Here is a 56,292-nt window from a genome sequence, read left to right as displayed (position 1 = left end):
CACAGCACGACGCCCGTGACGGCGGCCCGGAACAGCATCCGGCGGGTCAGGGCCCGGCGGCGGGCCCGGATGGCGGCGGGCGCGGCGGGGACGGGCGCGGGGATGGCGGCCATGGCTCAGCCCTCCAGGGCGCGGTAGCGCCGGCTCAGGTAGTAGGCGAAGCCCGCGGCGATGAGCACTTCGGTGGCGAAGGCGGCGGTGGCGATCATCGAGCCGTAGCCCAGTTCGAGGCCGGAGAACAGGGTCTTGTAGCCGAAGGTGGACAGCGTCTCGGTGGAGTCCGCCGGTCCGCCGCCGGTGAGGACGTACGGCAGGTCGAAGACCCGGAAGGCGTCGAGGACCCGGATGAGGGCGGCGATCAGCAGGGCGGGCGCGATCACCGGCAGGGTGACGGAGCGGAAGGTGCACCAGGGCGAGGCGCCGTCGATCTTCGCGGACTCGCCCAGTTCCCTCGGTACGGTCTGGAGCGCGGCGAGCACCAGAAGCGCCATGAACGGGGTGGTCTTCCAGACGTCGGCGAGCCCGATGGTGGGCAGGGCGGTGTGCGGATTGCCGAGGAAGTTGATGTAGCCGTCGGTCAGATGGAGGCGGGTCAGCAGATAGTTGGCGACGCCGGACTGCCCGTCGAAGATCCAGCCGAACATGCGCGAGGTGACGACGGTGGGGATGGCCCACGGGATGAGGACGGCGGCGCGGGCCCAGCCGCGGCCGCGGAAGGACTGGTGCAGGACGAGGGCGAAGCCGATGCCGAGCGCCGTCTCCACCAGGGTGGTGCCGAAGGCGAACGCCACGGTGCGCCACCAGGCGTTCCAGAACAGGCCGTCGCCGAGCAGCCGGGACAGATTGGCGGTGCCGGTGAAGTGCGATCCGGTGGAGAACCCCGCGTCGTGCAGGGAGAGCCACAGGGTGCGCAGCACCGGGTAGAGGGAGACGGCGAGGACGGCGGCGAGCGCGGGCGCCAGCAGCACGACGCCCATCAGGCGCGGGCCGGCGGACGAGGACTCGCGCGGGGTTACGCGGCGGCGCGGGGCGTCGGGATCGGGCGTGAGCTGCGGCTGCTCCAGCGAGGGGGCACGGTGCTTGCCGCGCAGCGGGGAGTGTCCGGGCGTTCTGTGGAAGAAGGCGAGGTGGCCCATCAGACGATCGCCTCCAGGTCGCGCCGGGCGGAGCGGAGGGTGCCGCGCACATCGCCGTAGACCAGGGCGCGGGAGACCGCGGACTGGAGGGCGAGGCTCACCCGGGAGTAGTGCGGGGTGACCGGCCGGGGCACTCCGTTGCCGAACGCCTCCTTCAGCTTGACCATCGCGGGCTGGCCCTTGGCGAGCTTCTTCTCGTCGTAGACCGAGACGCGGGAGGGGGCGTTGCCGAAGTCGAGCGCGAAGGCGAGCTGCGCCTCGGTGCCGGCGAGCCAGTGCAGGAAGTCCATGGCACCTTCCTTGTTGCGGGATCCCGCCGCGACACCGAGCTGGTAGCCGCCGAGGCAGGAGGAGGACGTGCCGCCGGGAAAACTGGGCAGCGGGGCGACGTCGACCTTGCCGACGACCTTGGACTGGTCCGGGTTCTGGGAGACGCCGTAGACATAGCTCCAGTGCCGCATCATCCCGACCCGGCCCGCGGTGAACGGGCGGCGGCTGGGCTCCTCGTCCCACGAGAACACCTCGGACGGGCTGACCTTGTAGCGGTACACCAGGTCGCGCATGAACTGGACGGCCTCGACGCAGGCGGGGCTGTCCACGCCGACCGCGCCCGAGGGGTCGATGATGTGGCCGCGGTTGGACGCGATGAACTCGACCAGGTCGCACAGCAGGATCTCGGCCTGCTTGGCCTGCCACAGATAGCCCATGGGCACCCGGCGGGCCTGCATCTCGGCGGCGACGTCGGCCAGTTCGTGCCATTGGGTCGGCGGCTTCCGGCCGAGCGCGCGCATCAGGTCGGTGCGGTAGTAGAGGCCGCCCGCGTCGACGTACCAGGGCAGGGCGACGAGACTGCCCTGGTAGGTGCACGCCTGAACCACGCCGGGGAAGAAGGAGCGCCGGAGCGCCGCGGAGACGTCGCCGTCCAGGGGGTGCACCCAGCCCGCGTCGGCCAGCTCGGCGATCCACACCACGTCCTGGGCGAAGACGTCGACCGTGCCGTCCTTGCGGGCCAGCAGCTGGGTGAGCTGCTGATGGCATTCGGTGCTGGAGCTGGGCGGCGGCAGATTGCGGACGGTCACCCGGTAGCGGCTCTGGGCGGCGTTGTAGCGGTCGGCGAACGACTGCATCCCGGCCGCGCCACCGGTGAACGCCGCGCAGGCGAAGGTGAGTTCGGTCCGCTTGCCGCCACCGCCGCCCACCCGCGCGGCCGGTTCGTCACCCCCGCACGCGGTGAGCAGGGGCGTGGCGGCGAGCGCGCCGAGCGCTGCGGCGCCGGTGGAGAGCGCCCGGCGGCGGCTCCACGGTGGCTCGGGTGGGGTGGGTGGGTGCGGCTCCACGGAGACTCCCTTGACGCGGCACAAAAGCTATGCAGGAGGGGTACGCAGAAAGACGTACAAAGAAGCGCTGGTTTATGCGGCTCTTTGCTGCAAGCTACGGCGGCGGGACCCACCGGTCAAGGGTCGTGCTGCGGCTTCTTGCGGTAAGGTGCGAGAATCTGCGGTGTTGCGCAGCGTCGAGAAGGGGGACCCACACGATGACGTCAGCAGCAGAGGGCACCCGGGCGGCGAATCTGCCCGCGCGCCGCCGCGCCGACCTCACCGCCTTCATCCAGCAGCGCGGCCAGGCCACCATCGGGGAGCTGGCGAAGGAGTTCGCCGTCTCGGTCGACACCGTACGGCGCGATCTGGACCATCTGGCGGCGCGCGGCCTGGTGGCGCGCACCCACGGCGGGGCGGTCCCGGGCGGCGAGCTGGCCACGGCGGACAGCCCGGTGACCGACCGGCTGAACGAGCGCCGGGAGGCCAAGGACGCCATCGGGGCCGCCGCAGCCCGTCTGGTGCGGGACAACGAAACGCTGCTCGTCAACGGCGGCACCACGGTGCTCTCGGCGGTGGCCGCGCTCGGCGGACACCGGGGGCTGACGCTCGTCACCAACAACCTGCGGGTGCCGGGGATGGCTCCGGCCCAGGCCCTGCGCGATCTGTTCGTGCTCGGCGGCGGCTGCCGGACCACCGCACTGGTCACCATCGGCCCGATCCGCTTCCCCGACACCGCCGGGGTGAGCGCGGACACCGCCCTCATCGCGGTGGGCGGGGTCAGCGCCTCGGGGCTCTCGGTGTCCAACATCCCGGAGGCCCAGATGATCCAGGAGATGATGGACTCCGCGTCCCGGGTCGTGGTGCTGGCGGACTCCGCCAAGTTCGAGCGCCGGGCACTTGCCCTGATCTGCCCGCTCAGCCGCATCGACGTGCTGGTCAGCGAGCGGCCGCCGGGCGATGAGCTGGCCCGCGCCCTTGAGCGGGCCGACGTCACCCTCGCCGGTCCGTACCTCCCCGAGGACGGCTGACCCGAAAACGGCTGAACCCCGCCGGGCGCACAGGCACGGCGGGGCCCCGGGGCGGCCGGCGGATCACATGAGCCGGTCCTTGGCCTTGTAGTACGCCCCGGCGAAGGGCAGAAACCACGCCGTCCCGTTGTAGAAGGGCACCGGGATCTTCGGGAAGCCGATGCCGCGCAGCGGATTGGCCTCCGGGTGGCCGTCCATCACCTCGGCCATGGCGCGGCCCATGTACGTGGCCATCTGGACACCGTGGCCGCAGTAGCCCATGGAGTAGTACACGCCGTCGGCCTGGCCCGCGTGCGGGATGCGGTCGTAGGAGAACCCGACGCTGCCACCCCACACGTAGTCGATACCCACGTGGCTGAGCTGCGGGAAGATCTCCGCCATCTCGCGCTTCAGCACCGCTCCGCTGCGGCGGTCCGAGGCCGGGTCGGAGGGGGCGAAGCGGGCCCGGCCGCCGAAGGCGAGGCGGTTGTCGGGGGTGAGCCGGATGTAGTGGCCGATGTTCTTGGAGTCGACCACCAGCCGCGCCTTCGGGATGACCTCCCGGGCCAGCTCCTCGCCCAGCGGCTCGGTGACGATGACGAAGCTGCCGACGGACACCAGCCGCTTGCGGAACCACGGCAGCGACCGGTCGGTGTACGCGTCGGTGGCGGCCATCACCTGCTTGGCGCGGACGGTCCCGTGCAACGTCTCCACCAGGAAGGAGCCGTCCCGGTCGCGGGTCACGGCAGTGGCGGCGTTGCGCTCGTGGATGCGCGCCCCGGCCCGTTCGGCGGCGTCCGCGAGGCCGTGGACGTACTTGCCGACGTGCAGAGCGGCGCTGAGCGGGTCCAGCAGCGCGCCGTGGTAGTAGTCCGAGCCGAGTTCGGCGCGCAGCTCATCCCGGCTCAGCAGCACCGTCTCATGGCCGAAGTTCTCGGCCAGATCGCGCTGCTGGGCCTTCTTCTGCTCGAAGTGTTCGGGCTTGTACGCCACGCCGAGCCGGCCGCACCGGGAGAAGTCGCAGTCGATGCCCTCCTTCTCGGTCAGCTCCTCGACGACGTCGACCGCCTCGCGGAAGGCGTCGTACAGCTCACGGGCGCGCGGCTGGCCGTAGCGCTTGCGCGCCTCGCCGGTGGAGATGGTGATGCCCTGGGTGCACATGCTGCCGTTGCGCCCCGAGGCACCGGAGCCGATCTTGTCCTTCTCCACGAGCAGGACCTCGGCGCCCTTGCGGGCGCTGTGCAGGGCGGTGGACAGTCCGGTGAGACCACCACCGATCACCGCCACGTCCACGCTCTCGGGGAGCTCCTTGCCCGAGCGGTCGGGGAAGGGCGGGGCGGTGTCGAGCCAGTACGGGATCTGCTTCATCGGACGGCTCCTCACACACCGAGCAGGGCGGGCAGGCCCGACAGGTCGGACAGCTCGTCGTAGGGCTGGTAGGCGGTGCTGCCCCGGCGGCCGAACCGGTTGATCCACACCCGGCGGGCAAGACCCAGGTCACGGGTGGGGATGAGGTCGTACTCCCAGCCCTGGGCGGTGTGGATGACCTGGGACGGGTCGACGCCGATGGTCTTGTACGCGTACTCGAAGGTCTCCCGGGACGGCTTGTACGCACCGGCCTGCTGGGCCGTGATGACATGGTCGAAGTCCACGCCGATGCGCTCGATGTTCCGCGCGATCAGATCGTCGTTGGTGTTGGAGATGATGGCGATCTCATAGCGGGACTTCAGGGCCCGCAGCGCGTCCGGCACCTCGGGGAAGGGCCCGAAGCCGGACACGGCCGCCACCAGGGCGTCGCCGTCGGAGGCGCGGAACTCCAGTCCGTGCAGCCGCATCGCCTTCTCCAGGCTGGAGTGCAGCACCTCGTCGTACGGGCGGTAGGCCTCCAGGACGGCCTGGAAGCGCATCACCCGGAAGTTGTCGATGAACTTGTCGACGTCCAGCCCGTCCAGATCGAGCCGGTCCCCCAGCGTCTTCAGGGTCGCCGGAACGAGTTCGAAGTCGACGAGGGTGCCGTAGGCGTCGAAGGTCACTACCTGGCGCATGTTCTCCACCTCATTGGTTGTCATATGTGTCAGACCACCCGTTCGCCGGGGGCCACGATGGCGTCGAGGGCGGCCAGATCGGCCGCGTCGGGTATCCATTCGGCCGCCGCCGCGTTGGCGGTGGCCTGGTGCGGGGTCATCGCCCCGCAGATCACGGAGCCCACCGCGGGGAGCGCGGCGAGCCCGCCGACCGCGACCCGCAGCAGCGGCTGGCCGCGCTCGGCGCCGTAGGCCGTCAGCGCCTCGACCCGGTCGAGGGCCGCGTCGGTCAGCCACCCCTCCCGCCAGGACAGCCGGCTGCCGGGCGGCGGTGGTTCGCCCCGCCGGTACTTGCCGCTGAGCAGGCCGTTGGCCAGCGGATAGTACGGCAGCAGCGCGGTGCCCAGCCGGGTGGCCGCGGGGGTCAGCCCGGTTTCGGCGGTGCGGTCCAGCAGGTGGTAGCGGACCTGGGTGGAGACGAACCCGGCCAACAGCTGCGGCCCGGTCATGTTGGAGCAGCCGTAGTGGCGCACCACGCCCTCGGCCACCAGCTCCTCCAGCGCCGCGACGGTCTCGGCGACCGGGGTGACGCCGTCCGGCTCGTGGTACTGGTACAGGTCGATGTAGTCGGTGCCCAGCCGCCGCAGCGACATCTGGACGGCGTGCCGGAGGTACGCACGGGAGCCGCGCGGGCCGAAGCGGTCGTACTCCGGCCCCATGGCCATGCCGAACTTGGTGGCCAGCACCACGGTGTCGCGACGGCCCTTGAGGGCCGCGCCGAGCAGCCGTTCGCTGTCCCCCGCCTGGCCTCCCCCGCCGTAGCCGCCGTAGGTGTCGGCGGTGTCGAAGAGGGTGATGCCCGCGTCCAGCGCGGCGTGGACGACGGCCCGGGTGGCGTCCTCGTCCAGCCGTGAGCCGAAGTTGTTGCCGCCGAGGCCCACCACCGAGACGCGTGGCCCGGTGGCCCCGAGCTGCCGGTAGCGCATCAGCCCTCCCCTTCCGCAGCGCCCGCGCCGAAGCCGATGCACACGTTCTTCAGCTGGGTGTAGCTGTCCAGGGCGGCCAGCCCCTTCTCGCGTCCCCATCCGCTGTGCTTGTAGCCGCCGAAGGGCAGCTCCACTCCGGTGCCCACACCCACCGCGTTGACGTTGACCTGCCCGGCCCTGATCCCGTCGGCGAGGCGCAGCGCCCGGTTCAGGTCGCGGGTCCACACGTACGAGGACAGGCCGTACGGGGTGTCGTTGGCGAGGGTGAGGGCGTCCGCCACGTCGTCGAACTCGATGACGGTGATGACCGGGCCGAAGATCTCCTCCTGGGCGGTGCGGGTGTCGTTGGTGAGCCCGGTGAGTACGGTCGGCCGGATGAAGTACCCGTCGGCGAGCGCCGGATCGTCCGGGCGGCCGCCACCGGTGCGGACCGTGGCGCCCTCCTCGCGGGCCAGCCGCAGATAGCCCTCGACCCGGTCCCGCTGCCGGGCGGAGACCAGCGGGCCCAGGTCGGGGTCGGCCGGGCCCGGCCCCAGCCGCAGCGACTCGGCGTGGGCGACGAGCCGGGAGATGAACTCCTCGGCGAATCCGTCGCCGCGTTGCAGCAGCAGCCGGGTACCGGCCGAGCAGGTCTGCCCGGCGTTGCCGAACACCGAACCCGCCACCGCGCCCAGCGCCAGCTCCACATCCGCGTCGGCGAACACCACGCTCGGGGACTTGCCGCCCAGCTCCACCACCGAGGGCACCACATTGGCGGCCGCGCTCCGGGCGACGGATATGCCGGTGGCCACCGAGCCGGTGAAGGTGATCTGGTCGATGCCGGGGTGTCCGGCGAGGGCCGCGCCCGCCTCGCCGTCCCCCGGCACCACGTTGAGCACCCCGGGCGGCAGCCCGCACTCCAGGGCGATGCGGCCGATCTCCAGCGGCGTCAGGGGCGCCTCGGGGGACGGCTTGAGCACCACCGTGCAGCCCGCGGCGAGGGCGGGGGCGCTGCCGCGGGCGGTGTTCTGGAGCGGGTAGTTGAACGGAATGATCTGCCCGGAGACCCCGATCGGCTCCCGCACGGTGTAGTCGAGCAGCCCGGGGCCGAGCGGCACGGTCGTACCGCCCAGCTTGTCGGCGACGCCCGCGTAGAACTCGAAGTAGCGGGCGGCGGCCTCCACATCGGCCAGCGCCTGGCTCAGCGGCTTGCCCACGTCCAGCGATTCCAGCCGGGCCAGCGCGGCGGCCCGGCCGCGGATCTCGGTGGCGATCCGGTACAGCACCCGCCCGCGGTCGGCGGGGCGCAGCCGCGCCCAGTCGGCGGATTCGAGGGCGGCGCGGGCGGCGGCCACCGCCCGGTCCACATCGGCCCCACCGGCCTTCGCCACCTCGGCGATCGGGTTGCCGTGGGCCGGGTCGAGGACGGTGAAGGTGGCACCGTCCTCGGCGAGGACGGGCTTGCCGTCGACGAGCAGTTCGGTGACGGGCTCGTCGGTGACCGGCGCGTCGGTCGCTTCGCCGGTCGCGGGCGCGTCCGTCATGGCCGGATCTCCCCCTCGACCGCGCCGAAGATGACGACCTCGTCGCCGGGGCGCACGGTACGGATCCGGCGCACCCACAGCACGATGCCGTCCCGCGGGGCGCGCACCTCCTCAAGGACGCTCCCGTAGTGGTCGGCGATGGTGCCGATCAGATCGCCCTCCTTGCACTGTTCGCCGGGCGCCGCGTGGCCGACGAAGAACCCGCCGTCCGCCGAGCGGGCGAACGTGCCGCTCACCGCCGTGTAGCCGGTGCGCAGTTCGGTGTCGCCTTCGATCATGCCCAGTTGGCGCATGATGTTGCGCACCGAGGAGATGTGCAGGTCGACGGTCTCCTCGCGGTACGTGCCGCCGCCCGCCTCGATGGTGATGGCGGGCTTGCCCGCCTGGAGGGTGGACAGCCGGGCCGTGCCGCCCCAGGAGCCGCCCTTCCAGATCAGCTCGTGTCCGGCGGCGAGGCCGATGGGGGTGGCCAGTTCCTCGTAGCCGCCCTGCACGATGGTCAGCGGGGCGATCTCCCCGAAAGTGCCGCCGGTGTGCAGGTCCACCAGCGCGTCGATGGCGGGGATGACCTGGTCGACGAAGGTGGCGGCGAGCCGCAGCGAGTACGAGCCGTCCGCGTCGCCGGGGAAGATGCGGTTGAGGTTGGCGTGGTCGAGGCCGCTGACGCGGGCGGCGGCCTCGAAGGCCGGGGTGTTCACGCACGGGATGCCGACGAGGGTGCCGCGCAGCGTGGCGGGGTCGGTGGCGGCGACGACGCGGCGGACGGCCTCCATGCCGTCGTACTCGTCGCCGTGGACTCCGGCGTCCACGCACAGCACCGGCCCGGGTGCGGTGCCGTTGACGACGAGCAGCGGGATGCCGAGCTGCACGCCGTAGGAGTGGGCGCCGACCGGGATCAGGCCCTGGGCGCGCTCGCCGGGGGCGCAGGTCACGGGGCCGATGCTGTAGGGGGCGGTGTCGGTGGCCGTCATGGGCGGGATACCTCGTATCTGTGAGTGTCCGGGCGTGCGGTTCAGGCGGTGGGCAGGTGGGTGGTGGCCTCGTCGAGGGTGGCGCCGATGATGTCGACGATCCGGTCCAGCAGGGCGCGGTCGCTGATGAGCGGCGGCGCGATCTGCACCAGCGGGGCGGCGCGGTCGTAGACGCGGGCGAGCAGTCCGGCCTCGCGCAGCCGCCGCGGGATGAGGTCGCGTACGAGGGCGGCGCGCAGGGGTGCGCTGAAGGCGCCGTCCTCGGCGTCCCCGGCGAGTTCCACGGCGTAGAAGAAGCCCTCGCCGCGGATGTCGGCGACGATTGGCAGCGGTTCCAGCTCGGCCAGCCGCTTGGCGAGGTGTTCCTGGCCGCCGCGGACACCGGCCAGGATGCCGTCGCGTTCGATGATGTCGATGCTGCGCAGGGCGATGGCCGCGCACAGCGGATGTCCGCCGAAGGTGTAGCCGTGGTTCAGCACCTCGCCGGGGCGGTTGAGGACATCGGCGACCCGGGTGCTGATCATGGTGGCGCCCATCGGCGCGTAGCCCGCGGTCAGCCCCTTGGCGAGGGTGATGAGGTCGGGGCGGGCGCCGTAGCGGTCGCTGCCGAACCATTCGCCGAGCCGTCCGAAGGCGGTGATCACCTCGTCGGCGGCGAGCAGGAAGCCGTACTGGTCGGCGAGGCGTCTGAGCCCCTGCCAGTACCCCGCGGGCGGGGGGATGCAGCCGCCGCGGTTCTGCACCGGCTCGGCGATGAGCATGGCGATGGTCTCCGGGCCCTCGTCCAGGATCGCCGCTTCGAGGTCGGCGAGGAGGAGGCGGGTGAACGCGGCGTCGTCGAGCGGTTCGGGCAGCCGGGCGCGGTTGGTGTCGGCGATGAACCGGGTGGTCACGGCCGGGGGCCCGTACGGCTGGGTGAGGCCGGGGTCGTCGGTGAAGGACAGGGCGCCGAGCGTCAGCCCGTGGTAGGCGCCGCGGCGGGCGATGGCCTTGGTGCGGCCGGGTTCGCCGCGCAGCGTGTGGTACTTGCGGGCGATCTTCCAGGCGGTTTCGACGGCTTCGGCGCCGCCGCCGCTGAAGAAGGTGTACTCGATGTCCTGGGGCGCGAGTTCGGCGAGCCGGTCGGCGAGGGTGAGCGCGGTGGGGTGGGCGGAGCTGGACCACAGCGGGCTGTAGCACAGCTCGCCGAGCTGATGGCGGGCCGCCTCGGCGAACTCGTCGGCGTAGCCGTAGCCGAGCTGGGCGCAGTACAGGCCGGAGAGTCCGTCGATGAAGCGGCGGCCATCGGCGTCGTGGACGTAGGGGCCCTCGCCGCGGGTGACGACGAACAGATCGCGGCCGGGGGCGCCGATGGATCCGTTGGCGGTCATGTTGAGCAGCAGATGCCGCTCAATGGTGGCGGGACCGGTGGTGGGGAGGGGGATTTCGGTACTGGTCATACGGCATCGCCTCCGGGGGCGAGTCCGGCGGTGTTCTCCACCGACAGCAGCGCGTGCTGCCGTCCCGAGCCGATCCAGCGCACCAGGCCCACCAGGACGAGCGCGACCACCGCGAAGGCGATGAGCACGGCGCTGATCGCGGTCACGCTCGGGTCGACGTCGTACGACAGGGCGTTGAAGACCTGCACGGGCAGGGTCACGGTCCCGGCGGAGGACAGGAACTGGGAGATGAAGAACTCGTCGAAGCTGGTGATGAAGGAGAAGATGGCGGCCGCGACGATGCCGGGCGCGGCCAGCGGGAAGGTGATGCGGCGGGCCACGGTGAGCCGGCCCGCGCCCATGCTGGCGGCGGCGTCCTCCAGCCGTTCGTCGATGCCGCGCAGGGTGGCCACCAGGATCATCACCGCGATGGGCGACGCCAGGACGGTGTGGCCGAGCGCGATGGCGATGGGGCTGCCGAGCATCGAGGCGGGTTCGAAGAGCAGGAACAGGCCCAGCGCGGTGACGACCTGCGGAATCAGCAGCGGGCCGAGGACGAGGGCGTACACGGCGGAGCGCAGCGGGAGTTCGCTGCGGGTGAGCGCGGTGGCCGCGGTGATGCCGAGGATCACCGAGAACACGGTGGTGATGGAGGCCACCAGCACGCTGAGCGACAGCGCGGCGGGCCATTTGCTTCCGTCGGCGAACAGCGCCCGGTACCAGCCGAGGGTCCAGGTGGTGGGCGGGAACGAGCCGAAGGCGTCGCCGCCGAAGGAGGTGACGACGATGACGATGATCGGCAGGGCCAGGAAGAGCAGGATGAGGGTGGCGGCCACGGTGAGCGCGATCCGTCCGGTCCAGGTGCCACGCAGTCCGGTCATGACGCACTCCTCTTCCGTGCCGCGCCGAGGGACCCGGCGCCCTTGAGCAGCAGCAGTCCGGCGAAGGTGATGAGCAGCAGGACGACGCCCTGGGCGGCCGCCCCGTTCCACTGGTCCTGCTTCATCACCTGGTCGTTGATGAGCGAGGCCACCATGGTCTGCTTGGTGCCGCCCATCAGGGCGGGGGTGATGTAGTAGCCGAGGCACAGGATGAAGCTGAGCAGTCCGGCGCTGGCCAGGCCCGGGGCGACGAGCGGCAGATAGATCCGGGTGAAGATGCGCACCCGCCCGGCGCCCATGCTGGCCGCGGCGGCGAGCAGCCGCCGGTCGACGCCGCGCATGACTCCGTACAGCAGCAGGACGGTGTACGGGAGCATCACGGCGGTGGTGCCGATGACCACGCCGGTCTCGTTGTAGAGCATCCGGAACGGGGCGCCGGGCACCTTGAGTCCGGTGAGGGTCTGGTTGGCCAGGCCGTGGTCGCCGAGCAGGATGATCCAGCCGTAGGTGCGCACCAGGGCGCTGATGAAGTGCGGGACGACGACGATCAGCATGACAAGACCGGCCCAGATCGGCCGCAGCCGGGAGAGCGCGTTGGCGAGGACGAAGCCGATGGCGAGGCTCAGCAGAGACGTTTCTGCGGAGATCCGCAGCGTGGTGAAAAGCACTGAGAGGTTCGCGCCGCTGAGGGCGGAGGCGTACCAGTGCAGGGTGAGCGAGCCGTCGGCGCTCTTCAGGCTGAGCAGCAGGGTGCCGAGGATGGGGAAGACGAAGAGGACGAGCAGGTAGAGGACGATCGGCGAGGCGTTGAGCAGGCCGATCCGGGCCCTGCGGGTGCCCACCAGCCGATGGCGCAGCCCTCGGGGGCGGCTCGGCTTGGGGGCGCTGTGGGGGCGTACGGGCGCGGGGCGCACCAGGGAACCGGCCATGGCTCAGCCGTCCCGGTCTGCCGGGAAGACGTTGATGTCCTCCGCGTCGGCGGTCAGCCCGACCCGCTCGCCGGTGACGGGGGCGCGCCCGGCGGGCACTTCGAGGCGCACCAGCGGGGTGCCCTCGGCGATCCGTACCCCGGTGCGCACCAGGGTGCCCACATAGGTGACGGTTTCCACGGTCCCCGTACAGAAGCCCCGTTCGGGGGCGCAGACGCGGAGCCGTCCCGGCTGTACGGCGACCGTGACCCGGTCGCCGGGGTGCAGGGCGTGGGGGCGCGCGGCGAGCAGTCCGCCGTGGTCGACGCGGACCAGGGTGGTGTCGTCGTCGCCCTTCATCACCCGGCCGGGGAGGAAGTTGGCGGCGCCGAGGAAGTCGGCGACGAACGGGGTGCGGGGCCGCTCGAAGAGTTCGCGCGGGGTGTCGAACTGGTCGATGCCACCGTCCCGCATCACGGCGATGCGGTCGGAGAGGACCAGCGCCTCTTCCTGATCGTGCGTCACATAGATGACGGTCAGGCCGAGTTCGCGCTGGATGGCCTTGATCTCGATCTGGAGCTGGTCGCGGAGCTTCTTGTCGAGCGCGCCCAGCGGTTCGTCCATGAGGATCACCGGCGGGCGGTAGATCAGCGCCCGGCACAGCGCGACGCGCTGCTGCTGTCCGCCGGACAGCTCGCGCGGGCGGCGCCCGGCGAATCCGGCCATGCCCGCCATCTCCAGTGCCTCGTGCACCCGGGTGCGGATCTCGGCCTTGGGCACGCCGCGCAGCTGGAGCGGGAAGGCGAGGTTCTCGCCGACGGTCATGTGCGGGAAGAGCAGATACTGCTGGAAGACGAAGCCGAAGCCGCGCTTCTGCGGGGCGAGCCGGGTGACGTCTCGTCCGCCGACGGTGACGGTACCGGCGTCGGGTTCGACGAATCCGGCGACCATCATCAGGGTGGTGGTCTTGCCGGAACCGGAGGGGCCGAGGAAGGTGACGAACTCCCCCGCCGCTATCTCCATGGAGGCGGAGTCCACGGCCACGGAGCTGCCGTAGGTCTTGTGGAGCCCCACGATGGACAGGGCCTTGCCGGTGGGCGACGTCTGCCCGGATGCGGTCGTCATGGCGGGTGCGGGGTCGGCGATGTGGAGGTCAGGCACGGGACCACTCCAGCCAGCGCTTGTTGATGGCGTCCTCGTGTCGGACCCACCAGGCGACGTCCAGGTCGAAGCCCGAGTCCAGGTGGGCGGGCGAGCTGGGCAGCATCGCCTTGACGTCGGCGGAGAGGTGGTCGTACGCGGACGGCACGACCGGGCCCATCGGGTAGATCCTGGCGAAGTTGGCCTGGACGTCGGGCCGCAGCGAGAAGTCGATGAGCTGGTAGGCGGCGTCGGTCTTGTCGGTGCCCTCGGGGATGCCCCAGCCGTTGGACTGCCTGCGCGCGCCGTTCCACTGGTACGCCATCGGGCTGCCGCCCTTGATCAGCGCGTCCAGCCGCCCCTGCCAGACACTGGTCATCACGACTTCCTTGCGGCCGAGCAGCACTCCGGGGAGCGCGCCGGTGTCCCAGTACTTCTTCACCGATCCCTTGATGCGGTCCATGGACTTGAAGGCGCGGTCCACGTCGAGCGGGTAGAGCTTGTCCATGGGCACGCCGTCGGCGAGCAGGGCGAATTCCAGCTCGGGCAGGTCGGCGTCCTGGTTCTGGAGGGAACGGCTGCCGGGGAACTTCTTCGTGTCCCAGAAGTCGGCCCAGTTCTTGGGCTTGCGGCCGCCGAAGGCGTCGGTGCGGTAGGCCATGACGCTGGCCCAGTAGTTCTTGCCGATCGAGTAGTCGGTGACGAGCTTGCTCGCGACCCGGGCCTTCTTGAAGTTCTTCAGCCGGTCGTGGTCGAGCTTCTGGAGGGCGCCCTGCCTGCCCAGCTTGAGGAAGTCGGCCATCGAGTCGTCGATGACGTCGAACTGCGGCCTGCCCTGCTTGATCTGGGCGAGCATCTGGGCGTACTGGATGTTGACGACCTGGATGGAGATCCCGGTCTCCTTGGTGAAGGCGTCGTACAGCGCCTTCTGGTTGGCGTCCCCGTAGGTGCCACCGCTGTTGCGGACCGTGAGGGTCTTCTTTCCGCCGCCGCTGGCGGCTCGGCTGGTGCCGGTGCCGCAGGCGGCCAGCGACGGCAGGGCGGCGACGGCGGCGAGGCCACCGGCTCCGCGCAGCAGCGCTCTGCGTCCGATCAGGGGATCTCTCATCACTGCACCTCCGGGTTGTGCGGGTCTGGCGGGTCGAGCGGACCATCAGGAATGGACGAGGGGGAAGGGGTCGCTATGGCGGCGAGTTCGGCGCCGGTGGCGACGGTGAGGCCGTTCATCCCGTAGAAGAGACGGCCGGTGGCAGGCGCGGTGACCTTGTGCTCCCGGCCGTCGGCGGGGTCGACGAGCCGGCCGAGGCTCTGGCCCTCGGCCACCTCGCCGCCGCGGCCGGTCTCCGGGTACCACAGCCCGGTGGCCGGGGAGGTCACGGACGCGGCCCACACCCACTCCCGGGTGGCGGGCCGCGGCCCTGCGTCCGGCAGCGGGTCGAGGGTGCCGAGGTGGCGCAGCAGCCGGAAGAGGCCGTCGAGCAGGGTGGTCGTGGTGGCGGGGTCGCGGTCGCCGAGCTGGCCGGTCTCGACGAGGATGGCGGGGACGCCCTGGCGGGCCGCGGCGGCGTGGCTGTTGCCGCCGGTGGCGCCGGTGCCGAAGATGACGTCCGGGTAGCCGACGGCGTGGGCCATGCCGCGGGTCTTGGCGTCCAGTGCGGCGTCGCCGGTGAGACGGTAGCCGACGAAGTCGGTCAGGGTCTCGTCGATGCCGCCGCTGTGCAGATCGGCGTAGGCGTCCGCGCCGGGCAGCAGGTTCGCGAAGAGCCAGGCGGCCAGCCGCTCGGTGGGTCCGCCGTCCGGGTCGCCGGGGAAGACCCGGTTGATGTTGACGCCGTCCAGCGGGGACGCCCCCAGGCGGCCCTGGTAGACGGCCGGCGGGTTGGCGACCGGGCAGAGCACGACCTGTCCGCACACGTCCTCGGGGGTCAGCAGACCGGCCAGCCGCGCGGCGGCGTCGACACCGGCGAACTCACCGCCGTGCACCCCGCCGGTGAGCACGACGCGGGGCCCGGGACGGACGCCGTTGACGAGCGTGACCGGGAGGTCGGCGGTGACCGGGCCGAGGTCCACCGGGACGGTGCCCCGGGCCTTGCGGCCGGTGTCGGCGGTCAGCGGACCGACGGTCAGTGTCATCTCGTACCTTCCGTGAAGGCTCAGGCCGCGGTGCGGCCGCGCGTGGACAGGAAATCGATGGGCTGGAGGGTGTCGCCGTCCAGCGCGAGGTCGGCCGCGATGTCGCCCATGGCGGGCGAGAGCTTGAAGCCGTGCCCGGAGAACCCGGCCAGCAGCACGATGTCCTCGCACCCCGGCAGCGGGCCGACCAGCGGGCGGCTGCTCTCGGTGTAGCCCTCCATGAAGACCGAGAGCCGGACCGGGTCGGGGTGCAGATCGGGCATGTAGCGGCGGGTCAGCTCGGTGAAGTCCGCCAGCTCCTCCGGTGCCACGGTGCGGTCCAGCCGCTCCGGATCGGGCACCGGGCGGTGCAGGGCGCGGGACAGGCCGAGCTTGACCGAGACGCCGTCGGGCGAGGGCAGCCCGTAGCAGTGGGTGGGCGCGGTACGGATGAAGGCGGGCGCCTCGGCGCCGTGCCACTCGTGGTCGGTGGGCAGGAACCAGGCGTTGATCAACCGCCGGATGTCCACCTCCCACTCCAGGTCCGGCAGCAGTTCGTTGACCCAGGGGCCGACGGTGACCACGGCGGAGTCGTACATCTCGGTGCCCTGGTCGGTGGTCACGGCCACGCCGCCACCCGCCGGGGCCACCTCCCGCACTGGTGTGTAGCGGTGCAGCCGGGCACCCAGTTGCCCGGCGCGGGCGGCCGCGGTGTGCACGCTCAGTTCGGGGCGCAGAAAGCCGGCGTTGCGGTCCAGTACGGCGGCGTCGCCGTCCTCGATGCGGAACTGGGGGAAGCGCTTGGCGAGCGCGTCCGCGTCCAGCACCTCGTGGTCCAGGCCGTGTTCGGCGATGGACTGGAGGACCGTGCTCATCTGATGGTGGTCGGTGGGGCCCATGAGCAGACATCCGGTGAGCCTGCGCAGCTCGCGGCCGGTCTCCCGCTGGAGCTCCTTCCACAGCGCGTCGGCGTGGCGCAGCAGCGGTACGTAGCGGGAGTCCTCGAAGTGGGCGCTGCGGAAGATCCGGGTCTCGCCGCCCGCCGCGCTCCGGTCGTGGCCGGGGGCGTACCGGTCGTACCCGGTCACCTCAGCGCCCCGGGAGGCCAGCCGCCACATGGCCTGACTGCCCATGGTCCCGGTGCCGATGACCGCTACGCGCTTCCTCGTTGCCACGGATGCCTCCTGGGGTGGAGTGGAGAGGTTTCCCGGACGGCTGTTCCACCATGTGGCATGCCGTGCTAGATTGCAGCATCAATGTCGCAGCGCTCCCCAGGCCGGTCAAGAGCCTGCGGCGAATCATCGAGAACTTAACGGCGGAAACCCGATGGAAATGAAGAGCGTGATCCGCAGTCTTCGCATCCTCGAAGCGGTCGCCCAGCACCAGCCGGTGACCGTCGGCGAGCTGACGAAGATCTTCGAACTGCCCAAGTCGACGGTGCAGCGCACCCTGGTGACACTCAGCGAGGCGGGCTGGCTGCGCGCCAGCCGGGGCGACACCACGCGCTGGGAGGTCGGCGCCCGGGTGCTCGCGGTCCGCCCGGCCGCCCACCAGGGGTCGAGCCTGTTCGCGGCGGCGCGCGAGCCGATGTGCCGACTGCGCGACGCGGTCGACGAGACCATCCACCTGTCCGTCCCGGACGGACTGCGCTGCATGGTCATGGTCGACCGGGTCGACTGCACCCAGGCGGTGCGCACCTATCACCAGGTCGGCGACACCTCGCCGATGCACGCCACGGCCACCGGCCACGCGGTCCTCGCCCTCCTCCCCGCCGACGAGGTCGACGAGGTCATCGCGGACGGCCTGGACCGCTACGGCGACGCCACCATCACCGACCCACGGGAGCTGCGCCACGAGCTGGAGCGGGTCCGGCGGGACGGCTACGCGGTCAATCGCAACCAGTACCTGCCCGATGTCTGCGCCATCGCCGCGCCGATCGTCGCGAAGAGCGGAACACCGGTGGCCACCGTCGCCATCTCCATGCCCGACTCCCGCTACGACGCGGACGAGGTGGACCGGTGGGGGCGACTGGTGGCCGACACGGCGGCGGAGATCAGTGCCCGTCGTTTCGAATGATGTCGGTGATGTCTGTGTTGTCAGGAGATATCCGGGTCATGCTCCGCGAGCGAATGCCCCTTTGTCAATAAGTCGATTTCTTGGGCCAGACATCCGACCTATAGCACGGAATTTCTTGAGCAGGACCCTGAAAATCGCCTCCTTCCGTTGACCTCATCCGATGTTTCTCCTAGGTTTCGGTCGACCCTGAACACTGGAGGCGGTAGATGAGATCCACGCTCAGGCGCATGTCCATGGCCGCCGTCGCGGCCATGGCCGTCCTCACCGCGGCCGTGCCGGGCACCGCGACGGCGCAGGGAGGGCAGGGGCAGCAGGGGCGTACGTACTACGTCGCCACCTCCGGCTCCGACCGGGACAGCGGCAGCGCGCGGCAGCCGTTACGCACCATCGGCCGCTGCACCGACCTGGTCCGACCCGGGGACACCTGTCTGATCCACCGCGGGACCTACCGCGAGCGGGTCGCCCCGCCCTCGGGCCGCGCGGGCGCCCCGGTCACCCTCGCGGCGTACGGGGACGGGCCGGTCATCGTCGACGGGACGCGGACCGTGAGCGGCTGGAAGGACGCGGGCGGCGGTCTGGTGGCCGCCGATGTCGACCTTCCGCTCGCCCGCGACGAGAACGCGCTGTTCCTCGACGGCGGCCGCGCCATGGAGGGCCGCTGGCCCAACTCCGGCCCCGATCCGCTCAATCCGTCCTGGGCGGTCGCCGAGCGCACCTCCACCGACCAGCACATCGACGACCCCGACCTGCCGGGCGGTGATCTCACCGGCGCCACCGTCCATCTCTGGGCCGGATCCAACCCGTGGAGCCAGCAGACCGGCACCGTGACCGCCACCTCGGACGGCGCCCTCGATTTCAAGGGCGGCAATTACCGCTGCACCCCGCTGTGCATGGGCGACCAGAACTATCGCAATTACTACCTGGTGGGCGCGAAGGCCACCCTCGACCAGCCCGGTGAGTGGTATTACGACACGGGTGAGAAGCGGCTCTATCTGGTCCCGCCCAAGGGCGGAATGGCGGGCCACACGGTGACCGCCAAATACCAGAAGTGGGGCCTGGACCTTGTCGGCAGCTCCCATGTCACCGTCCGCGGCCTCGGCCTGTGGGGCACCTCGCTGCGCACCGGGGAGAAGAGCACCGGTGTGCTGGTGGAGGGGTTGCGGGCGCGCTACATCTCCGAGTTCTCCACCCTGCCCATGCCCCTCGACGACGAGCTGGCCATCCCGCCGGGCGAGGGCCACATCGTCGCCTCCCGGGTGCTCGACTCCGGCGTCCAGATCCTCGGCACCGGCAACACCCTGCGGGACAGCGACATCGGCTACTCCGCGGGGACCGGTGTACTGCTGCGCGGCAGCGGCAACACCATCACCAACAACTACATCCACGACGTGGGCTGGATGGGCAGCTACACCCCCGGCATCGAGATCAACGGCAGCGGGCACACCGTCACCCGCAACACCGTCCGGCGCACCGGCCGGGCGAGCATCGACACCGCCTGGCAGCTGAACGGGGTGCCGTTCCACGACAACCGCATCGCCTACAACGACCTGTCCGAGGCGATGCGCACCTCCCGCGACGGCAGCCCCTTCTACGTCTGCTGCAACCTGGACGCGACCGGTACGAGCGTCGACCACAACACCGTGCACGACGCGGACGGCCAGGTCGGGTACTACATCGACAACTCCTCCAGCCAGTTCCTGCTGCACCACAACGTGGCGTACAACACCGGCACCCGCGGCACCTTCTTCAACGGCCACAGCGGGGTGAGCCTCGGCAACCGCGACCACAACTCGACGTACGGGGCGGGCGTTTCCACCGCCGTGCGGCTGAGCGGCGCGACGGACGCCACCGGTACATACGTCAGCAACGACGTGGCGCTCGCCCCGATGGAGATCTCCGGACCGGGCGATCCGGCCCCCGTCGTACGGAACAATCTGGTGCCACCGGCCGATCCGAAGTACACCGACGTCCGCAACGGCGAGCTGTGGCCGCGCGCCGGGTCCCCCGCCATCGACGCGGGCGAGACGGTCGACGGAGTGACCGGCGGGGTACGCGGCGACGGGCCCGACCAGGGCGCGTACGAGTACGGCGCGCCGATCTGGTCCGCTGGATGCGACCTGCCCGGATGTGAGTCGCGGGTGCGCAACGACGGGTGGAAGGCCACGTTCTCCGGGGGCGGCGACGCGTCGGCCGCCGTCGACGGGGTGCAGACCACCCAGTGGAAGGCAGACACCGCCCAGGCCGCCGGGCAATCCCTGACCCTGGACCTGGGCGCGGCGAAGACCTTCTCGCGGCTGGCGGTCGACGCCGGTCTTGACGCCACCGGCCACCCCTACGGCTTCACGGTGTCCGTCAGCCGCGACGGCCACGCCTGGGGCTCCCCCGTCGCGCGCGTCGCGGGCCGCTCCTTCACCCAGGACGCGGTCTTCGCGCCGCGCACCGCGCGGTACGTACGGATCGAGCTGACCGCGGCCGGTGAGGTCCCGTGGGCGGTGAACGAGATCCGGCTGTACGCGGACGGGCCGGACGCGGCCGGTACGTTGCAGGCCGAGCGGGCCCAGGTGGTGCGCGGTGGCGAGCGCGGCGACGCGGCCACCGGTGTGCTGGGCTCGGGTGGCCTGGTCGGCTTCCGCCAGGTGTCCTTCGGCGCGGACTCCCCCGACCGGCTGACCGTACGGATGGCGTCGGCGGGCTGCGGCGGTGGCTGCGCGCTGCGGCTGCGGCTGGACGGGCCCCGGGGTCGCGTGGTGGCGACGCTGCCGGTGCGGAACACGGGCGGGGCCGACCAGTGGCGGGAGCGGTCGGTGCGGCTCGCGCGCGCGGTGACGGGGACGCACGATGTGTACCTCGTCGCGTCGGGTGCGCGGAAGGTGGCCGCGGTGGACTGGTTGACGATGCGCTGAGGCCGGGGCTTCGGCACGGCTGGGGCGCCTCGCCTCCGTTCAACGGCGGTCGAGGCGCCCCAGCCGTTCGTCCACCCCGGGGCACAGCTCCCGGGCCGTATCGAGGAAGGCCGCCAGGACGGGCGAGTGGTCCCGGGCGCGGAAGGACATCACCAGATCCGGCAGCTCCACGCGCGGACGGACCTCGCACACCCAGGTGCCCGGCCGCGCCGCCGTCCGCATGCACGCCGGGCCGAGGCCCACGCCGACCCCGCACGCGGCCAGCCCGATGATGGTGTGCACATCGCGGGCGTCGGTGACCCCGCCGCCCGGCACCGCCGCCGCCCCGGTCCCGTCGTCCAGCAGCGCGTCGAGCCATCCGGCCACCACCGGTTCCTCGTCCTCGGGCGCCACGATCAGATGCTGCCCCCTGAGCTGGTCGACGCCCACCTTCGGCTGTCCGGCAAGGGGGTGGGCGGCCCCTACGACCGCCACCAGATGGTCCCGGCCGACCGTGACAGACACCAGATCCTCCGCACCCGCGCCCCGGGGCGCGCCCCGCCCGATGCTGATGTCCAGCTCGCCGTCGAGCAGGGCGGTCGCCGAACGGCAGGTCGACATCTCGTGCAGCCCCAGGCGTACCTCGGGACGGTGCCGGACGAACCGGCCGAGCAGCGACGGCAGCAGCTCCAGCAGCGCCGAGCCGATGAACCCGAGCCGCAGCCTGCCGGTCTCGCCCCGGGCGGCCCGGCCCGCGTCGGACGCGGCGGCCGACATCTCGGCCACCGCCCGGCGCGCCCTGGCCAGGAACGCCTCGCCCGCCGCCGTCGGGAACACCCCGCGCGCCGTACGGTCGAAGAGTCGCGCGCCCAACTCCCTTTCCAGCGCGGCGATCTGCTGGGACAGCGGGGGCTGGGCGATCCCGAGGAAGGCGGCCGCCCGCCCGAAGTGACGGTGGTCGGCCAGGGCGATGGCGTACCGCAGGTGTCGTGCTTCCACGGGGCGATGATATCGAGGAGATATCGGTGGGCCGGTCGTGACATATGGCCGTGGATGACGCCCTGGCGCCCGGGTGGACTGTCGTCATGAGCGATGGCCGCTCCCGGCCAGGAAAGTGGGTTCAGCGATGATGTTCGACCACCACGGGGATTCCGTCCGTACCAACCGTGCCGCCGTGGGCGGCACGAGCCTGCACTATCGGACGGCCGGGTCGGGCCCGGCTGTGGTGCTGCTGCACGGCGTGCCCAAGACGGGTTACCACTGGCGCCACCTCGTCCCGAAGCTGACGCCGCGGCACACCGTCGTCGTCCCCGATCTGCGGGGCCTCGGCGACTCCGCCCGCCCCGCGGGCGGCTACGACTCGGCGACGATGGCCGACGACATCGCCGCGCTCATGGCCCACCTCGGACACGCGTCCTACGGTGTGATGGGCGAGGACTGGGGAGCGGTGATCGGCTACCAGCTCGCCGCCCGCCACCGGGAGCGCGTCAACTCCCTCGTGTTCGCGGAGGCGTTGTTCCCCGGATTCGGGTTCGAGGACCACACCGCGCTCACCGAAGAGAACGTGTCGAGCGGATTGCACCTGTGGCATCTGGGCTTCTATTTCCAGCCGGACGTCCCCGAGATGCTGATCGCCGGACACGAACGCGACCTGATCACCTACATGATCAAGACCGAGCGCAGCCGCCCCGACACCGCCACCCCCGACGCGATCGAGGAATACGTGCGCTGCTACTCCCTGCCGGGTGGCATCCGCGCGATGCTCGCCGTCTACCGCGCCATGCTCGTGGACGCCGAACAGAACCGGCAGGCGGCGCGGAAGAAGCTGGACATCCCGGTGCTGGCGCTCGGCGGCTCGGCGTTCATCGGCGACCGGAACGAGGCCCAGATGCGGCTCATGGCCCACGATGTCACCGGTCATGTCTTCGACGCCGGGCACGACCTGGCCGAGGAGGTGCCGGACGAGGTGGCGGCCGTGGTGCTGCCCTTCCTGGCGGGACACGGCTGATGGCACAGTGACCGCATGGACTTCACCGCCGCCTTCCACCGCGAGACCCTGGCGTTCGAGGCCGCCGCGCGCCGGGCCGCGGACGAGGCCACGGCGCCCCTGGTGCCGTCGTGTCCCGGCTGGTCGATGGCCGATCTGGTGCTGCACCTGGGCGGTGTGCACCGCCTCGTCACCAAGGTCGTCGCGGACGGGCTGACGGAACAGCCGGACCTCACGGACATGGCGCTCTTCGCCCTGCCCGAGGACCGCGCGGGCTGGCCTGCCCCGGAGGGCGGACCGCACCGCGGACCGATGCCCCCTGGCCTCCTCGACTGGTTCGCCGAGGGGGCCAGGACGCTGGAGGCGCACTTCCGCGACGGCGATCCGGAGCGGCGGGTGTGGACCTGGTCATGGGAGCGGACCGCCGGATTCTGGCGGCGGATGCAGACCATCGAGGCGGCGCTGCACCGCTGGGACGCCGAGAGCGCGCTCGGTGCGCCCGGCCCCGTCGAGACCGCGCTCGCGGCGGACGCCGTCGCCCAGACGTTCGAGCACATGGCCCCGGCCCGGCGCGCCTGGAAGCAGGCGCCACCGGGCGAGGGCGAGCGGTTCCGGCTGCGGCAGACGGACGGTCCGGGTGTCTGGACGGTGTCCTTCGAGGGCGACGAGGTACGGCTCGACGGGGACACCGCCGGGCCGTGCGACCTCGAACTGACCGGAACCGCCTCGGACTTGACGCTCTTCCTCTGGCAGCGGATCCCCGCCGAACGGCTGGACGGGGTGCGGGGCGACCCGGCGATGGCCGACCGCTACTTCGCCCTCGTCCCGCCGGTGTGATGGCCGGGGTGACCGGCCCCCGGGTCACTCCGGCCGCTGGTCGTACTCCTGGGAGATGACCTCGGTCCGCCGGGTGGCGTGGTCGACGCGCACGGTGTCGAGCCCCAGGGTCTCCAGCTGCCGGATCGCCTCGGCCTCCGCCACCGGGTCCAGCACCCGCAGGGCGATGGCCGGTTCCTCGGCGCCGGTGTCGGGCTGGTCCTTGAGCAGCGCCCTCATCAGCCGGTCCGCGATGCCCTCGGGCGCCTCCGAGCCGACGGCCATGTGCAGCATCAGCTGCTCCGTACCGGTCTCGTTCCACCGGGCGTGCGCGATCCACACCGCGTGGATCTCGGGGAAGTCCAGCAGCCGGACGCGCAGGGCGTCGCGCAGCGCCACCGCGCGCGGATGGGCGGACCGGCTGAGGGTGAGCGTACGGTCCTCCGGGAGCCGCTGGCCGCGCCGCTCGAGGATCTGGTGCACCAGGGACATCGGAACCCCGGCATAGCCCCCGGGGGAGAACACCGACAGGGTCGCCACCTTGGTCTGTCCCTCGATGTCGAGCAGCCGCGCCACATCGCAGTGCACCGCCCCGGCGGCCTGCGGAAGCCGCTCCCGGCAGCACTCTTCGCTGGTGTATCCCGGCAGGCTCGGGCCGCTTCCCTCCATGCCGACGAACATCACCGAGCCGTTCGCGTCCACGGGGATGTACACCCCGAAGTCCACGATGGCGTTGAGCAGTTGTTCCCCTTCGGTCCGGGCGGCCTGTCGGTCGAGTATGTCGGCGAGTGCCTGGTTCCCTGTTGATGTCACACACCGAGCATAAGAGGTGTGCGGATGCCACCATGAGCGGACGGGGACGACGAGCGAGGGAGCCGCGCATGAAGAGCGCAGATCTGCTGGCCGACGCCTTCGACCGGGTACGGGAGGCCGTGCACGGGGCAGTCGAAGGACTCGCCCCGGACGACCTGGCCGTGCGGCTCGACAGCGGCGCGAATTCCATCGCCTGGCTGGTGTGGCATCTGACCCGCGTCCAGGACGACCACGTCTCCGACGCCGCCGGCACCGACCAGAGCTGGATCGCCGACGGCTGGTACGAGCGGTTCGGACTGCCGTTCTCCCCTGCGGCCACCGGCTACGGCCACCGCGGCCGGGACGTGGCCAAGGTCCGGGCACCGGCCGAGCTGCTCGTCGGGTACCACGACGCCGTGCACGAGCGGACGGTGGACTACGTACGCGGGCTGCGCAACGCCGATCTGGACCGGATCGTGGACGAGGCGTGGACCCCGCCGGTGTCCCTCGGGGTACGGCTGATCAGCGTCATCGAGGACGACATGCAGCACGCGGGGCAGGCGGCGTTCGTCCGCGGCATGCTCGACAGGCGCTGACGTGCAGGCGTTGACATGCAGGTGTTTGCCTGCATAACGTGAAGCGTGAGTTCGGAGATGGACAAGGTCTTCAAGGCGCTGGCCGATCAGACCCGGCGGTATCTGCTGGACCGCCTGCACGAACGGGGCGGCCAGACGCTCGGAGAGCTGTGCGAGCGCCTGGCGATGACGCGCCAGTCGGCGACACAGCACCTGGCCGTCCTGGAGGCCGCCAACCTGGTCAGTGTCGTGCGCCAGGGGCGGGAAAAGCTGCATTACCTCAACCCCGTTCCCCTCCATGAGGTGCAGGAACGGTGGATCGACAAGTTCGAGCGCCCCCGCCTGAGAGCGCTCGGCGCGGTGAAACGACAAGCGGAGGACGCCATGGAGGGCGCCGCGGCCGAGAGGCCGACGTACAGCTACGTCATCTACATCGAAAGCACCCCGGAGAAGGTCTGGCACGCGCTGACCGACGCCGACCTGACGGCCTCGTACTGGGGCCACAGCAATGTGTCCGACTGGCAGCCAGGATCGGCGTGGGAACACCGGCGCACCGACGGCAGCGGCATCGCCGATGTCGTGGGCACCGTCGTGGAGAGCGTGCCGCCCGAGCGTCTGGTGACCACCTGGGCGGCCCCCGGTACGGAGCCCGCGGGCGGCCCGTCCCGCGTCACCTTCGAGATCGAGCCGCACGAGGAGATCGTCCGGCTCACCGTGACCCACGAGAACCTGGCCGACGAGGCCGAGCGGAAGGAAGCGGCCGGTGGCTGGGCGGCGGTGCTGTCCAACCTCAAGTCCCTGCTGGAGACCGGGAGCCCGCTGCCGCGCGAGCCCTGGCTGGTCGGGCGCTGAGCCGGGGCGGCCGTCACCCGGTGGCCGCCCCCGGCGCGCGCTGGCGGATCGGGGTGCACGCCCCGACCGCCACGATGAGCAGCAGCAGGGCGGCGGACCCGAGCAGCGGCGCCCGCACCCCGAACCGCGCCACCAGCGCGGTGAGCCCGGCGGCGCCGAGCGGGGCGAGCGCGTTGTGGAGCGTCCAGAAGGCGGAGGTGACCCGGCCGAGCAGATGGTCCGGGGTCACCTCCTGGCGCAGCGACATCGAGGAGATCCCGGCGAGCGCCATGCCGAACTGGTAGCACACCACCGTCGCCGCCGTCGCCAGCACGGTGGTGGACCAGGACAGCGCCCCCAGCGCCAGCCCGCACAGCGTGTACGAGCCCAGCCAGCACACGCCGAACCCCCAGGCCCGCCGCAGCACCGGGATGAGCACTGCGGCCAGTACGGTCCCGGCGCCCGCCACGCCCATCACGGCGCCGACCGTCCGGTCATCCGCGTCCAGCCCCTCCCGGATCTGGTAGATGAAGACGTCGGTCATGCCCAGGCCGATCAGCGAGACGCCGGTGAGCAGCACGGTGAGCCAGCGCAGCACCGGCGACCGCCACAGGAAGACGAATCCGGCCAGGAACTCCCGCTTCGCCCCGCCCCATCCGGTGGCAGCGGCGGGCGGCGCGGGGTCCCGCGCGGTCTCCCGGAACCTGATCAGCGCGAGGGCGAGGGCGGAGGCGGCGAAGCCCGCCGCGTCGGCCGCGATCGCCGCGGTCGGCCCGAGCAGCCCGGACAGCCCGCCCGCCAGCATGGGCCCCACGATGAAGGCGATCGCGTTCGTCGTCTGGAGCCGCCCGTTGGCCTCGATGATCCGCTCGGGATCGACCAGATTGGGTACTGCGGCGACGTAGGTGACCTTGAAGACCATGTCGAAGACCGCGGCGGCCGCCATCACCACGTAGAGCAGCCAGACCTGCGGCCCGGCCATGGCCCAGCTGACGGGGATGAGGGCGAAGAGCACCACTCGGACCGCATCGCACACGATCATCAGCTGCCGCCTGGGCAGCCGGTCGACCAGGATGCCCGCGAACAGCCCGGTGACGATCGACGCGGCGCCCGCGACGGCCGTCAGCAGCCCCATCTGGGCGACGGACCCGGTGGCGTCCAGCACCAGCAGCGGCAGCGCCACCAGGGCGAAGGCGTTGCCCAGTTCGGACAGGGTCTGTCCGCACCAGAAGACGGTGAAGTCGCGGTTGGCCCATAACGGGGCCGGTTTCACGGCCGTGCCCGCCATCAGGCGCCCCGGCGCCGCCGCTTGGTGGCGCGCGGCGTCAGGGCGGTTCCGCTCTCCTGCACCGTGACGCCGAGGGCCTGGGCGAACTGCGGTGCCAGTTCGAGGAGTTGGGTGCCGGTGATGGCTGCGCCGCGCAGCGCGTCGATCCCCTCGGTGATGCCCAGCCCGGCGGTGTCGCGCAGATCGACCCGGGTCATGCGCGCGTTGCCGCAGCGCACACCGTCCAGCGTCGATCCGGGGAACGCGACATCCGTCAGCTTCGCCCCGCCGAGGTCGGTGTCCCGCAGGAGGCAGTCCGCGAAGGTGACCTCCCGCAGCTCGGCGGTGCGCAGATTGACCGATTCGAACTTGCAGCGGTGGAAGGTGACGCGGTGCAGCACGGTGCCGAACATCTCCAGTCCGGCGAGTACGCAGCCGACCAGCTCGCCGTCCAGCCAGTCGCCGTCCGCGAGGTCGGAGCCGACCCAGCGCACTCCGTCCAGCCAGACGTCGTTGAAGCGGGCCCCGCGATAGCGGCCCCCGGTGAAGGTCACTCCGGAGAACGCGGATTCGAGGAAGCGGGCCTGCCCGGCGTCGGCCCCCTCGTAGTCCCCGCCGTCGAAGTGGACGGTGTCGTAGTCCCCGTCCGCGGTCAAGGTGCCGTCGAACGGGCGCAGATGGCTCGCGTACGGCAGGTCGGCGAGCTGACGCGGGGATGACATGGCGAAACCTCATTTCCTCCGGGCACCACCGGCCCGGGCGCGCGGTGGGCGAGATCGATGGTGCCATTAACTTCCGCGCTCCCGACCGTTGACATGTGGTGTGGGCCACTCCTACCTTCGGGCAAGCCGGTTCGGGTCTCCGGCGCTCCTTCGATATTTCGAACGCGTGGATCTCCCGAGAGGTATGCGTCAGTGGTGTCGAACCGGTTCGACCAGCAGCCCCCGCCCGTCAACATCGGCGAGATCGCCCGTCTCGCCGGGGTGTCGCGCAGCACGGTCAGCTACGCGCTCAGCGGCAAGCGGCCGATCTCCGACCGCACCCGGCGGCGCATCCAGCAGGTCATCGAGGACCGGGGATTCCAGCCGAACGCCAGCGCCCGCGCGCTGGCCCACGGCCGCACCCGCACCCTCGGGCTGGTCTTTCCGACCGTCAGCCGCCGCTACACCGATATGCAGCTGGACTTCATCAACAGCGTGGTCGACGCGGCCGCCGCCCACGACCACGACATCCTGCTCTCGCGCAGCGACGGCGACGGCGACGACTCCTTCCGCAGGCTGGTCGGCGAACGGCGGGTCGACGGCGCGCTGCTGATGGAGATCCGGGCGCCGGACTCGCGCGTGGAGCGGCTGGTCAGCTCCGGGTTCCCGTTCGTGTCCATGGGGCACACCGAGCACACCGACCGGCTGTCCTGGGTCGATCTGGACTTCGCGGAACTGACCGCCGCCTGCGTGCGCCACCTCGCGCGGCTCGGTCATCGCCATCTCGCGCTGGTCGGCCGGCCCCGGGAGCTGTACGACGCCGGGTACGTACCCGCGCTCCGGGGGCGGACCGGTTTCCTGCGGGCCGTAGCGGAACTCGGGCTCACCGGCGAGGTCCACCACTGCGGCGACGACGCCGCCTCGGGCCAGGCCGTGGTGGCGCGGCTGCTGGACCGGGACCCGCGCACCACCGCCGTCGTGACGCTCAACGAGGCGGCGCTGGTGGGCCTGTACCGGGGGCTCGGGCTCGTGGGGCGTTCCGTACCCGGCGACTTCTCGGTGACCGGAGTGGCCGCGGCCCGCTGGGCGGAGGCCGTCACCCCGATGATGACCGGCGCCGACGTGCCCTCCGACCTCATGGGAAGGCTCGCCGTGGAGCTGCTGCTGGAGCGGCTGGACGCCCCGGCCGGGGCGCCCCGGCAGCATCTGCTCACCCCTCCGCTCACCCCGCGTGCCAGCACCGGACCGGCACCGCGGCGCAACTGACCGACTCACCCCTCGGAGATGCACATGGCCAACCGAGCCAACAGGCCCCCGGCTACCGCCGGGAGAAGTCCCCTCGGCCGCCGCTCCTTCCTGCGGATATCGGGCTCCGGGCTGCTCGCCGCGGGGCTGGCGGGCCCGCTGACCGCCTGCGGCGGCGGGGACGGCGGGTCGTCGGGCAAGAACCTCGTCTGGTGGGACTATCTCGTCGAGGACGCGCGTCAGCCGGGCATCAAGGCCCTGATCGCGGGTATCGAGAAGAGCGTCCCCGGACTGAAGATCACCCGCCGGACCTTTCCGTACGCCGAGCTGGAGCCCGCGATCATCAAGGGGGCGGCCTCCGGCGATCTGCCGGATCTGGCGATCGTCGACAACACCTCGATGAACTCCCTCGCCCCGCAGGGGCTGCTCACCGACCTCACCGACCGGGTGAAGGAGTGGGGGCAGGCCGACGCGTACTACAAGGGCCCGTGGAGCAGCGGGGTCGTCGGCGGCAAGACCTACTCGGTCCCCAACAACGCCAACTGCCTGGCGCTCTACTACAACACCGAGCTGCTGGAGCGCGCGGGCGTCACACCGCCGAAGACCTGGGACGAGCTGTCGGCCGCGGCGCGCAAGCTCACCCGGGGCAGCACCTTCGGGCTGGCGATGAGCGCCATCAAGACCGAGGAGGGGGTGTTCCAGCTCCTGCCGTTCCTGTGGTCGGCGGGCGGCGACCTGGACACCTTCGCCACCGACGGCGCCACCGCGCTCGGCTACCTCGGGGAGCTGGTGAAGGCGGGCGCGCTGTCCAAGCAGTGCGTGGGCTGGACCCAGCAGGACGTCAACACCCAATTTACCTCCGGCCGCGCGGCCATGCAGATCAACGGGCCGTGGCAACTGCCCGGCCTCAAGCAGCAGTCCAAGGTGAAGTGGGGTGTGGTGCCGCTTCCGGTGGACAAGGAACCCGCGAGCTGCCTGGGCGGGGAGAACTGGGTGATCCTCAAGACCACCGGCAAGGCCGACCAGGCGTGGCGGGCCATCGAGTACAGCCAGCGGAAGAAGCCCCTGGCGGCCTATCTGGGGTCGGTGGGGCTGCTGCCCGCGCGCAGCGACATGGCGGACAGCGGCGACTGGGCCACCGACCCCACCCTGAAGGTGTTCGTGAAGGAGTTCGGCAACGCCCGGCCGCGGTCGTACGGCGAGCACTATCCGCAGATGTCCAAGGCCATGGCCGAGGCGTTGCAGGCCACCCTGACCGGCGACTCCTCCCCCGGGGCCGCCGCGAAGAAGGCGGCGGACGCCATCACGCCCCAGCTGTCGAAGTAGCGGGCCGCGATGACCACTTCGAGCCCGATGGCCACGCGCGACCTCCGGACCCGCAGCCTCCGGACCCGCCGCACCCGGGCCGGATACGGCATGTCGGCGCCCGCGCTGCTCTTCCTCGGCGCGACCATGGCGTTCCCGCTGCTCTACAACCTCTGGACCTCGGTGCACCAGGTCGAGATCGGCGATCTGGTCACCGGCGACTGGGCGTTCAACGGCGCCGACAACTACGACGCGGTGGTCTCCGAGGGCGCCTTCTGGCACGCCGCCCGGATCTCCCTGCTGTTCACGGCCGGTTCGCTGGTGTTCCAGTTCACCATCGGCTTCGCGCTGGCGCTGCTGTTCGTACGGCAGTTCCCGCTGGCGGGGCTGTTCCGGGGGCTGATGCTGGTGGCGTGGCTGCTGCCGCCCATCGTCAGCGGCACCCTGTTCCGCTGGATGCTGGACGCCGACTCCGGCGCGTACAACGAACTGCTGCACACCGTCGGTCTTGACGCATGGACGCACAACTGGCTCACCGACCCGCACACCGCGCTGCCCGGTGTCATCGCCGCCAATGTGTGGGTCGGGGTGCCCTTCAACATGCTGCTGCTCCTGGTCGGGCTCCAGTCCATCGACCCCGCCCTCTACGAGGCGGCGGCCATCGACGGCGCCGGGCCCTGGCAGCGGCTGCGCCATCTGACCCTGCCGCTGATACGGCCGGTGGCGGCGGTGGTGCTGCTGCTCGGCCTGGTGTACACGTTCAAGGTCTTCGACCTGGTCTTCGTGCTGACCGGCGGCGGCCCCGTCGACTCCACGACCGTCCTCCCCCTCTACGTCTACCAGTCGGCGTTCAAGCTGTTCCAGCTCGGCCGGGGCGCGGCGGCGGGCACGCTGCTGCTGCTCGTACCGCTGCTGGTGGCGGTGGCGTACGTACGCCGGCTGCGCAAGGAAGGAGCCGCCGCATGACCCGGACCCGCCGCCCCTGGCTGCTCACCCTGGTCGCGGGCGTCATCACCGCCTTCTTCCTGCTGCCGCTGTACTGGATGATCGCCACCTCGCTGAAGCGTCCCGACGAGGTGCTCAGCTCGCCACCGCAGTGGTTTCCCTCGCCGCCGAGCGGCGAGAGCTACGCGCAGGCGCTGGACAAGCCGATGCTCGGGCAGGCGCTGTTCAACAGCGTCGCCATCTCGCTGGGCGTGGTGGCGCTGACCCTGGTGCTCGCGGTGCCGCTCACCTACGCGGTGGCGCGCATCCGGATGCGCGGCTCGGCGGCCATGGTGCTGTCGCTGCTGGTGGCGCAGCTGCTGCCGAGCATCGTGCTGGCCGCCCCGCTGTTCATCGTGCTCCGGGACGCCGGGCTCAACAACACACTGCTGGGCCTGGTGATCGCGGACACCACGCTCACCCTGCCCTTCGCGGTGATCGTGCTGCGGCCGCTGGTGCGTGCCATGCCCGCCGAGATCGAGGAGGCGGCGCTGGTGGACGGCTGCGGGCTGCCGGGGGTGTTGTGGCGGATCGTGCTGCCGGTGATGCGGCCGGGGCTGATCGCCGTCGGCGCGTTCTCCTTCCTGCTCGGCTGGGGCGAGTTCGTGTTCGGCATCACCGTGAACAGCGACCCCGAGGTCCAGCCGGTCACGGTGCTGCTGAACACCTTCGTCGGCCAGACCGGCACCGCGTGGGGCCCCTTGATGGCGGCCGCCACGATCGTCAGCGTGCCGGTGGTGTTGGTCTTCGCGATGCTCCAGCGGTTCATCGTGGGCGGGCTCACCGCCGGAAGCGTCAAGTCCTGACGGGCCCGTCTCCTGACAGGCCTGTCTCCTGACGGCACCGGCGTCACCGCCGGTGGAGGGTCCACGCCCAGCGGTACGTCCCCGCCCCCAGCCGGTAGCGGGGCAGGGTGTCCGGACCGCAGGACGCCGTGCCCAAGCCGCGGTGCGCGGCGTCGAGGTGCACCACGCACCGCGGTCGGGGCACCAGCTCGTCGTGGTGGGCGGCCGCGGCCAGGTCGGTCGCCCGGTGGCGGGTGACCGACACCTGCCGCGGTGCGTCCAGCCGTACCGTCAGCCCGCCGTCCGCGTCCGCCGACAGCAGGGAGAAGCCCCGCACCCCGTGCCGCCCGCCGCTCTCCTGCGGCCGGAGGTACGGGGTGAACAGCCGGTCGACGCGGGCGCCGTGGTGCCCGACCGGCCCGCCCGCGCACCGGTCCGGATACGTCTCCCAGGGGCCCTGGCCGTACCACTCCATGTGGTCCAGGCCGCTCACCGTCTCGAAGACCGTGCCCACGCGCGCGGCATCGGTCAGTCCCTCGGGCAGGACGGCCGTCTCCTCCACCAGCAGGCCGCCGCCGGGCAGCGGGCTGAAGACCTGGAGGTGTTCGACGGCGCCCGCGGCGGTCGGATACGCGCTGCGCACCAGGGTCCGGGCGCCGTCGCGGTCGACCGAGCGCGCCTCGCGGGTCAGCCGGTCGAGACCGAGTGAGTGCCAGTGGTCGGCGGCGCCGCCCAGCAGGTCGTTGTCGGTGGGCGCGCGCCACAGGCTGAGCACGGGCGGGGAGGTCAGCAGCGGATGGCGCAACAGCCCCTGGGCATCGACCGGGGCGGCCCGGACGGCCGGTCCTGAGGCGGTCACGGCCGGGGGCGCGGGCCGTTCACGGAGCCGGATCTGCGGGGTGCACACCTCGGTGCCACGCGGCGCCCAGGGCTCGTCGCCCCGGGTGGTGACCCGCAGCGTGAGCCACGCCTCGCCGCCGTCCGCGGGCAGCCCGTCAACCAGTTCGGGCGGCAGGGCGACGCGGGCCGACGCCCCGGGCGGGAGCGCGGCGGGCAGGGCAGCCGGGGCGGTGCGGGTGCCCGTGTCCTCCAGGGACAGCAGCCACTCGCCGGTCAGCCAGGACAGGTCGCGGAAGTGCTGGGCGTTGGTGAGGAGCGCCGAGCCGTCCGGTCCGCGCGACAGCCGTACGGGCGCGGCGAGTTCGCGGTGTTCGTACAGGGCGGGTTTCGGGGTGCGGTCGGGGAAGACCACTCCGTCCGCGCAGAACACACCGTCGTTCGGAATGTCGCCGAAGTCGCCGCCGTACGCCCAGCGGTGGCCCTCGGCGGCCGCCCCCTGGGCGTACGCGCCCTCGCCACCGGGACCGGCGGGGCGGCCGTCGGACAGCCGCTGGAGGATGCCGTGGTCCCAGAACTCCCAGATGAAACCGCCCTGGAGCCCGGGGGTGGTCTCGATGGCGGCCCAGTGGTCGGCGAGGGTGCCGTTGCTGTTGCCCATGGCGTGGGAGTACTCGCACAGGATGAGCGGCTTGGTCTGCTCACCGGACGTGGCATGGGCCACGATCTCGTCCAGTGAGGCGTACATCGGGCAGAGGATGTCGCTCGCCACGCCACGCGCGGCCCAGCCGGTCTTGGCCGCCCCCTCGTACTGGAGCGGACGGGTCGGGTCGTGGCGGCGCAGCCATCCGGCGGCCGCGTCGTGGTTGGCGCCGTAGTCGCTCTCGTTGCCCAGCGACCAGATGACGACGCTCGGGTGGTTCTTGTCCCGCAGCGCCATGCGCGCGACCCGGTCGGTGAAGGCGGCCAGGTAGCGCGGATCGTCGGCGATCTCATGGGCGTGGTCGTGGCTCTCGATGTTCGCCTCGTCCACGAGGTAGAGGCCGAGTTCATCGGCGATGTCGAGGAGCGCGGGGTCGTTGGGGTAGTGGGAGGCGCGGACGGCGTTGAAGCCGAAGCGCTTGATGGTCTCCAGGTCGGCGCGCATCTCCGCGGGGGTGACCGTGCGCCCGGTGAGCGGGTGGAAGTCATGCCGGTTGACGCCGCGGATGAACACCCGCTCGCCGTTGACCAGCAGATCCCGGCCCACGACCGCGACGGTGCGGAATCCCACGCGGTGGTGGGAGGTGTCGGCGGTCGTCCCGTCGGGCCGGTGCAGCGTCACGGTGAGCCCGTACAGCTCGGGCGTCTCGGCGGACCAGGTGCGGACCCCGGGTACGGCGGCGCGCAGGCGCGCCTCGCCGAGGAAGTCCGAGACCCGGCCCTCCTCGGCGCACCAAGCGGCGTACTCCTCGTCCACGTCCAGCTCCCCGACCCCGTCGAGGTGTGCCGAGACCCGCCATCCGGCGGGCAGCGCACCGTCGGCCGAGCGCACCTGGACGTCGACCCGCAGCAGGCCGTCCGCCGGGGCGGCGATCGTCACATCGGCCAGATGCAGGGAGTCGGTGGCGTAGACGAGGACCGGCCGGGTGATGCCGCCGTGCCACCACTGGTCCTGGTCCTCGATGTGCGAGGCGTCGGACCACTTCACCACGGTCAGCCGTACGGTGTCGGTCGCCCCGGGGTGCACCACGTGGCTGATGTCGAACTCGCTCGCGAGGTGGGAGTCCTTGCCGATCCCCACCGGGCGGCCGTTCACCTCGGCGAGCAGCACGCTCTCCGCGGCGCCGACCTGGAGGACGATGCGACGTCCCGCCCATGCGGCCGGGACGTGGAACTCCCGCTCGTGTACTCCGGTGGGGTTGTCGGCGGGGGTGTGCGGCGGGTACTCCGGCCAGGGCATCCGCTCGTTGGTGTACCTGGGGACGTCGTCGGTGTCCTGGGTGGTCCAGGGGCCGGGGACCGCCAGCCGGGTCCAGGTGCCGGTGGGCTCGGCGGTGGGCGCGGGCAGCAGTTGGAAGCGCCACTGGCCGTCCAGCGAGAGGCTGGCGGGTCTGCGGTCGACCGCGTGCATCGGCAGCCGTCGCCAGGACGTCAGCTCGGGGGACTCCCACGGCCGCAGTTCCCCCCACATCGGCGGGTACGCCGTCATCAGCGGATGGCCCCCTTGCCGAGGTCCGCCAGGATCTGCCGGGCGCCTATGAAGAACACCACGAGCAGCGGGATCAGCGCGAGCAGCGCCCCGGCCATCACCATGCCGTAGTCGGTGGTGCCATGGACGCTGTTGAGCTGGGACAGCGCCACCTGGAGCGTCACATGGTCGGGGTTGATCAGTGCGATCAGCGGCCAGGCGTAGTCGTTCCACTGGCCCATGAAGGTGAAGATGCCGAGGAAGGCGAGGCCCGGCCGGACCACCGGGATCGCCACGTGCCAGTACTGCCGCAGGAAGCCGCAGCCGTCGAGCCGGGAGGAATCCATCAGCTCGTCGTGGATGGCGCCCTTCATGTACTGGCGCATCCAGAAGATGCCGAAGGCGTTGGCCGCGGCCGGTACGACCAGGGAGGTGAGGGAGCCGATCCAGCCCAGCTTCGCCATGATGACGAACTGCGGGATGGCCTGGAGCTGGGCGGGCACCATGAAGATGCCCATCATCAGGACGAACAGCAGGCGGCGGCCGGGGAACTCGTACTTGGCGAAGACGAAGGCCGCGAGCGAGTCGAAGAAGAGCACCAGGAAGGTCACGGAGACCGCGACGATCAGGGTGTTGGCCATCGAGCCGAAGAAGTCGATGTTCTGGAATAGATGGCGGACGTTCTCCAGGAAGTGGGTGCCCGGCAGCAGCTTCGGGGGGAACTGGAAGATCTCGGTCGACGTGCGGGTCGACATGACGATCGTCCAGTAGAAGGGGAAGAGCGAGAGCAGCACCCCGGCGACGAGCGAGATGTGGAGGGTCAGCCCTCGGGCGCGTGCACCCTTCATCCCCTTCACGCCTTTTATACCCTGCATGACGATCTCCCTACGCGTTGTCCTTGCGCTGCACCAGGCGCCAGTTGATGATCGAGAAGAGTGCGACGACGAGGAAGATGCCCCAGGCGATGGCGGCGCCGTAGCCGAAGTCGTTGTTGTCGAAGCTTTGCTGGAAGAAGTAGAGGACCATCGTCTGGCCGGAGTTGCCGGGGCCGCCCGCGAAGGTCGAGGTGTTGTTGGTGTTGGCGAGCAGCACCTGGGGTTCGGTGAAGCTCTGGAGGCCGGTGACGGTCGAGACGACGAGGGCGAAGAGGATGATCGGCCGCATCATCGGCACGGTGACCCGGAAGAAGGTCTGGATCGGTCCCGCACCGTCCACCCGGGCGGCCTCGTACAGCTCACCGGGGATGGTCTGGAGCCCGGCGAGGAAGATCAGCGCGTTGTAGCCGGTCCACTGCCAGGTCATCAGCACGGCGATGGCGATCTTGATGCCCCAGGCGGAGTTCAGCCAGGCCACCTGGTCCAGTCCGAGCCCCTCCAGCACGGCGTTGGCGAGGCCGAAGTTGGTGGAGAAGACCGAGGAGAAGATGATCGCGACGGCGACGACGGAGGTGACGTTCGGCAGGAAATAGGCGAAGCGGTAGAAGTTCTTGAAGCGCACCGCGGAGTTCAGCATCACGGCGGTCACCAGCGCGATGAAGAGCATCGGCAGGGTGGCCATGGCCCAGATGATCAGGGTGTTGCTGAGGGAGTGCCAGAACTGGCCGTCCCCGAGCAGGTAGCGGTACTGCGACAGCCCCGCGTACTCCATCGGTCCCAGCCCGTCCCAGCGGTGGAACGAGAGGTACAGGGAGTACCCCACCGGGATCAGGCCGAAGCCGAGGAAGAGCAGGTAGAACGGGGAGATCGCGAGGTAGAGCCGCCAGTATCCGAGTACGGAGCGGGGCTTGTGGCCCGCGTGGGCGGCCTTGGCGCCCCTCCGTGCGGCGGGTGGGGCGGCGGGCGGGGCACCGAGCCCGGGCACGGCGGTCATGTCTGCACCCCCATGTGCTCCGCTATGCGTCGGCATTTGCTCATGGCGTCCTTCCAGGCCCGGGCGGGGTTCTTGTCGAGCGCGTTCACATTGCGCAGTTCGTCGGAGACGACCTGGTCCAGGGCGTAGTCATAGGGGCTGTGGTAGGCGATCGGGATCTTCTCGGCCGCCGGGCCGAAGACGTCGATGGTGACCTGGCCGCCGAAGAACGGGTCCGGCGCGCGCATCGCCTTCCGGCGGTACGAGGCGGGGGTGGACGGGAAGAGGGTGGCGTCCGTGAAACCACGGGCCTGGTTGGCGGGGTTCAGCAGCCAGGTGATGATCTCGAAGGCCTGCTCGGGCTCCCGGCAGGACTTGGTGATGGCGAGGAAGGAGCCGCCGTTGTTGGCGGCGCCGCCGGGCAGGGCCGCCACCCGCCACTTGCCACTGGTCTTCGGCACGGTCAGCTTGAGGTCCCCGGCCGCCCAGGAGGCCCCGAGCTGGCTGGGCAGCAGGCCCTTCTCCATCGCCGCGTTGGAGTCCGGGGTGCCGGACTGGTACTTCGAGCACAGGCCGCGCTGGTACGCCTCGATCGCCTTGCCCCAGGCGCGGCGCACATGTTCGTGGTCGCCGATGAAGTGCCGCTCCTTGTCGACGTACCGCATGGTGCCCTGCGCGAGCATGTACTGGTACACCGTGAGCGCGTCGATGAGCAGATAGGCGCCGCGGATCTTCCGCTTCAGCCGCTCGCCCGCCGCGAAGTACGCGTCCCAGGTGTTCATCTCCCTGCCGACGTCGGCGGGGGCCGTGGGGAGTCCGGCCCGGTCGAACACGGCGGGCATGTAGTAGTGGGCGACCGGGCCGGTGTCGATGGGGAAGCCGACCATGCGGCCGTCGGGAGCGCAGCCCTCCGCCCATTTCCAGGGCAGGTACTGGCTCTTGAGCTTCTCCGCGCCCAGGGTGCGCAGATCGATGAACTGCCCCGCGTTCGGCAGGTACGAGGCCATGTCCTCGCCCTTGAGGCCGGTGATGTCGGGGACGTAGGACCGTCCGGCCATCGTGGTCAGAAGCTTGGACTTGAAGTAGCCGCCGATCTGGGCCGGCTTCAGCAAGACGCCCGTGAAGCGCGCCTTGGCGTCGGCGACGACCTTGTCGCTGAGCCCGCCGGTCCAGTACCAGAGGGTCATGTCGCGGCCCGTGGAACCGCTCGGTACCGAGCAGCCCGCCGTGGTGCCGCCGAGCGTCGCGACCGCCGTGGTGGCCAGCCCCGCGCGCAGCAGCCCTCTCCGGGAGAGGTGCACCGCTCCCACCGCCCTTCAAAGATGTGCAAGATTTGGCACAGGATCGTGCGCCACCCGATCAGAAAGGGCAATAGTTGAGCAGAAGCAAGCATAGAAATGATTGAGAATGACGAGTACTGTGCACAGCGTGCTGGCTGAGCGACGACATCAGATGATCTTGCGCGCGCTGCGTTCCGGTGGACCGGCCGCTGTGGCGGACCTCTCCGCCCAGCTCAACGTGAGCGCCGCGACAATCCGCCGCGATCTGCTGAAGCTGGAGGAGGAGGGGCTGCTCACCCGGGTGCACGGCGGCGCGGTCGTGGAGGAGGGCGATCAGCCCTTCGCCGAGGTCGCCGAGGTGCGGGTGGCGGAGAAGGACGCCATAGCGGCCCGCGCAGCCGAGCTGGTCGAGGACGGGCAGACGGTGCTGCTGGACATCGGCACCACCGCCTACCGCCTCGCCCGGCAGCTGCACGGCCGCAGACTGACCGTGATCACCAGCAATCTGGTGGTCTACGAGGAACTGGCCGACGACACCGCCATCGAGCTGGTGCTGCTCGGCGGGGTGCTCCGGCGCGAGTACCGCTCGCTGGTCGGCTTCCTCACCGAGGACAACCTGCGCCAGTTGCACGCCGACTGGCTGTTCCTTGGCACCAGCGGCGTCCGCCCCGGCGGCCAGGTCATGGACACCACGGTCGTCGAGGTCCCGGTCAAGCGGGCCATGATCGCGGCCTGTGACCGGGTGGTGCTCCTCGCCGACGCGGCCAAGTTCCCCGGCACCGGGGTGGCCAAGGTGTGCGACCCCGGCGACCTCGACGCCGTGGTGACCAATGCCCCCTCGACCCTGCCGGCCTGTGCCGCGTTCGAGGAGGCCGGAGTGGAAGTGGTACGGATATGAAACTCACGATCCTCGGCGGCGGCGGATTCCGGGTGCCGCTGGTGTACGGGGCGCTGCTCGGCGATCACGCGGAGGGCCGCGTCACCGAGGTCACCCTGCACGATCTGGACCCCGCCCGGCTCGCGGCCGTGGCCCGGGTCCTCGGCGAGCAGGCCGACGGCATACCGGACGCCCCCACCGTGACCGTCACCACCGACCTGGACGAGGCGCTGCGCGGCGCCGCCTTCGTCTTCTCCGCGATCCGCGTCGGCGGTCTGGAGGGCCGGGCGACCGATGAGCGGATAGCCCTGGTCGAGGGCGTTCTCGGTCAGGAGACGGTCGGCGCCGGTGGCATCGCGTACGGGCTGCGCACCGTACCCGTCGCCACGGAGATCGCGCGGCGCGTCGCCCGGCTCGCGCCCGACGCCTGGGTCATCAACTTCACCAACCCGGCGGGGCTCGTCACCGAGGCCATGTCCCGCCACCTCGGCGACCGGGTCATGGGCATCTGTGACACCCCGGTGGGTCTCGGCCGACGCGTCGCCCGCGTCCTGGGCGCCGATCCGGACCGGGTGTGGATCGACTACGTCGGGCTCAACCACCTCGGCTGGCTGCGCGGCCTGCGTGTCGACGGGCGCGACGAGCTGCCCCGGCTGCTGGCCGACGACACCGCGCTCGACGCGTTCGAGGAGGGGCGGCTGTTCGGCCGCGAGTGGCTGCGCGCCCTCGGCGCGATCCCCAACGAATACCTGCACTACTACTACTTCAACCGCGAGGCCGTGCGCGCCTACCAGGAGGCCAAGCAGACCCGCGGCGCGTTCCTCCGCGACCAGCAGGCGGTGTTCTACGAGGCGATGCGCGACCCCGCCGCCCCGCCGCTGGCCACCTGGGACCACACCCGCGCCGAGCGCGAGGCCACCTACATGGCCGAGAACCGCGAGGCGGCGGGCGCAGGAGAGCGCGACACCCAGGATCTGGAGTCCGGCGGCTACGAGCAGGTGGCGCTCGCCCTGATGCGCGCCATCGCCCGGGACGAGCGCGCCACCCTGATCCTCAACGTGCGCAACGGCACCACCCTGGGTGTCCTGGACCGGGACGCGGTCATCGAGGTGCCCTGCCTGGTGGACGCGAACGGCGCCCGCCCCGTCTCCGTCGCTCCCCTCCCCCACCACGCCACCGGCCTGGTGTGTGCCGTCAAGGCCGTCGAACGCGAGGTCATGGCCGCCGCCGAGAGCGGTTCGCGCGCCGCCGCGGCCAAGGCGTTCGCCCTCCATCCGCTCGTGGACTCGGTGACCGTCGCCCGCCGTCTCGTCGACGGCTACGCGAGCGAGCACCCCGGCCTCGCGTATCTGAACCGGAAGTAGGAAACCCCGTCATGCACGATGAACGCCGCCGTATCGAGGGGCGCGTCGAGCGCGTCCTGAAGCAGCGCATACAGCCGGCCGTCCACGCCGCGTCCGTACCCCTCACCATCGAGGCGTGGCAGGTGCCGGACGAGCCGGTGCCGTTCCCGGAGGCCGCGGCCGCTCCGTACGAGCCGTTCGCCCTCGGCACCCCGTGGGGGCCGCCGTGGGGCACCACCTGGTTCCGGGTCCGCGGCGAGGTACCGGCGGCGTGGGCGGGGCGGCGGGTCGAGGCCGTCTTCGACCTGGGCTTCGTCGGCGACTGGCCGGGCAACCAGGCCGAGGCCCTGGTCCACACGCTCGACGGCAGCCCGCTGAAGGCAGTCAATCCGCAGAACCAGTACGTGGCGGTGGCCGATCCGGCCGAGGGCGGCGAACAGGTCGCGTACCTCATCGAGGCCGCCTCCAACCCCGACATCCTCGCGAACGACTTCGCCGCCCCGACCCCGCTGGGTGACAAGCTCACAGCGGGCCGCGCCCCGCTGTACGCCTTCGCCCGCGCCGACCTCGCGGTGCTGGACGAGGACGTGTGGCATCTCGCCCTGGACCTCGCGGTGCTCCGCGAACTCATGCTGGAGCTGGACGAACACCAGCCGCGCCGCCACGAGATCGCGCACGCCATCGACCGCGCGCTGGGGCGGCTCGACCTGGAGGACGTGTCCGGCACCGCCGCCGCCGTACGGGAGGGTCTGCGCGGTGTCCTCCAGCGCCCCGCGCACGCCTCCGCCCACACCATGTCGGCCGTCGGCCACGCCCACATCGACTCCGCGTGGCTGTGGCCGATCCGCGAGACCAAGCGCAAGACCTCGCGCACCTTCTCCAATGTCACGGCGCTGGCCGCCGAGTACCCCGAGTTCATCTTCGCGTGCTCCCAGGCGCAGCAGTACGCCTGGGTGAAGGAGGGACATCCGCAGATCTGGGAGCGGATCCAGCAGGCGGTACGGGACGGGCAGTGGGCGCCGGTCGGCGGCATGTGGGTCGAGGCGGACGGCAACCTGCCCGGTGGCGAGGCCATGGCCCGCCAGCTCGTGCTCGGCAAGCGCTTCTTCCTGGACGAGTTCGGCATCGAGACCAAGGGCGTGTGGCTGCCGGACTCCTTCGGCTACAACGGCTGCTTCCCGCAGCTGGCGCGGCTCGCCGGAAACGAGTGGTTCCTGACCCAGAAGCTGTCCTGGAACCAGACCAACAAGCTCCCCCACCACACCTTCTGGTGGGAGGGGATCGACGGCTCCCGGATCTTCACCCACTTCCCGCCGGTGGACACCTACAACGCCGAGTTCTCCGGCCAGGAGATGGCGCACGCGGTCCGCAACTACGCCGACAAGGGGCGCGGTACGCGCTCGCTGGCGCCGTTCGGGCACGGCGACGGAGGCGGCGGCCCCACTCGCGAGATGCTGGAGCGGGCGCGCCGACTGGCCGACCTGGAGGGCTCGGCGAAGGTCGTCATCGAGCACCCGGACGACTTCTTCGCCGCCGCGCGCGCCGAGTACGAGGACGCCCCCGTGTGGTCCGGGGAGCTGTATCTGGAGCTGCACCGCGCCACGTACACCTCTCAGGCCCGCACCAAGCAGGGAAACCGGCGCAGCGAGCACCTGCTGCGCGAGGCGGAGCTGTGGGCGACGGCGGCCGCGCTGCGCGCTCCCGGTTACGCGTATCCGTACGAACGGCTCGACCGGCTGTGGAAGACGGTGCTGCTGCACCAGTTCCACGACATCCTGCCGGGCTCGTCCATCGCCTGGGTGCACCGGGAGGCGGAGGCGGAGTACGCGAGGGTGGCGGCGGAGCTGACGGAGATCACGGACTCGGCGCTGGCCGCGCTGGGGGAGGGAGAGAGCCCCGCTCGGCCGCATGTCTACAACACCAGTCCGCGCCCCCGCGCCGAGGTGATCGCCGTACCCGCGGGCACCGCCGGCGGGCAGCCGCTCTCCGACGGCCGCGTCGCCGTCCACGCCGAGGTTCCCGCGTCCGGCAGCGCTCCGCTCGCCACGGGCGTCGACCCGGGCCAGGTCGTCGTCGGCGACCGGGTGCTCGACAACGGGCTCATCCGCCTCGAACTGGCCGAGAACGGCACCCTCGCCTCGCTGCGCGACCTCACCGCCGGCCGCGAGGTCTTCGCCCCGGGCGCCCCCGGCAATCTGCTCCGGCTCCACACCGACCTCCCCAACTACTGGGACGCCTGGGACGTCGACAAGCACTACCAGCAGCGCTACACCGATCTACTCGACGCCGAGTCGGTCACCGTCGTCGAGAAGGGCCCGCTGCTCGGCGCGCTGCGCGTGGAGCGCGCCTTCGGCAAGGGCTCGCGGATCGTCCAGACGATCACGGTCCGGGCGGGCAGCCGCCGTATCGACATCGCCACTGACATCGACTGGCACGAGTCCGAGAAGCTCCTCAAGGCGGCCTTCCCCCTCGACATCCACGCCGACCGCTCCACCGCCGAGATCCAGTTCGGCCATGTCCACCGCCCGACGCACACCAACACCAGCTGGGAGGCGGCCCGGTTCGAGGTGTACGGCCACCGGTGGGTGCATGTGGGCGAGCCGGGCTACGGGGTCGCGGTGCTGAACGACGCGACGTACGGGCACGATGTGTCCCGTACCACCCGTGAGGACGGCGGTACGACGACCACGGTGCGGCTCAGCCTGGTGCGCGCCCCGCGCGTCCCCGACCCCGAGGCTGACCAGGGCAGGCACCGCTTCACCTACGCCCTGCTCCCCGGCGCCACCGTCGAGGACGCGATCGCCGAGGGGTACGCGCTCAACCTGCCGCTGCGGGTGGCCGAGGCCCGTACCGCCCCCGACCCGCTGGTCACCACGGACGGTCCGGCCGCCGCCGTCGAGGCGGTCAAACCGGCCGACGACCGCTCCGGCGATGTCATCGTGCGGCTGTACGAATCGCTCGGCGGCCGCACCCGCACCACCCTCCGTCCGGGCTTCGCGCACACCGGTGCCACGGTCGTGGACCTGCTGGAACGGCCGCTCGCCGACGCCCAGCCGGTCACCGTGCACGAGGACGGCGGCGTGACCGTGTCCTTGCGTCCCTTCCAGATCCTCACCCTGCGGCTGAAGCGGAGCTGAGCCGCGTGGCCATGCAACCCTGGTTCCCCGACGCCAAGTTCGGCATCTTCATCCACTGGGGCATCTACGCCGTCGACGGTGTGCAGGAGTCGTGGTCGTTCTTCGAGGGCGACGTCCCGCACGACCAGTACATGGCGCAACTCGACGGGTTCACCGCCTCGGCCTACGACCCCGCCGCCTGGGCCCGGCTGTTCGCCCGAGCGGGGGCCCGCTACGCGGTGCTCACCAGCCGCCACCACGACGGCGTCGCCCTGTGGGACACCGCCCAGGGCGAGCTGAACGTGGTACGGCACACCCCGGCCGGGCGCGATCTGGTCGCCCCGTACGTGGACGCGCTGCGCGCGGAGGGGCTGAAGGTCGGGCTGTACTACTCCCACAACGACTGGAATCACCCCGACTACGCCACCACCCGCTACACGGGCAGGCCCCCGGAGCAGGAGAACAATCCCTACGCCGAGGTCCCCGAGGAAGAGGAGGACCTGGCGGCGTGGGCGCGCTATCTCGCGTACCGCGACGCCCAGGTGCACGAGCTGACCACCCGCTTCCGCCCCGATCTGCTCTGGTTCGACGGGGAGTGGGAACGCACCGAGGAGCAGTGGCGGATCCGGGAGCTGGCCGCGCGGATCCGCGCCGAGGTGCCGGACTGTGTGCTGAACGCGCGCATGCTCAGCGAGGGCGACTACGCGACGCCCGAGCAGGGGGTGCCGATCGAGCCGCCGGACGGGCCCTGGGAGCTGTGTCTGACCTTCAACGACTCGTGGGGTTTCCAGCACCATGACCACAACTACAAGTCGACCGGGCAGCTGATCCGCTACTTCACCGAGACCATCGGCGCCGGTGGCAATCTGCTGCTGTCGGTGGGCCCGAGGGAGGACGGCACGATCCCGGCCGAGCAGATGGAGCGGCTGGAGGGCATGGGCGATTGGATCGCCCGCCATGCGGAGGCCGTGTACGGCACGGTGGCGGGCCTGCCCGCCGGACACCACTACGGCCCCAGCACCCTCAGCTCCGACCGCCGCACCCTCTATCTGACCGTCTTCGACATCCCGCGCGGCCCCATCGGCGTACGGGGCCTGCGCACCCCGGTCCGCGAGGTCCGGGTGCTCGGACCCGGCACCCCGCTGGGCCACCGGGTCATCGGCGGCCTCCACGAGGCACCGGGTGTGCTGTGGATCGACCCGCCCGCGGCCGCCGATCTGGACGGCCACGCGACCGTGCTCGCCGTGGAACTCGACGGCGAGCTGAAGCTGTACCGGGGTTCCGGACGCAGCTGATGCGCGCGGCTCAGGGCCGCACCTGGATCAGCGCATGGGTGCCGCTGGTACGCCAGTGGCGCTCGCGCGCGTCCAGCGCGGCCTCGGTGTCCGCGTCGAGGCCGGTGATGACGTCCGACTTCAGGGTGCGCAGGGCGGCCACCGGCCCGGGGAAGTACCCGGTGCGGTCGGCGAAGGGGGTGGTCGGGGCCCAGAGCCGGTCGCCGACGAGGCGGCGGTAGTTCAGGTCGCCCTTCAGCACGGTGACGGTGGCGTCCGCGAACTCCCGCCGCAGATCGTCCGGCATCTGGTCGTACGGCAGTGGCGCGCGGAAGAAGTCGTGCGCCCGTACGGTGAGCCGCCCGTCGGCCATGGCCGCCCACAGCCGCGCCCCGGCCTCGCCCGCCGCGCCCTTCGCGCGGGTCAGATGGCGCAGACAGTCGACGACGTCGGCGGTGGTGGCGTCGGACACGTAGTACGGATACGGCTTCACCTGGAGGACGGCCCGCCCGGCGCGCCCGTGGCGGAGCAGATGGTCGATGAGGACGAGGTCGGGGAGGAGTTCGCGGCCCGCGTTGTCGGCGACCAGGCACAGTGTGGCCGCTGCCCCGGCGGGCAGCAGCCGCCACAGGGCGGCGGAGTCGTCGGCCACCAGCGGCGCCCCGGCGGACGCCGCGGCGCCGCCGGAGGTGATGCTGAAGCCGAGGTCCGCGCGGTTGCCCCAGAGCGAGCCGTGCAGCAGCGCGTCCGCGGCCTCGTCGGCGGGCCGGTCCAGGAGGTGGTCGAGAGCGGTGAGTTCCCGGTCGGCCTCGGGGGTGTCCAGCTCGGCCTGTTTGAAGGGCCGGAACGGGTCGATGCCCTGCCAGGGGCCGGGGGCGAAGTAGCCGACGGCTCCCAGGAGGCGGCGGTAGAAGTAGCTCTCGATCCAGAGGAAGGGGACGTCGAACCACGAGCGGCCGAAGTACTCCCGCCCCCAGGTCTGCCACCGGTCGTGGTCGTGCGCGCCCGGGTCGAGCGGCGTGATGACGCCCTCGGCGTGCTCGTGGCGCAGCGCGTCGAGGGCGCGGTGCTGTGCGGGGCCGTACGGGAAGGCGTCCCGTACCTTCTCGATGAGCGCCGGATGCCGCTCGGTCAGCACACTTCGGGCGAACGATCCGGGCTCGTCGCCGAGGATCACGGGCGCGTCGGCGGGTTCGGGCATGGCGCCAGGGTTTCACACCGCGCCGGGCGACGTGCGGGGTTACCAGTGCGCGGGGCGCGCGAGGGCGGCGGGCAGGCGGGTGGCGGCGTCGCCCCGGGCGGCGTTCAGCTGGGCCTGGGTGAGGAAGAGGGCGCCGGTCAGATCGGCGCCGCTGAGGTCGGCGTCGCGGAGGTCGGCCCCGATGAGGTCCGCCTCGCTCAGGTCGGCGCCGGTGAGGTCGGCCGCGATGAGCAGGGCCCCGCGGAGGCTGGCGCCGCGCAGATCGGCGCCCCGGAGGCGGGCCCCGATGAGATCGGCTCCCCTGTGGTTCTTCGGCTTGCCCCGGCCGCCCCGGCCCCCGCCGGTGCGGACCCCGGCCCTGGCCAGTTCGCTCGTCCGCAGCAGCAGCGCGTTGACCCCGTCCCGGTGGGCGGCCACGTCCAGCGCGAGGAGGTCGTCGGCGCCGCCCCGGGTCAGCCGCTCGGTGGTGCGCAGCGCCCGGCGCAGCTCGTCGCGGAGGGGGCGGGCCGCGGGGAGGGCGAGGGCCTCGGTGAGGTACCAGAGGAGTTCATGGAGCTGCCGCATCACGGGGAAGACGGCGAACATGCGGGACGCGGTCCGTGGGTGTGACCGCCAGTCGCGGCCCTCGAAGGTGGTGCGGGAGACCTTCTGCCCGGCGCCGAAGCAGTCGAAGACGGTGCAGCCCGCGAAGCCCTTCTCGCGCAGCCGGGAGTGGATGCCGCAGCGGAAGTCGGCCTCCAGGTTGTGGCAGGGCCGCCCGGCCGCCTTGTCGACGGCGAAGTCGGCCGAGGCCGCGAACGGCAGGGCGACGCAGCACAGCCCGAAACAGCTGCCGCAGTCGGCCCGCAGATCGGGGCGGGCGGCGTCGGATATCGGGGCCTCGGTTCCGGCTGACACCGTCGGGTTCTCCTGAGGGCAGGGGCGCCGCCCTGGTCACGGCGGCGCTCTGGTGGGGTCCCATCGTCCCAGAGCCGCGGCGGGCGCGTCAGCCCGGGATGATCAGGTCGATGCCGTACCCGGCGACCGCCAGGCAGGCGGCGAAGCACACCGCCGCGACGGCCACGGCCCACTTCTCCCGGCCCCCGCGCCCTCCGCGCGTGCCCCGGGCGAGGCGGGGCTCGCCCGCGGCGCGGGCCCAGGCGGCGATGCCGAGCGAGAACATCACGACCACCACGATCGTGATGCCCAGGCTGACTCCGAAGACCCCGCCGAGGATGCCCCATTCGACGCCCATCGCGCCCACCTCCTTGGGACCAGCCGGTTCCGCGGTCAGGCCGCCGGGCGGACGGTGCTCTCCGGGTGCTCGGCGGCGGGCAGCTCGTTGACGTTGTCCGAGGTGACCGGGCGGCGCCGGGAGAGCGCGTAGAAGCCAGCGGCGGCCACCACCGCGATGCTCGCGACCAGGGCCACCCCCGCGTCGCCCCGGTCGGCGACCCACGCCGCGACGCCGCCCACGGCCGCCGCAGCGGGCAGGGTGAGCAGCCAGGACACCGCGATCCGCCCGGCGATCCCCCACCGCACCTGGGCCAGCTTGCGGCCGAGCCCGGCGCCCAGGATGCTGCCGGTGCAGACCTGGGTGGTGGACAGCGCGAAGCCCATGTGGGACGAGGCCAGGATGACCGCGGTGGCGCTGGTCTCGGCCGCGAATCCCTGCGGGGTCTGGATGTCGGTCAGCCCGCGGCCCATGGTGCGGATGATCCGCCACCCCCCGGCATACGTGCCCAGGGAGATCGCCAGCCCCGCGCTCAGCACCACCCACCACGGCGGCCCGGTGCCATGGCCGAGCACCCCGGCGGAGATGAGGGAGAGCGTGATGACACCCATCGTCTTCTGCGCGTCATTGGTGCCATGGGCCAGCGCCACCAGGGAGGCCGAGCCGACCTGGCCCGCGCGGAACCCCTTGCGGACCGCCCCGCGGGCCGCGCGGCGGGTGATCACATAGGCGAGATAGGTGGCGAGCGTGGCCACCACACAGGCCACGACCGGGGCGGCGATCGCCGGGATCACGATCTTTTCGAGGATCTCGGCGAACCGCACCGCCGACCCTCCGGCCCCCACCCACACCGCCCCGATCAGCCCGCCGAACAGGGCGTGCGACGAGCTGGAGGGCAGCCCGGCGAGCCAGGTGATCAGATTCCACAGGATCGCCCCGACCAGCCCCGCGAAGATCATCGCCAACGAGACCCGGCCGTCGTCCACGATGCCGTTGGAGATCGTCTTGGCCACTTCGGTGGAGAGGAAGGCACCGGCCAGGTTCAGCACTCCGGCGACGGTGACCGCGACCCGCGGGGTCAGCGCCCCGGTGGCGATGGAGGTGGCCATGGAGTTGGCCGTGTCGTGGAAACCATTGGTGAAGTCGAAGGCCAGCGCCGTGATGATCACCACGATGAGCAGGAAGGAAACGGACCCCATACGGGACCTCCAGCGCAGGGGTTCCGCGCGCCACCGCACCGAACCGTCCGTGAATCCGCTGCCTTTCCCACGCTAAGCGCGAGTTGACCCGCCCGCCAGCGCACCTCCCCGCAGCACCGCCCGCGCCGGAAGCACCGCCGACGCCACCCCCAGCGGCAGACATCCACCGGCCGCGGCCGCCACCCACGGCCAGGCCACCACCAGCCCGACCGGGACGCCGAGGGCGGTGCCCAGCCCGTGGACCATGCCGAGCAGCACGGGCGCGGCCACCGCCAGCCCCAGGGCGGCGCCGAGGGCCACGACGCAGACCGTCTCGCCCGCGACGGCCAGCAGCACCTGTCGGCGGGTCGCGCCGGACAGCCGCAGGGTACGCAGGTCGCGGGCCCGGTCCGCGGTGGCGGCGAGCAGCGTGGCAGCGACGGCGATCGCGGTGTACCCGGAGGTCATGGCGGTCAGGATCAGGGTGAAGATCCGGACCAGCCGGTCGTCCTCGGCGTCGGCGGCGGCCGCGTACTCCGCCACCGGCACCTCGTACGCGCCCAGTCCGGGCGCGGGCCGGGCCGGTGGGCCGCCGGTGCGGTAGACGACATCGGCCAGCGCCGAGGAATCGTGGGCGCGGACCAGTTTGCGGGGAAGGAACAGCTGGTACGGCAGGGAGCCGTCCGCCACCGCGAGGACCCGCAGTCGTACCGTACGGCCGTCGTCGAAGGTGAGCGGGGCCATCCGCCCCGGGCGCCAGCCGTGGGCGGTGGCGACGGCCCGGGTGACGACGACCGTCCCGGCACGCGGCGCGGGGGTGCCGTAGATCCGGGTGAAGCCGGGCGACACCCCGGCCGCCGACAGGGCTGCCGCGCCCCGGCCGCCGTAGACCGTGGTCGACAGCAGCGCCGTCCCCTTCACCCCGGCGGCCGCGGCGTCCGACAGGCCCGGTGTGCCGCGCGGCACGACCGCCGCCTCGGCCCGCACCGCCGCAGCCCGACCGGCGACACCGGCGGCGGCGGTGGTCTGCACGGCGCTGGTGATCAGCGTGGCGAAGGCGACGGTGGCCAGCACGGGGGCGACGGTCGCGGAGGTACGGCGTACGGCGATGACCATGTTCGCGCGCACCAGCAGGGCAACGGCCCCCGGGCGGCGGGCCAGCGGCCGGGTCAGCGCCCCGGCCACCGGGCCGACCAGCGCCGGGATGAGCAGGGTGAGCCCGACGGTCAGCCCCATCGCGGCGCCCAGACACAGCAGCACCATGGCGTCGGGCCCCGTGAACGCGGTGCCCGACGCACACGCCGCCCCGCACGCCGTGGCCACCGCCCCGGCGCCCCACCGGCGCCGGGTCATCGCGCGGCTGTCCACCACCGCCTCGCGCGTCGCCTCCAGCGGTGCGATCCGCGCCGCCCGCCGCGACGCCGACCAGACCCCGGCGAGCGCTACCACCAGGCCCAACGCGAAGGCCGCCGCGGGCACCCAGGGCCGCGTCCGGACCTCGAACCCGACCGGCTGGAAGCCCGCGTCGACGAACAGCCCGGCCATCGCGGGCGCCAGCGCCGCCCCCAGCGGTGCGCCCACCGCGCCGCCGATGGCGCCCACCGTCAGCGCCTCCCCGTACAGCAGGCGCCGCAGCTGCCGCGGGGTGGCGCCGATGGTGCGCAGCAGGCCGAGGTCGCGCCGGCGCTGGGCGACGGTGAAGGCGAAGCCCGAGGACACGACGAGGACGGTGACGAAGGCGGAGAGCGCGGTCATGACGGTGAGGACCTGGGCGCCGATCCAGCGGGTCATCTCGTCCTGTGGCGGGGCCAGTTCGTCGCGGGCGGCGCCGTGCAGCACCTCACCCGCGCCGCCGACGAACTGCCGCGCGGCGGCCGCGACCGTTCCGGGGTCGGCGCCGGACTTCAGGACCAGGCCGATGACCCTGACCCCGCCCGCGAGTTCGGCCGCCCGGCGGCCGGTGGTCCAGTAGCCCGGGCCGTTCATCGTCCCGGCCACGGTGAAGCGCCGTGGTCCGTGCGCGGTGAGCACCGTGATCCGGTCGCCGGGAGCGTGGCCGAGGGCGCGGTCCACGACGATGTCGTCGCGCGCCACCGGTGGGCCGCCCGCGCCGATCCCGTACGAGGCGAGTGCCGCACTCGGCCAGCCGTGTCCCTGGCGCTCCCCCGCCCGCTGCCGGGTGCCGGCCGCCTGCGCGTAGAAGGACCGGTCGGCGACCGCCGCCGCCACGCCGGGGAGGTCTGCCAGCGCGCGCCGCAGCCGCTCGGCGCGCTCCGGGGCCCACGGCGGGTTCTGCGCGAACACCCCGCTGGTGGGGGCCCCTTCGGGACTGCGTACCAGTACCGGCGCCCCCGCCAGCCGCTCGGGTACTCCGGGGCCGCCGGACAACAGGATCAGCGCGCTCAGTGTGATCACCGCGACGCCCAGCGCCGTGGTCACGAAGACGCCCAGGAAGGAGGTCCAGCGCTCGCGCACCGTCGCCGCGGCGATCATCACCACACCTCCAGGGCGGCCGTCCGCGCCGCGATCGCCTCGGCGCCGTCCGCGCCCGGCAGTTCACCGGCGACCCGCCCGTCCGCGAGCAGCACCACTCGGTCCGCGTACGCGGCCGCCACCGGATCGTGGGTGACCATGACCACCGTCTGGCCGTGGGCGTCGACCAGTTCGCGCAGCATCCGCAGCACCGTCCGGGAGGTGTGGGTGTCGAGTGCCCCGGTCGGCTCGTCGGCGAAGACGACGGCGGGCCGGGTGATCAGCGCCCGGGCGATCGCGACCCGCTGCCGCTGGCCGCCCGACAGTTCGCTCGGCCGGTGCCCGGCCCGGTCCGCGAGGCCCACCCGGGCCAGCGCGGCGGCCACCTCGTCCGCGGCGGGGCGGCGCCCGGCCAGGCGCAGCGGCAGTTCGGCGTTCTGCGCCGCGGTCAGCGCCGATACGAGGTTGAAGGACTGGAAGACGAAGCCGACCCGGTCCCGGCGCAGCAGGGTCAGCGCGTTCTCGTCGAGCCCGCCCAGCTCCGTGCCGTCGATCAGCACCTCCCCGGAGGTGGGCCGCTCGATGCCCGCCGCGCAGTGCAGCAGGGTGGACTTGCCGGAGCCGGAGGGTCCCATGACGGCGGTCATGGTGCCCGCCGCGAAGCGAAACGTCACCCCGTCGAGGGCGGTGACGGCGTGTTCGCCGGTGCCGTGGCGCCGGGTCACCGAGCGCAGTTCGACCGGGACGGCGGCCCGGGCGGTGGTGGGTGTCGTGGTCATGGATCCAGCCAACCCGCCCGTGGGGCCCGGCACATGGGCGCCAGGGCGAGTACGGATACTCCACCTGGCACTACCGCCGTCGGGCCGCGCCCCCGCTACCGTCGGACCTCGTGATCCCCCGTACCGTGCCCCACCCCCTCACGCGCCCGTTCACCCTGCTGGGCCGGACGGTGGGCTATCTGCTGTCCGGCGGGCTGTTCGCGGCCGTCGTCTACGTCGGGCTGGGCGGCGTGCTGGCAGCGCCGTTCGGGCTGGTGACCCAGGTGGTGTGCGGGCTGCTGATCGTGGCGTTCGCGGTCGCGCTCGCGGGCCCGTTCGAGCGCCGCCGGCTCGCCCTCGTCATACCCGATCTGCCCCGGCCGCCGGACACCTGGCGGACGGTCGGCTACGGCGCGGTCTCCGTCCTGGCGGTCGGCTGGGCCGACCTCGCCGTCGTCCTGGTCTCCCTGGGCATCCCCGGCGCGCTGCTCCTCACCCCCTTCCAACCGACCGCCGTCCTCTGGCAGACCGTCGCGGGCCCGGTCGCGGGCGCCCTGCTGCTGCCGGTGTCCGCCTGGCCCATCGGCGCGTGGGCCACGGCACGCGCCACCGTCGCCCGGGCCGTGCTCGCTCCCCGGGACCACGAACTGCGCGAGGTGGTGCGTTCCCGGGCCCGGCTGGTCGACGCCTTCGAGACCGAACGCCGCCGCATCGAGCGCGATCTGCACGACGGTGCTCAAGCGCGGCTGGTGGCACTCACCATGAAGCTGGGCCTGGCCGCTCTCGCGCTGCCGCCCGGCAGCGAGGCAGCGAAGGAAGTCGGGGAGGCACACGGCCTGGCCAAGGAGGCGCTGGCCGAGCTGCGGGAGCTGATCCGCGGGGTCCATCCGCAGGTCCTCACCGAGCGCGGACTGCCCGCCGCCGTACGGGACATCGCGGGCCGCTCCCCCGTCCCCGTCGACCTGGACGTCGACCTTCCGGGCCGGCTCCCGCCCGCCGTGGAGTCCACCGCGTACTTCGTGGCCGCCGAGGCGCTGAACAACATGGCCAAGCACAGCGGCGCCGGTCGCGGCCGGATCACGGCCCGGGTCCACGACGGTGTACTGCACATCGAGATCGGGGACGACGGGTCCGGCGGCGCCGCCCCTGGCCCCGGTACGGGGCTGATCGGGCTCGCCGACCGTATCGCCGCCGCGGACGGCAGAATGCTGCTGTCCAGCCCGCCCGGCGGACCCACCCTCCTCAGAGCGGAGATCCCGTGCCGTCCGTGCAGCAGCCCCTCCGTATCGTGATCGCCGAGGACGCCGTCCTGCTGCGCGAGGGCCTGGTCCATCTGCTGCACCGGTTCGGCCACCAAGTCCCGGCCGCCGTCGGCGACGGCCCGGGGCTGCTGGCGGCTGCCCGGGAACACCGCCCTGACCTGGTCATCGCCGATGTGCGGATGCCGCCCGGCTTCACGGACGAGGGGCTGCGGGCGGCCCGCCTGCTCCAGGATGGGCAGCCGGGGCTGGCCGTCCTCGTGCTCAGCCAGTACGTCGAGCAGACCTTCGCCGAGGAGCTGCTGGAGGACCGCCGTGCCGGTGCGGGAATGGGCTATCTCCTAAAGGAACGCATCGGCGACGTCAAGGAGTTCGCCGACGCCGTCGCCCGGGTCGCGGCGGGCGCCACCGTCGTCGACCCCGAGGTCGTACGGCAGCTCCTCGCCCGCCGCCGCGATCCGCTGACCCGGCTCACCCCACGGGAGCGCGAGGTACTGGCCCTGATGGCGGAGGGCCGGTCCAACGCGGCGATCGCCCGCCGTCTGGTCGTGACCGAGGCAGCCGTGGCCAAGCACATCGCGGGTATCATGCTGAAGCTCGACCTGCCACCCGACGCGCCCGACGACCATCGGCGGGTGCTGGCGGTGCTGGCCTATCTGCGCGCCTGAGGCCGGGGCGCTCAGCGACGGGTCAGGGACGGGCGGGTGTTCAGGGTCTCCACCTCGCTCCCGGTGGCGCGCCGGTAGGTGTCCGTGATCCGGGCCAGCTCCCGGGGTCCGCGCCCGCCGTCCCGGTGCATGGCCCGGTTCGCCCGTACGACGTCCGCCGTCGCGGCGCGGCGCGCGCCCTCGTAGCGGGGCAGTCCGGTCCGCATCCCGTCCGGTGCGGACAGCTCGTACGCCAGGACCCGTGCGTCCACGATGGCCTGGGACGCGCCGTTGGCGCCCACCGGGTACATCGGATGCGCGGCGTCGCCGAGCAGGGTGACGCGGCCGCTCCCCCAGGACGGCAACGGGTCCCGGTCGGCCATCGGGTACTCCAGGATCTCCCCGCTGTCGGCCAGCAGGGCGGGCACGTCGAGCCAGCCGAGCGCCCAGTGCGCGTAGTACGGCAGCACATCGGCCACCCGTCCGGCGCGGTTCCAGCCCGCGTCCCCGGTGAGCGGGCCCGGTTCGGCCACCCGCACCTGGCACACCCAGTTGATCCGGTCGCGGCCGATCGGATACGCGACCATCTCCACGTCCCCGTCGCTCACGATGGCCATCGAACGGCCGGTGAGGAACGGCGCGGCCTTGGTCGTACCGCGCCACATCCGGATGCCGGACCACAGCAACGGCCCCTCGTCCGGGTGGAGTTCGGCGCGCACCGCCGAATGCAGGCCGTCGGCGCCGATCAGCGCCTCGGCGTCGTGCTCCTCGACCGTGCCCGTGGCGCGGTCGAGCATCCGCACCCGAACGCCGTCCGCCTCCTCGGGGCCGTGGTCGAAGCCCGTCACCCGGGCCCCGGTGCGGACCGCGCCGGGGCCCAGCCGCTCCCGGACCGCCGCGAGGAGAAGCAGTTGCAGCTCCCCGCGGTGGATCGCGTACTGCGGCCAGCGGTAGCCCTGGGCCAGACCGCGCGGCTCGCTGAAGATCCGGTGGCCGTGCCGGTCGGCGTAGACGTTCTCGGCGGTGGCCACACCGAGGCCGGCGAGGGCGTCGCCGAGGCCGAGTTCGGTCAGCTCCCGCACGGCGTGGGGCAGCAGGTTGATGCCGACGCCGAGCGGACGGATCTCCCGGGCGCTCTCCACGACGGTGGCCCCGATGCCCGCGGCGTGGAGGCTGAGCGCGGCGGTCAGCCCGCCGATGCCCGCACCGGCGATGAGGACGCTCATGACGCGGGCCGGGCCGCCGGGCGGATCTCGGGGCGGTCGATGACGCGCAGCCAGGTGCCGTCCGGCTCGCGGCGGACGACCTGCACCCGGCCGCCGGTGTTGTCGCCGGACGGCGTCGAGGTGAGGGCGAGGTCGCCGTAGCGGACGGTCGGCAGCGGCTCCTCCGGCCGGAAGGGCTGCGTCGTGTGGTCGAGCAGGGCCTGGCACACGGCGCGGATGGCCTCCCGGCCGACGGTCACCGAGCCCGGCGGGTACGCGAGCACCGCGTCCGGTGCGTACAGCTCGGCCATGCCCTCGGCGTCGCCCGCGTTGGCGCGCTCGACGAACAGCCGGGTCAGGTCCTCGGGGGTGGTGGCGCGTTCGCGCGTCGTCCCGGTCATGGTTGGTGCTCCTGTTCTTTCTGTGTCCTGCCTCCACTCTCCGGCGCTCCAGAGCAGAAGTCCAAGAGATGGTGAGTCTGATCGCTAGAATGATCGCTTATGGAATTGCGTCAGCTCGCCTACTTCGTGGCCGTGGCCGAGGAACGGAACTTCACCCGGGCCGCGGAGCGTGAGCATGTGGCCCAGCCGGGCGTGAGCGCCCAGATCCGGCGGCTGGAGCGGGAGCTGGGCCAGGAGTTGCTGGACCGTTCGGGCCGCTCGGTGCGGCTGACCGAGGCGGGCGAGGCCGTCCTGCCGTACGCGCGGGCGGCGCTCGCCGCGGTGGAGGGCGCGCGGCAGGCCGTGGACGAGCTGACCGGGCTGCTCAGGGGTCAGGTGGCGGTGGGGACGGTGACCTCGCACACCGCCGATCTGCCGGACCTGCTGGCGGAGTTCCACGACGCCCATCCGGCGGTGGAGATCACCTTGTCCGAGGCCAACTCGGACGAGCTGCTGGAGGGTTTGCGGTCGGGGCGGCTCGACGCCGCGATCGTCAGCGTCGGCAGGGAGACACCGCCCGGTATCGAGATGCAGGTGCTCACCGACCAGCCGATCGTCGCGGCCGTCAGCCATGACCACGAGCTGGCCGTCCACTCCGCCATCTCGCTGGACACCCTGCGCGGACGGGCCCTGATCAGCCTGCCGCCCGGTACGGGGCTGCGCACCCGGCTCGACGAGGCGTGCGCGGCCGCCGGGTTCACCCCGCGCATCGCCTTCGAGGCGAGCGACCCGGAGGTGCTGGCCCAGCTCGCCGAGCGCGGACTGGGCGCGGCGATCCTGCCCGGATCGTTCGCCGAGGCGCGGGCGGACCGGCTGCGAACGGTACGGATCGTCCGCCCGGCGTTGCGCGGGCGGCTGGTGTTCGCGTGGCGGGCGGGCGGCCCGAGCGGCCCCGCCGGGCGCGCCCTGGTGGCACGCGCCTGCCCCGCCCTGCTGGAGCGCGCCCGCCGCGTGCTGGGCGGCCCGGCCACGTCCCCCTAGCCAGCGGTGCCGTCTCCCCGCGGGGACGCGCCATTGACAGCGGTCGGCGGCGGATCCCAGAATTGGCGTCATGATCACGCAGCGGTTCGACACGACGGGACACCTTCGCGCCCCGGATCGGACCGGCTGTGAGCGCTCGGGCCGCTAGTCGGCCCGCCCCGGCCCTCGCGACCATCGTCCCGCGCCGCCAGGCCCGCGCCCGCTCCGCCTCCTGACACTCCGGATCGCCGCCGGACACTCCGGAGCGCTCCCGGGCGCATCACGGACGACACCGAGCGCACCACCGCGTGATACCGCACCGCGTCCCACCGGGTCTCCCCGTGCGCCGCGCGAGGGCTTCTCCACGATCCGTCCCAGCGGCACCACCGCCGTCGCCGCGTCACGCATGAGGAGAACACCATGACCGTCGTCGACACCCCGCCGAACCCGCCGGTGCTGCGCGATGCGCGCATTCCCCCGGGCGGCCTGTACGAAGGGGCGCGTACGCTGCGCCGGTTGCCCGAAGGGTGGCAGGAGCGCCCG

Annotated in this window: 50 protein-coding genes (2 of these 50 running past the window's edge); 19 read left to right on the top strand and 31 right to left on the bottom strand. The window is 72.1% G+C overall.

All coding sequences use genetic code 11. The features are described 5' to 3' along the window. The 3 genes in view from ACH4TL_RS13600 to ACH4TL_RS13590 are tightly spaced (at most 3 nt apart) and all read right to left on the bottom strand, a layout consistent with a single transcriptional unit that may run on beyond the window. A protein-coding gene (locus ACH4TL_RS13600; RefSeq protein ID WP_398327135.1) for a carbohydrate ABC transporter permease crosses the window boundary here: on the bottom strand, positions 1-113 show its 5' end (the start). Its footprint begins 769 nt before the window's first position; the window shows 113 of its 882 coding nt (coding positions 1-113); it begins with the start codon at positions 111-113; its stop codon lies off the left edge, out of view. Positions 114-116: 3 nt separating this feature from the next. Further along, complete coding sequence (locus ACH4TL_RS13595) at positions 117-1,136, bottom strand: carbohydrate ABC transporter permease (protein WP_398327132.1); 1,020 nt, start codon at positions 1,134-1,136, stop codon at positions 117-119. Next, on the bottom strand, positions 1,136-2,473 hold the full coding sequence (locus ACH4TL_RS13590; protein WP_398327129.1) for an ABC transporter substrate-binding protein: 1,338 nt from the start codon (positions 2,471-2,473) through the stop codon (positions 1,136-1,138). Before ACH4TL_RS13590 ends, ACH4TL_RS13595 begins: the two co-directional genes overlap by 1 nt. 197 nt (positions 2,474-2,670) lie before the next feature. Here ACH4TL_RS13590 and ACH4TL_RS13585 point away from each other — a divergent pair, with 197 nt between their 5' ends. Beyond that, on the top strand, positions 2,671-3,483 hold the full coding sequence (locus tag ACH4TL_RS13585) for a DeoR/GlpR family DNA-binding transcription regulator (protein ID WP_398327126.1): 813 nt from the start codon (positions 2,671-2,673) through the stop codon (positions 3,481-3,483). A gap of 63 nt (positions 3,484-3,546) precedes the next feature. On the opposite strand, the gene ACH4TL_RS13580 is transcribed toward ACH4TL_RS13585, so the two are convergent. Genes ACH4TL_RS13580 through solA form a run of 12 tightly spaced genes read right to left on the bottom strand, consistent with a single transcriptional unit; the run spans position 3,547 to position 16,600 of the window. Further along, positions 3,547-4,830, bottom strand: a complete 1,284-nt coding sequence (locus ACH4TL_RS13580) for an NAD(P)/FAD-dependent oxidoreductase (protein WP_398327123.1) — start codon at positions 4,828-4,830, stop codon at positions 3,547-3,549. Positions 4,831-4,841: 11 nt separating this feature from the next. Next, complete coding sequence (locus tag ACH4TL_RS13575; RefSeq protein ID WP_398327120.1) at positions 4,842-5,507, bottom strand: haloacid dehalogenase type II; 666 nt, start codon at positions 5,505-5,507, stop codon at positions 4,842-4,844. A gap of 29 nt (positions 5,508-5,536) precedes the next feature. Continuing rightward, positions 5,537-6,472: an aldo/keto reductase gene (locus tag ACH4TL_RS13570; RefSeq protein ID WP_398327117.1), complete on the bottom strand. Its 936-nt coding sequence runs from the start codon at positions 6,470-6,472 to the stop codon at positions 5,537-5,539. After that, positions 6,472-7,995 carry an aldehyde dehydrogenase family protein gene (locus ACH4TL_RS13565; protein WP_398327114.1) on the bottom strand — a complete coding sequence of 508 codons (1,524 nt, stop codon included), beginning with the start codon at positions 7,993-7,995 and terminating at the stop codon, positions 6,472-6,474. Before ACH4TL_RS13565 ends, ACH4TL_RS13570 begins: the two co-directional genes overlap by 1 nt. Next, the gene (locus ACH4TL_RS13560) at positions 7,992-8,966 is read right to left on the bottom strand and encodes a succinylglutamate desuccinylase/aspartoacylase family protein (protein WP_398327111.1); all 975 of its coding nucleotides are present in this window, start codon (positions 8,964-8,966) and stop codon (positions 7,992-7,994) included. The genes ACH4TL_RS13565 and ACH4TL_RS13560 overlap by 4 nt, the downstream gene beginning before the upstream one ends. Before the next feature lie 41 nt (positions 8,967-9,007). After that, positions 9,008-10,405, bottom strand: a complete 1,398-nt coding sequence (locus ACH4TL_RS13555) for an aminotransferase class III-fold pyridoxal phosphate-dependent enzyme (RefSeq protein WP_398327108.1) — start codon at positions 10,403-10,405, stop codon at positions 9,008-9,010. After that, a complete protein-coding gene (locus ACH4TL_RS13550) occupies positions 10,402-11,265 on the bottom strand; it encodes an ABC transporter permease (RefSeq protein ID WP_398327105.1) in 864 nt (287 codons plus the stop codon). Before ACH4TL_RS13550 ends, ACH4TL_RS13555 begins: the two co-directional genes overlap by 4 nt. Continuing rightward, positions 11,262-12,194, bottom strand: coding sequence for an ABC transporter permease (locus ACH4TL_RS13545; protein ID WP_398327102.1), 933 nt, complete (start codon positions 12,192-12,194; stop codon positions 11,262-11,264). The genes ACH4TL_RS13550 and ACH4TL_RS13545 overlap by 4 nt, the downstream gene beginning before the upstream one ends. Before the next feature lie 3 nt (positions 12,195-12,197). Continuing rightward, positions 12,198-13,298, bottom strand: a complete 1,101-nt coding sequence (locus ACH4TL_RS13540) for an ABC transporter ATP-binding protein (protein ID WP_398327324.1) — start codon at positions 13,296-13,298, stop codon at positions 12,198-12,200. A 28-nt stretch (positions 13,299-13,326) separates the two neighbouring features. Further along, positions 13,327-14,421 (bottom strand): ABC transporter substrate-binding protein, encoded by a 1,095-nt coding sequence (locus ACH4TL_RS13535; protein ID WP_398327099.1) that lies wholly within the window; start codon positions 14,419-14,421, stop codon positions 13,327-13,329. Next, a complete protein-coding gene (locus ACH4TL_RS13530; protein WP_398327096.1) occupies positions 14,421-15,446 on the bottom strand; it encodes a succinylglutamate desuccinylase/aspartoacylase family protein in 1,026 nt (341 codons plus the stop codon). Before ACH4TL_RS13530 ends, ACH4TL_RS13535 begins: the two co-directional genes overlap by 1 nt. A gap of 20 nt (positions 15,447-15,466) precedes the next feature. Then, complete coding sequence (gene solA, locus ACH4TL_RS13525) at positions 15,467-16,600, bottom strand: N-methyl-L-tryptophan oxidase (RefSeq protein WP_398327093.1); 1,134 nt, start codon at positions 16,598-16,600, stop codon at positions 15,467-15,469. A gap of 157 nt (positions 16,601-16,757) precedes the next feature. On the opposite strand from solA, the gene ACH4TL_RS13520 reads away from it, so the two are divergent. Both ACH4TL_RS13520 and ACH4TL_RS13515 read left to right on the top strand, forming a co-directional pair. After that, the gene (locus ACH4TL_RS13520; protein WP_398327321.1) at positions 16,758-17,501 is read left to right on the top strand and encodes an IclR family transcriptional regulator; all 744 of its coding nucleotides are present in this window, start codon (positions 16,758-16,760) and stop codon (positions 17,499-17,501) included. 227 nt (positions 17,502-17,728) lie between these two features. Further along, complete coding sequence (locus ACH4TL_RS13515) at positions 17,729-20,404, top strand: carbohydrate-binding protein (RefSeq protein ID WP_398327090.1); 2,676 nt, start codon at positions 17,729-17,731, stop codon at positions 20,402-20,404. A gap of 39 nt (positions 20,405-20,443) precedes the next feature. Here ACH4TL_RS13515 and ACH4TL_RS13510 read toward each other — a convergent pair whose 3' ends face one another. Beyond that, positions 20,444-21,382, bottom strand: a complete 939-nt coding sequence (locus ACH4TL_RS13510) for a LysR family transcriptional regulator (RefSeq protein WP_398327088.1) — start codon at positions 21,380-21,382, stop codon at positions 20,444-20,446. A gap of 127 nt (positions 21,383-21,509) precedes the next feature. Here ACH4TL_RS13510 and ACH4TL_RS13505 point away from each other — a divergent pair, with 127 nt between their 5' ends. After that, positions 21,510-22,391 (top strand): alpha/beta fold hydrolase, encoded by an 882-nt coding sequence (locus ACH4TL_RS13505; protein WP_398327085.1) that lies wholly within the window; start codon positions 21,510-21,512, stop codon positions 22,389-22,391. Between the two features lie 15 nt (positions 22,392-22,406). Beyond that, the gene (locus tag ACH4TL_RS13500) at positions 22,407-23,207 is read left to right on the top strand and encodes a maleylpyruvate isomerase family mycothiol-dependent enzyme (protein WP_398327083.1); all 801 of its coding nucleotides are present in this window, start codon (positions 22,407-22,409) and stop codon (positions 23,205-23,207) included. A 24-nt stretch (positions 23,208-23,231) separates the two neighbouring features. On the opposite strand, the gene ACH4TL_RS13495 is transcribed toward ACH4TL_RS13500, so the two are convergent. Continuing rightward, positions 23,232-23,999 (bottom strand): hypothetical protein, encoded by a 768-nt coding sequence (locus ACH4TL_RS13495; protein ID WP_398327080.1) that lies wholly within the window; start codon positions 23,997-23,999, stop codon positions 23,232-23,234. Between the two features lie 68 nt (positions 24,000-24,067). On the opposite strand from ACH4TL_RS13495, the gene ACH4TL_RS13490 reads away from it, so the two are divergent. Continuing rightward, positions 24,068-24,574: a DUF664 domain-containing protein gene (locus ACH4TL_RS13490; RefSeq protein WP_398327077.1), complete on the top strand. Its 507-nt coding sequence runs from the start codon at positions 24,068-24,070 to the stop codon at positions 24,572-24,574. Positions 24,575-24,631: 57 nt separating this feature from the next. After that, the gene (locus ACH4TL_RS13485; protein ID WP_398327318.1) at positions 24,632-25,405 is read left to right on the top strand and encodes an ArsR/SmtB family transcription factor; all 774 of its coding nucleotides are present in this window, start codon (positions 24,632-24,634) and stop codon (positions 25,403-25,405) included. Between the two features lie 13 nt (positions 25,406-25,418). Here ACH4TL_RS13485 and ACH4TL_RS13480 read toward each other — a convergent pair whose 3' ends face one another. Together ACH4TL_RS13480 and ACH4TL_RS13475 are read right to left on the bottom strand one after the other, a co-directional pair. Beyond that, the gene (locus ACH4TL_RS13480; protein WP_398327074.1) at positions 25,419-26,672 is read right to left on the bottom strand and encodes an MFS transporter; all 1,254 of its coding nucleotides are present in this window, start codon (positions 26,670-26,672) and stop codon (positions 25,419-25,421) included. Beyond that, positions 26,672-27,373 (bottom strand): pentapeptide repeat-containing protein, encoded by a 702-nt coding sequence (locus tag ACH4TL_RS13475; RefSeq protein WP_398327071.1) that lies wholly within the window; start codon positions 27,371-27,373, stop codon positions 26,672-26,674. Before ACH4TL_RS13475 ends, ACH4TL_RS13480 begins: the two co-directional genes overlap by 1 nt. A 192-nt stretch (positions 27,374-27,565) precedes the next feature. Here ACH4TL_RS13475 and ACH4TL_RS13470 point away from each other — a divergent pair, with 192 nt between their 5' ends. The 4 genes from ACH4TL_RS13470 to ACH4TL_RS13455 are packed head-to-tail and all read left to right on the top strand — an operon-like array spanning position 27,566 to position 31,692. After that, entirely contained in the window at positions 27,566-28,618 is a 1,053-nt protein-coding gene (locus tag ACH4TL_RS13470) for a LacI family DNA-binding transcriptional regulator (RefSeq protein WP_398327068.1), read from the top strand. Between the two features lie 24 nt (positions 28,619-28,642). Next, positions 28,643-29,923 carry an ABC transporter substrate-binding protein gene (locus ACH4TL_RS13465; RefSeq protein WP_398327065.1) on the top strand — a complete coding sequence of 427 codons (1,281 nt, stop codon included), beginning with the start codon at positions 28,643-28,645 and terminating at the stop codon, positions 29,921-29,923. A gap of 9 nt (positions 29,924-29,932) precedes the next feature. Next, complete coding sequence (locus ACH4TL_RS13460; protein ID WP_398327061.1) at positions 29,933-30,868, top strand: carbohydrate ABC transporter permease; 936 nt, start codon at positions 29,933-29,935, stop codon at positions 30,866-30,868. Continuing rightward, positions 30,865-31,692 (top strand): carbohydrate ABC transporter permease, encoded by an 828-nt coding sequence (locus ACH4TL_RS13455; protein WP_398327058.1) that lies wholly within the window; start codon positions 30,865-30,867, stop codon positions 31,690-31,692. The genes ACH4TL_RS13460 and ACH4TL_RS13455 overlap by 4 nt, the downstream gene beginning before the upstream one ends. A 43-nt stretch (positions 31,693-31,735) precedes the next feature. Here the strand turns inward: ACH4TL_RS13455 and ACH4TL_RS13450 are convergent, their stop codons facing one another. The 4 genes from ACH4TL_RS13450 to ACH4TL_RS13435 are packed head-to-tail and all read right to left on the bottom strand — an operon-like array spanning position 31,736 to position 37,827. Continuing rightward, positions 31,736-34,699 carry a glycoside hydrolase family 2 TIM barrel-domain containing protein gene (locus tag ACH4TL_RS13450; protein ID WP_398327055.1) on the bottom strand — a complete coding sequence of 988 codons (2,964 nt, stop codon included), beginning with the start codon at positions 34,697-34,699 and terminating at the stop codon, positions 31,736-31,738. Next, on the bottom strand, positions 34,699-35,526 hold the full coding sequence (locus ACH4TL_RS13445; protein ID WP_398327052.1) for a carbohydrate ABC transporter permease: 828 nt from the start codon (positions 35,524-35,526) through the stop codon (positions 34,699-34,701). Before ACH4TL_RS13445 ends, ACH4TL_RS13450 begins: the two co-directional genes overlap by 1 nt. Before the next feature lie 37 nt (positions 35,527-35,563). Further along, positions 35,564-36,547 carry a carbohydrate ABC transporter permease gene (locus ACH4TL_RS13440; RefSeq protein WP_398327049.1) on the bottom strand — a complete coding sequence of 328 codons (984 nt, stop codon included), beginning with the start codon at positions 36,545-36,547 and terminating at the stop codon, positions 35,564-35,566. After that, positions 36,544-37,827: an ABC transporter substrate-binding protein gene (locus tag ACH4TL_RS13435; protein ID WP_398327046.1), complete on the bottom strand. Its 1,284-nt coding sequence runs from the start codon at positions 37,825-37,827 to the stop codon at positions 36,544-36,546. Before ACH4TL_RS13435 ends, ACH4TL_RS13440 begins: the two co-directional genes overlap by 4 nt. Before the next feature lie 127 nt (positions 37,828-37,954). Here ACH4TL_RS13435 and ACH4TL_RS13430 point away from each other — a divergent pair, with 127 nt between their 5' ends. From ACH4TL_RS13430 to ACH4TL_RS13415, 4 genes are read left to right on the top strand one after another with little or no spacing between them, the layout of a single operon-like run. After that, complete coding sequence (locus tag ACH4TL_RS13430) at positions 37,955-38,704, top strand: DeoR/GlpR family DNA-binding transcription regulator (RefSeq protein ID WP_398327315.1); 750 nt, start codon at positions 37,955-37,957, stop codon at positions 38,702-38,704. After that, positions 38,701-40,047, top strand: a complete 1,347-nt coding sequence (locus ACH4TL_RS13425; RefSeq protein WP_398327043.1) for a 6-phospho-beta-glucosidase — start codon at positions 38,701-38,703, stop codon at positions 40,045-40,047. The genes ACH4TL_RS13430 and ACH4TL_RS13425 overlap by 4 nt, the downstream gene beginning before the upstream one ends. A gap of 11 nt (positions 40,048-40,058) precedes the next feature. Beyond that, positions 40,059-43,163, top strand: coding sequence for an alpha-mannosidase (locus ACH4TL_RS13420; RefSeq protein ID WP_398327040.1), 3,105 nt, complete (start codon positions 40,059-40,061; stop codon positions 43,161-43,163). Between the two features lie 5 nt (positions 43,164-43,168). Further along, a complete protein-coding gene (locus tag ACH4TL_RS13415) occupies positions 43,169-44,437 on the top strand; it encodes an alpha-L-fucosidase (RefSeq protein WP_398327037.1) in 1,269 nt (422 codons plus the stop codon). A gap of 10 nt (positions 44,438-44,447) precedes the next feature. Here the strand turns inward: ACH4TL_RS13415 and ACH4TL_RS13410 are convergent, their stop codons facing one another. The 6 genes from ACH4TL_RS13410 to ACH4TL_RS13385 all read right to left on the bottom strand — a co-directional run bounded on the left by ACH4TL_RS13410 (position 44,448) and on the right by ACH4TL_RS13385 (position 51,259). After that, positions 44,448-45,617 (bottom strand): damage-control phosphatase ARMT1 family protein, encoded by a 1,170-nt coding sequence (locus ACH4TL_RS13410; RefSeq protein WP_398327034.1) that lies wholly within the window; start codon positions 45,615-45,617, stop codon positions 44,448-44,450. Between the two features lie 39 nt (positions 45,618-45,656). Continuing rightward, complete coding sequence (locus ACH4TL_RS13405) at positions 45,657-46,514, bottom strand: pentapeptide repeat-containing protein (protein WP_398327031.1); 858 nt, start codon at positions 46,512-46,514, stop codon at positions 45,657-45,659. Positions 46,515-46,602: 88 nt separating this feature from the next. Beyond that, on the bottom strand, positions 46,603-46,851 hold the full coding sequence (locus tag ACH4TL_RS13400; RefSeq protein WP_398327028.1) for a hypothetical protein: 249 nt from the start codon (positions 46,849-46,851) through the stop codon (positions 46,603-46,605). 35 nt (positions 46,852-46,886) lie between these two features. Beyond that, the gene (locus ACH4TL_RS13395; protein ID WP_398327025.1) at positions 46,887-48,029 is read right to left on the bottom strand and encodes an anion permease; all 1,143 of its coding nucleotides are present in this window, start codon (positions 48,027-48,029) and stop codon (positions 46,887-46,889) included. Between the two features lie 72 nt (positions 48,030-48,101). Further along, entirely contained in the window at positions 48,102-50,501 is a 2,400-nt protein-coding gene (locus tag ACH4TL_RS13390; protein ID WP_398327022.1) for an ABC transporter permease, read from the bottom strand. After that, positions 50,501-51,259, bottom strand: coding sequence for an ABC transporter ATP-binding protein (locus ACH4TL_RS13385; RefSeq protein ID WP_398327019.1), 759 nt, complete (start codon positions 51,257-51,259; stop codon positions 50,501-50,503). Before ACH4TL_RS13385 ends, ACH4TL_RS13390 begins: the two co-directional genes overlap by 1 nt. 110 nt (positions 51,260-51,369) lie before the next feature. Between ACH4TL_RS13385 and ACH4TL_RS13380 the strand changes: the two genes are divergently transcribed. Together ACH4TL_RS13380 and ACH4TL_RS13375 are read left to right on the top strand one after the other, a co-directional pair. Beyond that, positions 51,370-52,530, top strand: a complete 1,161-nt coding sequence (locus ACH4TL_RS13380) for a histidine kinase (protein WP_398327016.1) — start codon at positions 51,370-51,372, stop codon at positions 52,528-52,530. Then, positions 52,506-53,165 carry a response regulator gene (locus ACH4TL_RS13375; RefSeq protein WP_398327012.1) on the top strand — a complete coding sequence of 220 codons (660 nt, stop codon included), beginning with the start codon at positions 52,506-52,508 and terminating at the stop codon, positions 53,163-53,165. The genes ACH4TL_RS13380 and ACH4TL_RS13375 overlap by 25 nt, the downstream gene beginning before the upstream one ends. 11 nt (positions 53,166-53,176) lie before the next feature. Here the strand turns inward: ACH4TL_RS13375 and ACH4TL_RS13370 are convergent, their stop codons facing one another. Both ACH4TL_RS13370 and ACH4TL_RS13365 read right to left on the bottom strand, forming a co-directional pair. Next, on the bottom strand, positions 53,177-54,370 hold the full coding sequence (locus tag ACH4TL_RS13370) for a flavin-dependent oxidoreductase (protein WP_398327009.1): 1,194 nt from the start codon (positions 54,368-54,370) through the stop codon (positions 53,177-53,179). Beyond that, entirely contained in the window at positions 54,367-54,750 is a 384-nt protein-coding gene (locus ACH4TL_RS13365; protein WP_398327006.1) for a YybH family protein, read from the bottom strand. Before ACH4TL_RS13365 ends, ACH4TL_RS13370 begins: the two co-directional genes overlap by 4 nt. A 99-nt stretch (positions 54,751-54,849) precedes the next feature. Here ACH4TL_RS13365 and ACH4TL_RS13360 point away from each other — a divergent pair, with 99 nt between their 5' ends. Together ACH4TL_RS13360 and ACH4TL_RS13355 are read left to right on the top strand one after the other, a co-directional pair. Then, positions 54,850-55,770, top strand: a complete 921-nt coding sequence (locus ACH4TL_RS13360) for a LysR family transcriptional regulator (protein WP_398327003.1) — start codon at positions 54,850-54,852, stop codon at positions 55,768-55,770. A 399-nt stretch (positions 55,771-56,169) separates the two neighbouring features. Then, positions 56,170-56,292, top strand: partial view of a TauD/TfdA dioxygenase family protein gene (locus ACH4TL_RS13355; RefSeq protein WP_398327000.1) — the 5' portion only. Its footprint extends 819 nt past the window's final position; the window shows 123 of its 942 coding nt (coding positions 1-123); its start codon is at positions 56,170-56,172; its stop codon lies beyond the right edge, outside the window.

The sequence above is a fragment of the Streptomyces sp. NPDC021115 genome, from assembly GCF_044333065.1.
GTDB lineage: Bacteria > Actinomycetota > Actinomycetes > Streptomycetales > Streptomycetaceae > Streptomyces.
Note: the sequence above shows the minus strand (reverse complement) of the source record. Positions and strands in the feature narration are given on the sequence as shown.

Coding starts and splice junctions, on each gene's coding strand:
- ACH4TL_RS13595 (WP_398327132.1), bottom strand. CDS start 1,136: ATGGGCCACCTCGCCTTCTTCCACAGAACGCCCGGACACTCCCCGCTG.
- ACH4TL_RS13585 (WP_398327126.1), top strand. CDS start 2,671: ATGACGTCAGCAGCAGAGGGCACCCGGGCGGCGAATCTGCCCGCGCGC.
- ACH4TL_RS13580 (WP_398327123.1), bottom strand. CDS start 4,830: ATGAAGCAGATCCCGTACTGGCTCGACACCGCCCCGCCCTTCCCCGAC.
- ACH4TL_RS13575 (WP_398327120.1), bottom strand. CDS start 5,507: ATGCGCCAGGTAGTGACCTTCGACGCCTACGGCACCCTCGTCGACTTC.
- ACH4TL_RS13570 (WP_398327117.1), bottom strand. CDS start 6,472: ATGCGCTACCGGCAGCTCGGGGCCACCGGGCCACGCGTCTCGGTGGTG.
- ACH4TL_RS13565 (WP_398327114.1), bottom strand. CDS start 7,995: ATGACGGACGCGCCCGCGACCGGCGAAGCGACCGACGCGCCGGTCACC.
- ACH4TL_RS13560 (WP_398327111.1), bottom strand. CDS start 8,966: ATGACGGCCACCGACACCGCCCCCTACAGCATCGGCCCCGTGACCTGC.
- ACH4TL_RS13555 (WP_398327108.1), bottom strand. CDS start 10,405: ATGACCAGTACCGAAATCCCCCTCCCCACCACCGGTCCCGCCACCATT.
- ACH4TL_RS13550 (WP_398327105.1), bottom strand. CDS start 11,265: ATGACCGGACTGCGTGGCACCTGGACCGGACGGATCGCGCTCACCGTG.
- ACH4TL_RS13545 (WP_398327102.1), bottom strand. CDS start 12,194: ATGGCCGGTTCCCTGGTGCGCCCCGCGCCCGTACGCCCCCACAGCGCC.
- ACH4TL_RS13540 (WP_398327324.1), bottom strand. CDS start 13,298: ATGACGACCGCATCCGGGCAGACGTCGCCCACCGGCAAGGCCCTGTCC.
- ACH4TL_RS13535 (WP_398327099.1), bottom strand. CDS start 14,421: ATGAGAGATCCCCTGATCGGACGCAGAGCGCTGCTGCGCGGAGCCGGT.
- ACH4TL_RS13530 (WP_398327096.1), bottom strand. CDS start 15,446: ATGACACTGACCGTCGGTCCGCTGACCGCCGACACCGGCCGCAAGGCC.
- ACH4TL_RS13520 (WP_398327321.1), top strand. CDS start 16,758: ATGAAGAGCGTGATCCGCAGTCTTCGCATCCTCGAAGCGGTCGCCCAG.
- ACH4TL_RS13515 (WP_398327090.1), top strand. CDS start 17,729: ATGTCCATGGCCGCCGTCGCGGCCATGGCCGTCCTCACCGCGGCCGTG.
- ACH4TL_RS13505 (WP_398327085.1), top strand. CDS start 21,510: ATGATGTTCGACCACCACGGGGATTCCGTCCGTACCAACCGTGCCGCC.
- ACH4TL_RS13500 (WP_398327083.1), top strand. CDS start 22,407: ATGGACTTCACCGCCGCCTTCCACCGCGAGACCCTGGCGTTCGAGGCC.
- ACH4TL_RS13490 (WP_398327077.1), top strand. CDS start 24,068: ATGAAGAGCGCAGATCTGCTGGCCGACGCCTTCGACCGGGTACGGGAG.
- ACH4TL_RS13485 (WP_398327318.1), top strand. CDS start 24,632: ATGGACAAGGTCTTCAAGGCGCTGGCCGATCAGACCCGGCGGTATCTG.
- ACH4TL_RS13480 (WP_398327074.1), bottom strand. CDS start 26,672: ATGGCGGGCACGGCCGTGAAACCGGCCCCGTTATGGGCCAACCGCGAC.
- ACH4TL_RS13475 (WP_398327071.1), bottom strand. CDS start 27,373: ATGTCATCCCCGCGTCAGCTCGCCGACCTGCCGTACGCGAGCCATCTG.
- ACH4TL_RS13465 (WP_398327065.1), top strand. CDS start 28,643: ATGGCCAACCGAGCCAACAGGCCCCCGGCTACCGCCGGGAGAAGTCCC.
- ACH4TL_RS13460 (WP_398327061.1), top strand. CDS start 29,933: ATGACCACTTCGAGCCCGATGGCCACGCGCGACCTCCGGACCCGCAGC.
- ACH4TL_RS13455 (WP_398327058.1), top strand. CDS start 30,865: ATGACCCGGACCCGCCGCCCCTGGCTGCTCACCCTGGTCGCGGGCGTC.
- ACH4TL_RS13450 (WP_398327055.1), bottom strand. CDS start 34,699: ATGACGGCGTACCCGCCGATGTGGGGGGAACTGCGGCCGTGGGAGTCC.
- ACH4TL_RS13445 (WP_398327052.1), bottom strand. CDS start 35,526: ATGAAGGGTGCACGCGCCCGAGGGCTGACCCTCCACATCTCGCTCGTC.
- ACH4TL_RS13440 (WP_398327049.1), bottom strand. CDS start 36,547: ATGACCGCCGTGCCCGGGCTCGGTGCCCCGCCCGCCGCCCCACCCGCC.
- ACH4TL_RS13425 (WP_398327043.1), top strand. CDS start 38,701: ATGAAACTCACGATCCTCGGCGGCGGCGGATTCCGGGTGCCGCTGGTG.
- ACH4TL_RS13420 (WP_398327040.1), top strand. CDS start 40,059: ATGCACGATGAACGCCGCCGTATCGAGGGGCGCGTCGAGCGCGTCCTG.
- ACH4TL_RS13410 (WP_398327034.1), bottom strand. CDS start 45,617: ATGCCCGAACCCGCCGACGCGCCCGTGATCCTCGGCGACGAGCCCGGA.
- ACH4TL_RS13400 (WP_398327028.1), bottom strand. CDS start 46,851: ATGGGCGTCGAATGGGGCATCCTCGGCGGGGTCTTCGGAGTCAGCCTG.
- ACH4TL_RS13395 (WP_398327025.1), bottom strand. CDS start 48,029: ATGGGGTCCGTTTCCTTCCTGCTCATCGTGGTGATCATCACGGCGCTG.
- ACH4TL_RS13390 (WP_398327022.1), bottom strand. CDS start 50,501: ATGATCGCCGCGGCGACGGTGCGCGAGCGCTGGACCTCCTTCCTGGGC.
- ACH4TL_RS13385 (WP_398327019.1), bottom strand. CDS start 51,259: ATGACCACGACACCCACCACCGCCCGGGCCGCCGTCCCGGTCGAACTG.
- ACH4TL_RS13370 (WP_398327009.1), bottom strand. CDS start 54,370: ATGAGCGTCCTCATCGCCGGTGCGGGCATCGGCGGGCTGACCGCCGCG.
- ACH4TL_RS13365 (WP_398327006.1), bottom strand. CDS start 54,750: ATGACCGGGACGACGCGCGAACGCGCCACCACCCCCGAGGACCTGACC.
- ACH4TL_RS13360 (WP_398327003.1), top strand. CDS start 54,850: ATGGAATTGCGTCAGCTCGCCTACTTCGTGGCCGTGGCCGAGGAACGG.